We start from the raw sequence: 57078 nt of genomic DNA on the forward strand, positions 1-57078 counted from the left end.
GGTGGGAGAGTAGGACGCCGCCGGACATAACTCCCAGGACGGGGTCACAGCTACGGCTGTGGCCCCGTTCCTGCATTCTCGGAGCAGGTACGCCGCTGTGCGATCTGCCGCTGTGCGGTCAGCCCCAGAATGCGCGTCCGCAGCATGGGGCTCGGTGTCAGCGAGTGTGGCCTCGTCGCCCGCCGGTGCCGAACTCGACTGTCGACGACCCCTTGCCGGGCGACGTGATTCGTCCGGCGGTGCGCGTCACGTGACGCAAGGATCAGCGGCGGCGGTCCGGTGGGGCGGTGGTGGCCCCGACGTTCTCGTCCAGCCATCGGTTCAGCGGTGCGAAGGCCCGCCATGCCTCGCAGACCCGCTCGCGGGCAGCGGGCGTGTGCAGCCAGTCCGCCGGCGTCCACTGCTGGGATGCGTTCAGGGACTTGTGCCGCAGGAGCTCGATCCGCGGGTGGTCCGCCGGCCAGCCGCGCGGCGTCCGGATCAGCTGTTCCCCGCCCACCTCGTACCCGGCGGCGCGCAGGTCGCGGACCAGGGCCTCGAGTCGGGTGCCCTGCAGGTCGTCGCCGACGGCCCGGCGGTACCGCTCCACCTGGTCCGGTTGCAGGCGCCAGCATCCACCGGCCACCCGCAGTCCGTCGGCGGAGACCTGCACGTACACCGATCCGGACCCGGCGCCGTCTGGCTGGAGCACCGCCCCCTGGTGCGTCTTGTAGGGAGTCTTGTCGTGGCTGAAGCGGACGTCGCGGTACGGCCGGAAGAGCTTGGGCGTGCCGAACTCCGGCGCGAGCTCGTCGGCCAGCGCCTGGAGCGGCGCGCGCACGTGTTCGTCGTAGCTGCTCCGGTGCTGGGTCCAGTAGGCCTTGCTGTTGTCGGCCTCCAGGCCCTCGTAGAAGACCATGGCTTCGTCGGGGAAGCCGGAGAACGTCACGGTGCAGCTCCCTCCTCGTCGTCCAGCAGGGTGGTCCAGCGGAGTTGCGTGAGCGGGGCCGCGCCGGTGTCCAGCGTCCGTGTCCACCCATCGGGCGCCCAGCCCGCCGACTCCAGGAACCGGGCGGTCACGTCGTCGGCTTCGGGGACCCAGGTGTGCAGGGTGCGGACCCCCCGCTCGGTGGCGAGGTCCGCGACCGCGGCGAGCAGCCGGCTGCCGTGGCCACGCCGGCCCCAGCGGGGCTCGACGAACAGTGCGGCCAGCTCGGCGACCCCGGCGTCGTCGGAGGGGCCGTAGGCGGCGAACCCGACCACGGTCCCCGCGTCCACAGCGACCAGCACGCCGTGCGCGGACGTGGGGGGTGCGGTCACTGCCGCCCGCCAGTTGGTCGTGGCGGCGTCGTCGTCCCAGTCGTCGAGGACCGCTGCCGGGAGGAGCGACCGGTAGGCGGTCCGCCAGGTGACGACCTGCACGCGCGCGATCGCCTCCGCGTCGCCGGTCGTCGCCGGTCGTACGGACACGTCGGCGCGGCCGGACAGGCCGCGTCCCCTCGGCAGCTCCATCGGGGCAGCGTAGGCGGTGGTCCCGGTGGCCGGCCCGGGCGTTCGCAGGGGCGATGCGCGCCGTTGGCTCGGCAGCCCGGGGCAGGAGGTGCTCGGCAGGGCACACCTGCTGAGTCGCCCCGACGCGACTGTCGTAGCGGCAGGGCAGGATCGGCCGGGTGACGACCTCCGTCGAGCGGCTGCCCGCCGGGCTGGCCCGCCGGATCGCCCTGGCCGCCCAGGGGTTCGCCGAGCCGCGGCCCACCGGCATCGTCGGCACCCGGCAGCTGCGCCGGACCGCCGACCGCCTGGCCGTGGTGCAGATCGACTCGGTCAACGTCCTCTCCCGGTCGCACTACCTCCCCTTCTTCAGCCGGCTGGGCCCCTACCGGCGCAGCGATCTGGACGCGCTCTCGAACCGGCGGCACGACCTCGTCGAGTACTGGGCGCACGAGGCCTCGCTCCTGCCGGCGCACCTGCACCCGCACCTGCGCTGGCGGATGGCCGCCGCCGACCAGGAGGCCTGGGGCTCGATGACCCGGGTGCAGCAGGAGCGTCCGGAGTACGTGGCGGCCCTGCTGGCTCGGGTGCGCACCGAAGGGCCGATCCGGGCCAGTCAGCTGCAGGAGGAGCGGCCCAACCGGCCGGGCAGCATGTGGAACTGGCACGCCGGGAAGGCCGCGCTGGAGTACCTGTTCTTCACCGGGGCGCTGACCGCCCGCGGCCGCACGGCCGGGTTCGAGCGGGTGTACGACCTCCCGGAGCGGGTGCTGCCGCCCGCCGTCGTCCAGGCGCCGACGCCGGAGCGGCCGGAGGCCGTCCGGGAGCTGGTCCGCACCGCGGCCCGGGCGCTGGGCGTGGCCACCGAGACCGACCTGCGGGACTACTTCCGGCTCGCCCCCATCGACGCCCGGACGGCGATCGCCGAGCTCACCGACGCCGGCGAGCTGCAGCCGGTCGAGGTGGCGAGCTGGAACCGGCCGGCCTGGCTGGACCCGCAGGCGCGGAGGCCACGGTGGATCCACGCCCGCGCGCTGCTGTCGCCGTTCGACTCGCTGGTGTGGGAACGGCCCCGGGTCGAGCGCATCTTCGGCTTCCGCTACCGGCTGGAGATCTACACGCCGGCGGCCAAGCGGGTGCACGGCTACTACGTGCTGCCGTTCCTGCTCGGCGACCGGCTCGTCGCCCGCGTCGACCTGAAGGCCGACCGGCAGGCCGGCGTGCTCCGGGTGCAGGGCACCTTCGCCGAGCCGGGGGTCGACGCCCCTGAGGTCGCCGCGGCGCTGGCGGCCGAGCTCCGGCTGATGGCCGACTGGATGGCCCTGGACGAGGTGGTGGTGGCCGACCGGGGTGACCTGGCCCCCGACCTGGCGGCCGCGGCCGTCGCCACCGCAGGATGAGGTGCGCACGGCCGCTGCCTCCCGGCCACCTCGCGGACCGGGCGGGTGCCGTGCCCATGGGGGGCACGGCCCGGGCCGTACCCTCGACGGGTGCCCGCCATCGCCCCCTTGAAGGTGCAGGTCGTCGCGCAGACGCAGTTCACCCCGCCGGCGGACGTGCCCTGGGAGACCGACGCCGAGGGCGGACAGGCGCTCGCGGAGTTCGCCGGACGGGCCTGCTACCAGTCCTGGACCAAGCCGAACCCGAGCACGGCGACCAACGAGGCGTATCTCCGGCACATCCTGGAGGTCGGGCACCTGTCGGTGCTCGAGCACGGCACGGTGTCCATGTACCTCTCCGGCGTCTCGCGGTCGCTGACCCACGAGCTCATCCGGCACCGGCACTTCTCCTACAGCCAGCTGTCCCAGCGCTACGTGCCCGAGCGGGACGCCGCCGTGGTCGAGCCCGCGGTCATCGCCGAGGACCCGGAGCTGCACGAGAAGTTCCTCGCCGCGACCGATGCCGCTCTGGCCGCCTACGCCGAGCTGCTGGAGGGGCTGGAGAAGCGCTTCGCCGACGTCCCCAACGCGACGCTGCGCCGCAAGCAGGCCCGGCAGGCGGCCCGCTCGGTGCTGCCGAACGCCACCGAGACGCGGATCGTCGTCACCGGCAACTACCGGGCCTGGCGGCACTTCGTGGCCATGCGCGCCAGCGAGCACGCCGACGTCGAGATCCGCGAGCTCGCCATCGCCTGCCTCCGCGAGCTGCAGCGCACTGCCCCGCACGTCTTCGGCGACTTCCGGATCAGTGAGCTCTCCGACGGCACGGCCGTCGCCGCGAGCCCGCTGGTCGCCGAGGGCTGACCGACCGCCGTCCGAGCTCTGACCCCACAACCGCGACGAGGAGTCGACATGGCCGAGGTGGCCGTCCAGCAGCAGGTCGACACGCAGTACGAGGACCTGCTCCGCCGTGTCCTGGAGACCGGGACGCCGAAGGACGACCGCACCGGCACCGGGACGCTGAGCCTGTTCGGGGAGCGGCTGCGCTACGACCTGTCCCGCGCCTTCCCGCTGGTGACGACGAAGTCGGTGCACTTCAAGTCGATCGCCTACGAGCTGCTGTGGTTCCTGCGCGGCGAGGGCAACGTCGGCTGGCTGAAGGAGCACGGCGTCTCGATCTGGGACGAGTGGGCGGCCGAGGACGGCAGCCTGGGCCCGGTCTACGGCGTCCAGTGGCGCTCCTGGCCCACGCCGGACGGCGGGTCGATCGACCAGCTCTCCGCCGTGCTGGAGACGCTGCGAACCGACCCGGACTCCCGGCGGATGGTGGTCTCGGCCTGGAACGTCGCCGCGCTGCCCGAGATGGCGCTGGCTCCCTGTCACGCGCTCTTCCAGTTCCACGTCGCCGACGGGAAGTTGTCCTGCCAGCTCTACCAGCGCAGTGCCGACCTGTTCCTCGGCGTCCCGTTCAACATCGCCAGCTACGCGCTGCTGACCCGGATGGTCGCCCAGCAGGTCGGTCTCGAGCCGGGCGACTTCATCTGGGTCGGCGGTGACTGCCACATCTACCGCAACCACCTGCCCCAGGTGCGCGAACAGCTCTCCCGCGAGGTGCTGCCCTTCCCGCAGCTGCAGATCGACCCGGCGCCCTCGCTGTTCGACCACGCCTACGAGGACTTCCACGTCCTCGACTACCGGCACCACCCGGCGATCCGGGGCGCGGTGGCGGTGTGACGGCAGCGGACCCCACGCGGCGCTCGGTGCGGATGGTCTGGGCCCAGACCACCGACGGCGTCATCGGCGCGGACGGCGCACTGCCCTGGCACCTGCCCGAGGACCTGCGGCTGTTCAAGGCCCTGACCGTGGGCGGGACCGTGGTCATGGGCCGGCGCACCTGGGCGTCGCTGCCGCCCCGGTTCCGGCCACTGCCCGGCCGCCGCAACGTGGTGCTCAGCTCGACGTTGCAGACGTCCGAGGGCATGCAGGTGGTCCGGTCGGTGCCCGACGCGCTCGCGCTGGACGGCGACCTGTGGGTGATCGGCGGTGGGGCGGTCTACGCCGCGTTCCTCCCGCACGCCGACGAACTGGTGGCGACCGAGGTCGACGCACAGCTGCCGGGTGACACCTGGGCGCCCCGGCCCGGACCGGGCTGGGTGCCCGGCACCCGGGTGCCCGCATCGGGCTGGTCGGCGTCGACGACCGGGCTCCGTTTCCGGGTCACCCAGTGGGGGCGAGCGACGGTCGACCCGGACCCCGTGGCCCGCGTCCTCGCCGAGCACCAGGAGACCTGGGCTGCCCCAGGGCGGTCCGGTGCTGTCGGGGCGGGCCGGTAGATTCCAGACCATGACCCCGGCCAGGACCACGGACCCCGCCCGACCGTTCGGGCGCGTGCTCACGGCGATGGTCACCCCGCTCGCCGAGGACGGCACGATCGACCTCGCCGGCGCCCAGCAGCTCGCCGCCCACCTGGTCGACCGGCAGTCACACGACGGCCTGGTCGTCTTCGGGACGACGGGGGAGTCGCCCACCATCAGCGACGGCGAGCAGCACGCCGTGCTCGAGGCGGTGCTGGACGCCGTCGGTGACCGCGCCATGGTGGTCGCCGGGGTCGGCACGAACGACACCGCGCACTCGATCGAGAAGGCCCAGTCGGCGGCCCGGCTCGGCGTGCACGGCCTCCTCGTCGTCACCCCGTACTACAACAAGCCCCCGCAGGCCGGCCTGCTCCGGCACTTCACCGCGGTCGCCGACGCCACCGACCTGCCGGTGATGCTCTACGACATCCCGCCGCGCTCGGTCGTCCCGATCGAGGTCGACACCCTGGTCCGCGCCGCAGAGCACCCGAACATCGTCGCGGTGAAGGACGCCAAGGGCGACTTCGGTGCGCTCATGCAGACCCTCGCCCGCACCGACCTCGCCTACTACTCCGGCGAGGACATGCTGAACCTGCCGCTGCTCTCGGTCGGCGCCGTCGGCGTGGTGAGCGTCGTCGGTCACCTGGTCGGCTCCCGGCTGGCGGAGCTGATCGCCGCCGTCGAGGCCGGTGACCTCGCCCGGGCGCGTCAGGTCAACGAGAGCCTGCTGCCGGTCTACACCGGGATCTTCCGCACCCAGGGCACGATCATGGTCAAGGCGGCGCTGCGGGAGCTCGGGCTCCCGGCCGGCCCGGTCCGGCCGCCCCTCGTGGACGCCACCGACGAACAGGTGGCGCAGCTGCGCGTGGACCTCGCGGCCGGAGGTGTCCAGCTGTGACGACGTCGAACTCCCCACAGCCGCACCTGGACCTGAAGGCACCCCCGCCGCTGCCGGCCGGTGGCCTCCGGGTGATGGCGCTGGGCGGTCTGGGCGAGATCGGCCGGAACATGGCCGTGCTGGAGTTCGACGGCCAGCTGCTGATCATCGACTGCGGGGTGCTGTTCCCCGAGGCGGAGCAGCCCGGCGTCGACCTGATCCTGCCCGACTTCGGGGTCATCGAGCACCGGATGGAGGACGTCGCCGCCGTCGTCCTCACCCACGGGCACGAGGACCACATCGGCGCGATCCCCTACCTGCTCCGGCTGCGCGCCGACATCCCGCTGGTCGGCTCCCGGTTCACCCTCGCGCTGGTCAAGGCGAAGCTGCGCGAGCACCGGATCGACCCGGTCGTCGTCGAGGTCGCGGCCGGTGACGACCACCTGGCGGGTGAGTTCCACTGCGAGTTCGTCAGCGTCAACCACTCCATCCCCGACGCGCTCGCCGTCGCGGTGCACACCCCGGCGGGCACGCTCGTGCACACCGGCGACTTCAAGATGGACCAGCTGCCGCTCGACGGCGTGCTGACCGACCTCGGGGCCTTCGCCCGGCTCGGGGTCGCCGGCATCGACCTGCTGCTCAGCGACTCCACCAACGCCGAGGTGCCCGGGTTCGTCACCTCCGAGCGCAGCATCGGGCCGGTGCTGGACTCGGTGTTCGAGCGCGCCTCCCAGCGGCTGATCGTCTCCAGCTTCGCCAGCCACGTGCACCGCATCCAGCAGGTCCTCGACTGCGCGGCCGAGCACGGCCGCAAGGTCGCGTTCGTGGGCCGTTCGATGGTCCGGAACATGGGGGTCGCCCAGGACCTCGGCCTGCTCCGGGTGGCACCCGGGCTGATGGTCAAGCTCGACGAGGCCACCTCGATGCCCCCCGAGCAGGTGGTGCTGGTCAGCACCGGATCGCAGGGGGAGCCGCTGTCGGCGCTGGGCCGGATGGCTCGTGGCGACCACCACCAGGTCACCATCGAGGCCGGCGACACGATCATCCTGGCGTCCTCGCTGGTGCCCGGGAACGAGACCGCCGTCTACAAGGTGATCAACGGCCTGGCCCGGCTGGGCGCGACCGTGGTGCACAAGGAGACGGCCCGGGTGCACGTCTCCGGGCACGCCCCGGCGGGGGAGCTGCGCACGCTGCTCAACGTGGCCAAGCCGCGGTACCTCATGCCGGTGCACGGGGAGTGGCGGCACCTGCGGGCGCACGCCGCGCTGGCCCAGGAGACCGGGATGAGCCGCGACCGCATCCTGCTGGCCGAGGACGGCGTCGTCGTCGACCTGGTCGACGGCAAGGCGTCGATCGTGGGCAGCGTGCCGATCGGCAACGTCTACGTCGACGGGCTCAACGTCGGCGACGTCGGCGAGGAGTCGCTGCAGGCCCGGCGGATCCTCGGCGACGAGGGCTTCGTGGCGCTGACCGTGGTCATCGAGCCCTCGACCCGCACCATCGTCCGACCGGTGCACCTGTCGACGCGGGGCTTCTCCGACGACCCGGCCGCCTTCACCGAGGCGCTCGCCCTGGTCGAGGAGGAGCTGAAGCGGGCACTGGCCGCCGACGACCAGGTCGACGCCCACCGGCTCTCCCAGGTGATCCGCCGGACGGTCGGCAAGTGGGTGTCCGACACCTACCGCCGCCGCCCGATGATCATCCCGACCGTCCTCGAGGTCTGATCCCTTCGCTGCGCTGCTGTCTCCAGGCAGACCCTGACGCAGTGTGACGAACATCTCGTCGGCGCGTCAGCACACGCCGAGCTCGGGGCTCTCCGAGCCTGCGGCGACAGATTCCCAGCTCTCCGATCGAACGGGTGCCCGCGCCCTGCGTACCCACCGGTGTCCGGTGTTCGTCCGCCGGCCAGACCGATCGATGAGGAGACGACAGATGCGCACCAGATCACTGGCGGGTGCTGCGGCGTCAGCGCTGGCAATCAGCCTGCTGGCCGGCAGCCCAGCTCTGGCCCATGACGCCTGGGCCGCGGGCGACGGGCAGGGGAGTGCCCGGGACCAGAGCGACCGGCACCAGAGCGACCGGCACCAGGGCGACCGGGAGGACGACGACCGCTACCAGGGCAAGCACCGGGACGGGGACCAGGGCATCCGGGTCACCACGACAGCCGACACCGTCGACGCCGATCCCGGGAACGGTCGCTGCGCCGACGTCCACGACGAGTGCTCGCTCCGTGCCGCGGTACAGGAGGCCAACGCGTCGGGTGGTGGCACGATCGAGCTGAGCAAGGGGACCTACCTGCTCACCCTCAGGAACGGCGATGCGGCCGGCGAGGACGACTCGGCGACGGGCGACCTCGACATCAGGGCCGAGATCACCATCAATGGCAACGGTGGCACGGTCGATGCCCAGGGCATCGACCGTGGCTTCGACGTGCTCGTCGGCGGTCGGCTGTCAGTGCGCGACCTCACGGTCACGGGTGGGGTGGCGGCCGGGACTGGGCTGCCCGCATCCGGCGGCGGCCTGCGGAACGCCGGCACGCTGGAGGTCCAGCGGAGCACGATCACCGGGAACAGCGCGGTGCGGGCCGGCGGGGGGATCGAGGCGAGCGACGGGTCGACGACGACCGTCTCCCGGTCGAAGTTGTCGGGCAACTCCGCCGGCGACGGTCCCGGCAACGGCGGCGGCCTGCACCTCACCGGCGCCGGCACGGTGGACGTCGAGCGCAGCGCGGTGACCGGCAACACGGCTGCGTCCGAGGGCGGCGGGTTGTGGAACTCCGGCCTCGGCACCATGACGGTGGACCGCAGCCTCATCGTCGGGAACACCGCCAGCGGTGCCGAGGCCACCATGGGGGGCGGCGGCCTGTTCCAGGAGGCGGGGGAGTCCGGGACGCTGGTCGTCACGCGCTCGGCGGTCAAGGACAACGTCGCCGATGGCGCATCCGGCTCCGGCGGCGGCATCCTCAACGACCAGGGCACCCTCGTGGTCGACCGCTCCTCGATCAGCGGCAACTCCGCGACGCGTGCCGGTGGCGGCATCGAGGCCAACGTCGGCACGACGACGCTCCAGCGCAGTCTCCTCACCGGCAACTCCACCGGCGACGGTCCCGGCAACGGCGGTGGCCTGCACCTGACCGGCGCCGGCACGGTGGACATCGACCGGAGCCAGGTGCGGGGCAACACCGCTGCAGCCGAAGGCGGAGGGCTCTGGAACTCCGCGACCGGGACCATGACCGTGACCCGCACGGCTGTCCGCGGCAACTCTGCACCGATCGGCCCGGACGTCTTCCAGGACGGCCCCGGCTCGGGCCTCACCGTGGACGGGGAGCCGGTGCCGGCGACTCCCTGACCGACCGACGGCCGACACGAGCGGCCGACAGCACGATCTCCGGCCGCGTCGGGGGGCAGCAACTGCCACCCGACGCGGCCGGAGCGCGTGGCCCGGACCTGCTCAGCGCGGGCCGGGACGGTGCTCGGGAGGTCGAGCTCAGAAGGTCGAGCGGAGCACGACCGCGCCGCTGGCGTCGACCACCTGGAAGCCCTCGGCGTCGGCGCGCAGGACCGGGGAGTTGAGGTTGCAGAACAGCTCCGCGGGGCCGGTGCCGAGGAAGGCCCCGGCAGGTGCCGCGTCCCCGCCGTCCTCGAGGACGGCGACCCGGTAGACCTCCCCGGCGGTGAAGCCGGCTCCGGCGAGCTTCACCTCGACCCCCCAGGTGTGCGGCACCACGTCGGCGGTCGCGGTGATGTCCGGGTCCGTGACCTCGACGGCCACGCTCTCCAGCGGCGGTGGGGGCGGAACCGGCCGGACCAGCCAGCCGACGGCGAAGGCCGCGGCAGCCGTGGCCAGCACCAGCGCACCGGCGGCGAGCCGGGTCCGTCGGCGGCGCCCGGTCGGATCGGCCCGGGGGACCGCGCCCTCGGCGGCGATCCGGGCCAGGACGGCGTCGGCCAGCCCGGCCGGGGGCGCCGGGTCCTCGTCGAGTCGGTCGGGATCGGCGTCGGCCAGCCGGGCGGCGATCGGGGCCAGTTCGGCCAGCTCGGCGCGGCAGGCGGCACACCCCTCGAGGTGTGCCCGCACCACGGCGCGCTCATCGGGGCTGCCCGCCCCCAGGGCGTACACGCCGAGTTCCTCGCGCAGCGCGCGGTGCGCCTGTTCCTCGTTCACGGTTCCACCCCCATCTCCTCCATCGCCAGCCGCAGTGCCTTCAGGCCGTAGAAGACCCTGCTGCGCAGTGTGCCCACCGGTACGCCGAGCTCCGCCGCGACGTCGGCGTGCGGCCGGCCGCGCAGGTGGGTCTCCACGATCGCGGCGCGGTGCTCGGCCCCGATCCGACGCAGCGCCTCCTCGACCACCCAGGCGTCGACCAGCCGCTCGTCCAGGTCAGGCTCAGGGGGGCTGTGGTCGTCGTGCCGGGTGCCGTCGGTGAGCTGGCGCTGCCACGGGCGGGCCGCGCCGCGTCGTGCCTCGTCGACCAGCAGGTTGCGGGCGATGGCGAACAGCCAGGTGCGCAGGCTGGCCAGCCGGGGGTCGAAGGACCCCGCGGACCGCCAGGCCCGCAGGAACACCTCCTGCACGACGTCCTGGGCGGCACCCTGGTCACCCAAGTGGCGCAGGGCGAAGCGGTAGAGCTCCGGCCCGTGCGCGGCGTAGGCGGCCGGGACGTCGAGGTGGTCGGGCTCGGCCGGTCGCAGCTGCCGCACCATGTCCCACCTCCCGATCGCCGGATGCCCTGCGGTTGTGTACGGCGCTGGGACTGGATCCGTTCACCGGGTGTCGTGCGGCGTCACGGACGCACGACCTCGATCGGGGTGATCCCCTCCTCGGCGGGGAGGGCGAAGCCCAGCACCTGGGCGTAGAAGGAGAGCTCGCCGTCCAGCGCGGTGCGGATGTTCTCCGCCTTGCGGAAGCCGTGCTGCTCACCGGGGAAGAGCACGTACGCGTGCGGCACGCCCTTCGCCCGCAGGGCCGCGACCATCATCTCCGCCTGCTCCGGCGGCACCACTCGGTCCTCGTCGCCCTGGAACACCGCCAGCGGGGTGTCGAGTGCGTCCGTGGCGTTGATCGGCGAGCGCTCGGCGTAGACCTCGGCGCCGGCGGGCCAGGGCGCGATCAGCCCGTCGAGGTAGCGGGACTCGAACTTGTGGGTGTCGGCGGCCAGCGCGGCCAGGTCGGCGACGCCGTAGTGGCTGGCCCCGGCGGCGAAGACGCCCGGGCGGAAGGTCAGCGCCGCCAGCGTGGTGTACCCGCCGGCGGAGCCGCCGCGGATCGCCAGCCGCGCCGGGTCGACCCGCAGCCCGGCAGGGCCGTCCCCGGAGGAGAGGTACCGGGCGCAGGCGACGACGTCGTCCAGGTCGGCCACGCCCCACTGCCCCTTCAGCGCCTCCCGGTAGCGCCGGCCGTAGCCGGTCGAGCCGCGGTAGTCGACGTCGGCGACGGCGAACCCGCGGGAGGTCCAGTACTGGACGCCGAGGTCCAGCACCGCACGGGCGGCGGCGGTGGGCCCGCCGTGCACCAGCACCAGCAGCGGCGGCAGCTCGCCGCCCACCCCGGTGACCTGCGGGTTGGTCGGCGGGTAGACGAGTGCGTGCGCCTCGGCGACCCCGCTGGGCCCGGGCTCGGTGGGGAAGGTGACGTGCTGCGGCCGGGAGAACCAGGCCGGGTCCAGGCCGAGGTCGCGGGCCGGGCGGAGCACCTCGTGGGCACCGTCGAGACCGACCCGGAGGACGACCGCCTCGGATGCCGGGCCACCGGCCACGCAGACGAGGCCGTCGGAGGTGCCGCGCACTTGACCGAAGGCCGAGTACGGCAGGTCGAGCTCGCGCGCCGTGCCGTCGGTGTCGAGCACGGCGAGCCGGTCGGCGCCGTCCCGGCCGTAGGCGAGCACGACCCGCCCGTCGTCCAGCAGGTCGAACCGGCTCTGCCCGAAGACCCACTGCGGCCCGGCGATGTCGCTGCCGGCATCGAACACCAGCTCGACCTCGCCGTGCGGCCGGCGCCGCTGGAGCGACCAGACATCGGTGCGGTCGGACAACCACCACAGCGTGGCGTCCGTACCCCACACCGGCTGCACCACCGACTCACCCGGACCGCCGGCCAGCACGTGGTCCTCGCCGTCGCCGTCCCGGACGACGAGCTGGGCGCTGTCCCAAGGCATGTCCGGGTGGTCCCATCGCAGGTAGGCCAGCGCAGGGCCGCCGGGCTCCCGCCGCGGGTCGGAGACGAAGTCCGGCCCGCTCACCAGCACCTCCACGGTGCCGTCGGCGGCGACCCGGACCACCTCGTTGACGACCTCGGCGGCCAGGCCGGAGGCGGTGTGGGTCTCCCGCACCGCCAGGACGCCGTCGCCGTCGGCGTGCAGGTCGGCGAACCGGACCCCGGCCGGGACGGCGGGCTCCGGGGTCACCGCGACCGGCTCGCTGCTGCCCGGGTCGACCCGGTACAGCCGCTGGTCGGCGAAGTCGGTGAACCACACGGTGCCGGCGGCGACGGTCCAGGCGCCGCCGCCGTACTCGTGCACCCGGGTGCGGGCGTTCCAGGGGGAGGGGAGCAGGTCGGTCGTCGTCCCGTCCGGCGTGCGGCGGACCAGCACGGTGCGGCCGCCCTCGCTGGGGCGGCCCTCGGCCCACCAGACGTCAGCGCCGGCTCCGGACCCGTCCACGACGACCTCACCGAGCCGGGCGGCGGCGCGCACGACGAGCTCGGAGGTGATCGGCGTGGGCCAGCTGCCATGGGGGAGGGTCTGCTCGGGAGCGGTCACCCCGGTCACGCTAGCCAGCCGACGAGCTGGGTGTCGGCTGAGCCCGAGCCGGACACGCGGCGCCGGATGGGCCCCGGTACCGGCATCGGCGATTACCGTCTGACGCATGCCTGCTCGCGCGTCGACGTCGAACCGGGCGCCCGCGCGCGGGAGCGCCTCCTCACGCCCGCGCTCGGGCAGCACCGCTGCCAAGAAGCGTGCCCCGGCCAAGCGCGGGGCGACCGCGGCCCGCCGGCCGGCGCCGAAGAAGAAGCAGGGCACGCTCGCCGGGAGCCTCTGGCGCGGCGCGACCGGTGCCTGGGGCCTGCTGGCCCGCGGCGCCGGCGGCGTGGCGCGCTCGGTGGCGCGGCCGGCGGAGGCGGAGCCGCTGGGTCCCGAGCACCGCCGGGACGGCGTCGGGCTCGCCGTCCTGGGCCTGGCGATCGTGCTGGGAGCGGCCGTCTGGACCAACGGCATCGGTCCGGTCGGCGCCGGTCTGGCCACCGGGGTCGAGTGGACGATCGGTGCCCTGACCGTCGGGCTGCCGGTCGTGCTGTTCCTGGTCGCGCTGCGGCTGCTGCGGCACCCCCCGCACCCGGAGTCGCGCGGGCGGCTGATGATCGGCTGGCTGAGCGTGATCGCCGCCGTCGTCGGCGTGGCCCACGTCGTCGGGCCGGAGGCCGAGCCGGACGAGCGGACCGGCGCCGGCGGCCTGCTCGGGTGGGCGGTCGGCATGCCGTTGACCGCCGGGGTCGGCCCGATCGTCACCGTGCTGCTGCTGGTCCTGCTCGCTTTCTTCGGCGTGCTCGTCGTCACCGCCACGCCGGTGCACCAGGTGCCCGAACGCCTGCGGGAGTGGGCCGACCGGCAGCTGGGCCGGGACGGCGACGAGGAGTACGACGACTACGACGAGTACCAGGACGAGGAGCCGGCGACCGAGCCGGTCCCGCGGGTGCGCAGGAGCCGCAAGGCCCCAGCGGTCGAGGACACCCTGGACACCGGGGTCGTGGACACCGCCGCACTGGACGACGCCCCGGATGCCGTCGTCCACGAGCCGGCCCCCGAGCCCGTCCCGGTCCGCCGGCCGGCGATCATCGACCGCACGGCCCCGCCGGAGGACCTGCCGCCGATCGAGGAGCCCGAGCAGCTCCGGATCCAGCCGGTCGAGGGCGCCTACACGCTGCCCTCGGTGAGCGTGCTGCGCGCCGGCACCCCGCCGCGGGCCAAGTCCAAGGCCAACGACGTCGCCATCGAGGCGATCACCGGGGTGCTCGAGCAGTTCAACATCGACGCCGCGGTCACCAGCTACACCCGCGGCCCGACGGTGACCCGCTACGAGATCGAGCTGGGCAACGCGGTCAAGGTCGAGAAGATCACCGCGCTGACCAAGAACCTCGCCTACGCCGTCGCCAACGACAACATCCGCATCCTCGCGCCCATCCCGGGCAAGTCGGCGGTGGGCGTCGAGGTGCCCAACACCGACCGCGAGACCGTCAGCCTGGGCGACGTCATGCGCTCCCAGGTGGCCAAGCAGGACCCGCACCCGATGCTGGTCGGCCTGGGCAAGGACATCGAGGGCGGCTTCGTCTGCGCCAACCTGGCCAAGATGCCGCACCTGCTGGTCGCCGGTGCCACCGGTGCCGGCAAGTCCAGCTGCATCAACTCGCTGCTGACCTCGCTGCTGCTCCGGGCGACACCCGACCAGCTGAGGATGATCCTGGTCGACCCGAAGATGGTCGAGCTCACGCCCTACGACGGCATCCCGCACCTGATCACGCCGATCATCACCGACCCCAAGAAGGCCGCCACCGCGCTGGCCTGGCTGGTCGAGGAGATGGAGCAGCGCTACCAGGACATGCGCGCCACCGGGGTGCGGCACATCGACGACTTCAACAAGAAGGTCGAGCGCGGGGAGATCACCGCCCCGCCCGGCAGCGAGCGGGTCTACCAGCCCTACCCCTACATCCTCACCATCGTCGACGAGCTCGCCGACCTGATGATGGTCGCGCCGCGGGACGTCGAGGAGTCGATCGTCCGGATCACCCAGAAGGCGCGCGCCGCCGGCATCCACCTGGTGCTGGCCACCCAGCGCCCCTCGGTCGACGTCGTCACCGGCCTGATCAAGGCCAACGTGCCCTCGCGGCTGGCGTTCTCCACCTCCAGCCTCACCGACAGCCGGGTCATCCTCGACCAGCCGGGCGCGGAGAAGCTGATCGGCATGGGCGACGCCCTCTTCCTGCCGATCGGCGCCGGCAAGCCGATCCGCGTGCAGGGCGCCTACGTCTCCGACGCCGAGATCGAGGCGGTCGTCGAGTTCGTCAAGCGCCAGGGCGAGCCGGAGTACCGCGAGGAGGTCTTCACCGCCGCGGCGGCGGAGAAGAAGGAGATCGACGAGGACATCGGCAACGACCTGGAGCTGCTGGTCCAGGCCGTCGAGCTCGTCGTCACCAGCCAGTTCGGCTCCACCTCGATGCTGCAGCGCAAGCTGCGGGTGGGCTTCGCCAAGGCGGGGCGGCTGATGGACCTGATGGAGAGCCGCGGCATCGTCGGGCCGTCGGAGGGCTCCAAGGCCCGGGACGTGCTCATCAAGCCCGACGAGCTGGAGTCGGTCATGTTCACCCTGCGCGGGGGAGAGGGCTGAGCGCGGACCCTGCACCGGTGTCGCCGGTCGGGGGTCCGGGCGACGCCTACGATGGTGCGGTGCCAGCCCTGCCCAGACCCATGACATCCCCCGAAGGGCAGCCCGCCGGTCCCGCTCCGCGGCGCGTGTCCGTCGTCACCCTCGGCTGTGCCCGCAACGAGGTGGACTCCGAGGAACTCGCCGGACGCCTGGCCGGTGACGGGTACGAACTGGTCGCCGACGGCGAGGCCGCCGACGCCGTGCTGGTGAACACCTGCGGGTTCATCGAGAGCGCGAAGAAGGACTCGGTCGACGCGATCCTCGCCGCCACCGACTCCGGCGCCGAGGTGATCGCCGTCGGCTGCATGGCCGAGCGGTACGGCGCCGAGCTGGCCGGGGCGCTGCCCGAGGCCACTGTCCTCGGCTTCGACGACTACGGCGCCATCGGCGACCGGCTGGACGACGTGCTCACCGGCCGGCCGCTGGTCCCGCACACCCCGAAGGACCGGCGGACGCTGCTGCCGATCAGCCCGGTGCAGCGGACGGCGGCGACCCAGGCCCCGGACGCGCCGGCCATCCCCGGCCACGACTGGCTCCGTCGCAAGCGACTGGCCAGCGGCCCGTCCGCGGCGTTGAAGATCGCCTCCGGTTGCGACCGGCGCTGCGCCTTCTGCGCCATCCCCACCTTCCGTGGCTCCTTCGTCTCCCGCCCGGCCGGTGAGGTGCTCGGCGAGGCGCACTGGCTGGCCTCGCAGGGGGTCACCGAGATCGTCCTGGTGAGCGAGAACTCCACCTCCTACGGCAAGGACACCGGCGACCTCCGCTCGCTGGAGAAGCTGCTGCCCCAGCTGGCCGCCGTCGACGGCATCGCCCGCGTGCGGGTGGCCTACCTGCAGCCGGCCGAGCTGCGGCCCGGGCTGCTCGAGGTGATCGCCGCGACCCCGGGCATCGCCCCCTACTTCGACCTGTCCTTCCAGCACTCCTCGCCGACGCTGCTGCGCCGGATGCGGCGCTTCGGCGGCACCGAGGACTTCCTCGGCATCATCGAGCGGGCCCGGGCGCTGGCGCCGGGTGCGGGCTTCCGCACCAACGTCATCCTCGGGTTCCCCGGCGAGACCGAGGACGACGTCGTCGAGCTCGAGCGCTTCCTCACCGAGGGGCGGCTGGACGCCGTCGGCGTGTTCGGCTACTCCGACGAGGACGGCACCGAGGCGCTCGGGCTGCCCGGCAAGCTCGACCAGGTGGAGATCGACGCCCGGGTGCGGCGGATCACCGACCTGGTCGAGGAGCTGACCGCGCAGCGCGCCGAGGAGCGGATCGGCAGCACCGTGGAGGTGCTGCTCACCGAGGACCTGTCCGACGACGAGGAGCCCGGCACCTGGGCCGGCCACGCCGCGCACCAGGACCCCGACGCCGATGGCACCACGACCGTCTCCGGTGTGCCCGTCGACGCGGTCGCCGGCCAGCTGGTGCAGGCCGAGGTGATCGACACCGAGGGTGTCGACCTGGTCGCGCGGGTGCTGCTGCCCGCGCGCGGGGTGTCGGCGCTCGTCGCACCAGCCGGGGTCTGACCCGGTGGGCGCGGTGGCACCAGGGGGGCCGGTCGACCCGGCGGCGACGCCGCCGCAGAGCGCCCGGCTGCTCAACCTGCCCAACGCGCTCACCATGCTCCGGCTGGCGGTCGTCCCGCTGTTCGCGCTCCTGCTGCTGTCCGAGGGCGGGGCCGACGACGCGCGCCGCGCTTGGGCCACCCTCTTCTTCGTCCTCGCGATCGTCACCGACCAGCTGGACGGCATGATCGCCCGCCGCACCAACCAGGTGACCGAGTTCGGCAAGCTCGCCGACCCGATCGCCGACAAGGCGCTCACCGGCACCGCGCTGATCGGCCTGTCGGTGCTGGGCCTGCTCCCGTGGTGGGTGACGCTGACCATCGTGGTCCGCGAGGTCGGGGTCACCCTGCTGCGGTTCTGGGTCATCCGGCACGGCGTGATCGCCGCCAGCCGCGGTGGCAAGGCCAAGACCGTGCTCCAGTCGCTGGCCATCGGGATGTACATCCTGCCCATCGACGGGCTGTTCGGGACGGCCCGGTGGTGGGTGATGGCCACGGCGTTCGTGCTGACCGTCGCCACCGGCATCGACTACGTCTACCGGGCCGTGAAGCTGCGCCGGACCAGCGCGCGGGCCATGCGGGCGGCGGCGACCCGGCGGGCAGGCTCGGGCGGCGAACCCGGGGTCGGTGAGGGCCGCGCATGAGCTCGCCGGACACCGCCGAGGCGGCACAGCAGCTGCACGAGGCGCTGCTGGCCCGGGGTGAGACGGTCGCGGCAGCCGAGTCGCTCACCGCCGGCCTCTTCTGCGCCACCCTCGCCGCGGTGCCCGGCGCCAGCGCCACGCTGCGTGGTGGGGTCGTCGCGTACGCCACCGACCTGAAGACTGCGCTGGCCGGGGTCGCCCCGGAGCTGCTGGCCACCTCCGGCCCGGTGAGCGAACCCGCCGCGGCTGCGCTCGCCGAGGGGATCCGCAGCCGCTGCGCCGCCACCTGGGGCATAGGTCTCACCGGTGTGGCCGGCCCCGACCCGGTCGACGGGCACGCCCCCGGCCGGGTGTACCTGGGCCTCAGCGACGGGCTGGTCACCGTCGTCCACGAGCTGGACCTCCCCGGCGACCGCGCTGCGGTGCGCGCCGGGGCGGTGCGGGAGGCGATGGCGCGGCTGCTGGGTCGGCTGGCCGAACACCCGCTCCCCGGGAAGCCGGGGGACGGCGGGGGTGTTACGCCATGAGCGGACGGACCTCCACCGGCACGGTGACCCGGGTCATGGCCGCGTACGGTGAGCACACGGCGTCTCCGACCGATCGGGTCAGCGGCGCTGCTCGTTCGACCTGCTCGTGAGAGTGGACAGGAGAGGGCCATGACGCTGCTGCGCACCCAGCTGGGGAACACCCTGCGGGGCCACCGGCTGCGCCAGCGGCGGACCCTGCGCGACGTCTCCGGCGCGGCCCGGGTGAGTCTGGGGTACCTCTCGGAGGTGGAGCGCGGCCAGAAGGAGGCCTCCTCCGAGCTGCTCGCCTCCATCTGCGACGCCCTGGACGTGGAGCTGGCCGACCTGCTGGCGGAGGTGAGCCTGGAGATGCGGCTCACCGAGCCGACCGGTCGCCCGGTCCGTCCGGTCGCCGTCGCCCGCCCGGGAGCCGGGGACGAGGAGGCCGCAGCCGCGGAGGCTGCCGACCAGCCGGCCGAGCAGGCAGCTGCCGAGACGCCGGTCGCCGAGCCGGCCCTGGCGCTCGTGGGCATCGGTCAGTCGGCCCGCGCGGCCACCCGTGCCCGTGGGGCCGTTTCGCTCGCTGCCTGACCGCCCACCGGGGACCGGATTCGTCCACCGTGGAGCCGGTGGGCGCGACACGAAGTCCGCTCGGCGTCCACCTCCTTGACCCAGTGCGACGGAACGGGCACAAAGTGTCCATGTCTTTCCCAGGATCGCGCCCCCCGCTGCCGCAGCACCCCTCGCTCCCGGTGCCGACCGTCACCGGCCGGGGCGGGGTCACCGTGCTGGAGGCCGACGCTGCCGAGTCCGCGGCCGCTGAGGCCGCCGCTGCGGGCGGGCAGCACCTGACGACCCCGGTGCCGATCGGGGGCGCGCTCCTGCAGCCGCCGCCGGCCGGTCACCACCTGACCGCGCCGGTGCCCTCACTCGCCGTCGCCGTCCCGGCCCCGCGCCCCACGACCCCGCGTCAGGACTCCCGTCGTCCCGCGCGCGCCGGGGTGCCGATGAGCCGCACCCGGCGCGGACTGCTCACCGGGGCGCGGGCGGCCTTCGCCGAGCGCGGGGTCCGCAAGACCACGATGCAGCACGTCGCCGCCGCCGCCGGGGTCGCCAAGGCCACGCTGTACAACCACTTCCGCACCAAGGACGACGTGGCGCACGCGCTCATCGCCTACGAGCTGGACCGGCTGGCCGCGCTCGCCGCCGAGCTCCCGCTGACCGTCGCCGTCCCCGCGCTGGCCGAGGAGGTGGGCGGGCACCCGGTGCTGCGCCGGCTGGCCGAGACCGAGCCGGAGACCCTGGTGCAGATGATGGCGCTGGACGCCGACCGCTGGGGCGACGTCGTCGTCACCCTCGGCTCGGCGCTGCGCATCTCCCGCCCCGAGGCCGAGCTGGTCTGCCGCTGGCTGCTGGGCCTGGTGCTGCAGCCGGGCACCGTGCAGGAGCGGGCTGCGCAGGCCGCGGTCGTCACCGGTCAGCTCGTCGGCTGACGCACGCGCGCATCGCCACGGCCGTCCCGGTCCCTGCCGACCGGGACGGCCGTGTGCCGTCCAGCCGCCACAGGGGGCCGTCGGCCCGGTCACGTGACATCGTGACGGTCGGCCTGCCCGAATCGGACCCCGTGCCAGACCACCAGCGGAGCGCGTGATGCGGTACCTGTTCCGGCCCCCGGCCACCGAGGCTGCCGGCCTGCTGTCCCTGCCGTGGCACCAGCCCCTGGAGGAGTGGGACGAGTCCCTGCTGCTCGAGGTGCCGCAGCGCGGCATCTCCCGGCACGTCGTCCGGTTCACCGTGTCGGAGGGTCGCGTCTACGCCCTCAAGGAGATCGCCGAGCCGCTGGCCCGGCACGAGTACGCGCTGCTCGCCGAGTTCGAGGGCGAGGGGCTGCCGTCGGTGTCGGTGCTGGGCATCTGCGTCGACCGCCCCGACGACCAGCAGGCCGTCCTGGTCACCCGCTACCTCGAGTACTCGATGTCCTACCGGTACCTGTTCTCCGGCCCGCGGGCTGCCGACGACCCGATGAAGCTGCTGGACACCCTGGTGGAGCTGCTGGTGCGGCTGCACCTGGCCGGTGTCTACTGGGGCGACTGCTCGCTGTCCAACACGCTCTTCCGGCTGGACGCGGGGACGTTCACCGCCTACCTGGTCGACGCGGAGACCGCGGAGCGCCACCCCACGCTGTCGGCGCGGAAGCGGGCCTACGACGTCGACCTGGCCCGCGAGCGGGTCGGTGCCGAGCTGATGGACCTGCAGGCCGGCGAGCTGCTGGCACCGGAGATCGACCCGATCGAGATCGCCGAGAGCCTGCCGATCCGGTACGAGGCGCTGTGGGAGGAGGTGACCCGGGAGGAGGTCTTCCGCGCCGACGAGCAGGCGATCCGGGTCGCCGAGCGGCTGCAGCGGATCAACGACCTCGGGTTCGACGTGGGGGAGATCGAGCTGGTCACCTCCGGGGACGGCGCACGGCTGCGGGTCGAGACCCGGGTCGCCGAACCCGGGCAGCACCGGCGAGAGCTGGTCCGGCTGACCGGCCTGGAGGTGCAGGAGAACCAGGCGCAGCGGCTGCTCAACGACCTGTGGTCCTACCGCGCCTACCTGGAGCAGCGTGGCGGCCGCCCGGTGCCGGAGACCGTCGCCGGCCACCGCTGGCTGACCGAGGTGTACCTGCCCGTGGTGGGCGCGGTCCCCGACGAGCTGGCTGGCCGGCTGGAACCCGCCGAGGTGTTCCACGAGGTGCTGGAGCACCGCTGGTTCCTGTCCGAGGGGGCCGGTTTCGACGTCGGGACCTGGGCTGCCGTGCGCTCCTACGTGCAGAACGTGCTGCCGCGGATGCCGGTCCAGCTGACCACGCCGTCGGTGATGGCGCACCGGTCCGACCCCCGCTGAAGACCTCCCGCCAGGGCGTCCGGCGGGAGGTCTCGACAGGATCTCGCTCCGGTTGACAGCCGGTGTGACCAAGGCCACTCTCCGAGGTCCGCAGCGACCACACACGTCGCTGGAGGCGATGGAGGTGGTGGCTCGGTGCCGGACGTCAGCAGGGTCGGAGACGACAGCATGCGGACCGGTCGGGCCGGTCCGTCCCACTCCCGCAGGCGGCGGCGGGCGGTCGCCGGTGCCGCCGCAGCGGGCTTGCTGAGCTCCGTGCTCGCGGCCTGCGGAAGCGACGAGGGGGGCGTGCCGACGCTCACCTGGTACACCAACCCCGACTCCGGTGGCCAGGCCGAGATCGCCGCCCGGTGCACCGAGGCCGCCGACGGCGAGTACGTGATCGAGACGGCGGTGCTGCCCCGCGAGGCGTCCCAGCAACGGGAGCAGCTGATCCGGCGGCTGGCGGCCAACGACTCCTCGATCGACATCATGAGCCTGGACCCACCGTTCATCCCGGAGTTCGCCGAGGCGGGCTTCCTCGCACCGGTGCCCGAGGACGTCGCCGACCGGGTCACCGAGGACGTGGTGGAGAGCGCGGTCGAGGGCTCCACCTGGGACGACGAGCTGGTCGCCGTCCCGTTCTGGGCGAACACCCAGCTGCTCTGGTACCGCGAGTCGGTGGCGGAGGCGGCCGGGCTGGACATGAGCCAGCCGGTCACCTGGGAGGAGATCGTGCAGGCCGCCCAGGAGCAGGACGTGCAGGTCGGCGTGCAGGGCATCCGCGCCGAGGCCCTCACCGTCTGGTTCAACGCCCTCATCGAGTCGGCCGGTGGGTCGATCATCGAGGAGAACTCGACCGACCCCTCGGAGATCGAACTGGGGCTGACGTCCGAGGCCGGCATCCGCGCCGCCGAGGTGATGCGCATGATCGCCACCAGTGGAACGGCCGGCCCGGCGTTGTCGACGGCGAACGAGGACTCCACCGCGACGGCCTTCGAAGGTCCCGAGGGCGGGTTCAACGTGAACTACCCGTTCGTCTACCCCCGGGCCCTGGCCGCGGTGGAAGCCGGGACGATGGACGCCTCGGTGCCGGAGGACTACGGCTGGGCGATCTACCCGCGGGTGGACGCAGACACCCCGGCCGCGCCGCCCTACGGCGGTATCAACCTGGGCGTCGGTGCCTTCAGCGAGAACCCCGGCCTCGCCTACGCAGCCACCGAGTGCATCACGTCGACGGAGAACCAGGCCTACTACTTCGTCACCAACGGCAACCCGGCCTCGGACACCGCGGTCTACGACGACCCGGAGGTGCTCGAGCAGTTCCCGATGGCCCCGACCATCCGGGACTCCCTCGAGCTCGCGGCGCCCCGGCCGCAGACGCCGTACTACAGCGAGGTCTCCGGCGGGATCCAGCGCGTCTACCACCCGCCGTCGTCGGTCGAACCCGAGCAGACGCCGGAGCAGGCCACCGAACTGATCAACGCCGTGTTGCGGAAGGAGCAGTTGCTGTGACCGAGCACGCGACGCGGGTCTCCGCGCATCCGTCCACCGCCGGGGGGGTGATCCGGTGAGCACCACGACGCTCCCCCCGGCGGAGAAGACCCAGCCGGTCTCCGCCCCGGACGCCAAGACCAGCGACCGGGCCAAGAGCGAGCGGAAGCTCGGCTGGCTGCTGGCCGGCCCCGCCCTGGTGGTCATGCTGCTGGTGACCGCCTACCCGATCGCCCAGGCGGTCTACGACTCGCTCTTCGACTTCCGGCTGACCGACCCGGACAACCGGTCGTTCACCGGGCTGTCGAACTACGGGGTGATCCTCTCCGACTGGCTGTGGTGGCGGTCCTTGCTGGTCACCGGGTTCATCACCCTGGTGACCGTGGCCGTGGAGCTGGTCCTGGGCTTCGCCCTCGCCATGGTGATGGCCAAGGCGTTGAGCACGATCCGGCCGGTCCTGCGGGCCGCGATCCTCATCCCCTACGCGGTCATCACCGTGGTGTCGGCCTTCGCCTGGCAGTTCGCGTTCGACATCCAGACCGGCTTCGTCAACAGCTGGTTCGGCTGGGTGCCGGGCATCAGCGGGGACACCGACTGGTTCGGTGGCACCTGGACCTCGTTGCTGGTCATCTGTCTCGCCGAGATCTGGAAGACCACGCCGTTCATCTCGCTGCTCCTGCTGGCCGGGCTCGCCCAGGTGCCAGAGGTGCTGCAGGAGGCGGCGAAGGTCGACGGTGCGAGCTGGTGGCAGCGGATGCGCAAGGTCACCCTGCCGAACATGAAGGCCGCGATCATGGTGGCCCTGCTGTTCCGCACCCTGGACGCGTTCCGGGTGTTCGACAGCATCTTCATCATGACCGGCGGGGCGAACGCGACCGAGTCGGTCTCCTTCCTCGCCTACCGGCAGACCATCTCGCGGCTGGAGATCGGCCTGGGGTCGGCGGTCTCGGTGCTGTTGTTCCTGGCGGTCGTGTTCATCGCCATGAGCTTCATCAAGGGCTTCAAGGTCGACCTGTCCCAGTCGAGGGGGGAAGGCTGATGTCCACCAAGGAGAAGACCTGGTGGGGCGTCGCCGGCGTGGCGATCGTCATCTACGCGCTGTTCCCGATCGCCTGGATCGTGTCGCTGTCGTTCAAGGCGCCCAGCGCCCTGAACAACGGCAACTTCCTCCCCGGCGCACCGACATGGGAGAACTACTCCCTGATCCTCACCGGTGGGGCCAGCGACCTGTTCCTGCCGGCGTTGCGCAACTCGTTCGGCATCTGCCTGATCGCCACTGCGATCTCGTGCCTGCTGGCCATGTTCGCCGCCTACGCGATCGCCCGGCTGGACTTCCCGGGGAAGAAGTTCATCCTCGGGACGGCGCTGGCGGTGGCGATCTTCCCGGTGATCTCGATCGTCACGCCGCTGTTCAACCTGTGGCGCAACATCGGGCTCTACGACACCTGGCCCGGGCTGATCATCCCCTACCTGTCCCTCACGCTGCCGATCTCGATCTGGACGATGTCGGCGTTCTTCCGGGAGATCCCCTGGGAGATGGAGCAGGCCGCGCAGGTCGACGGCGCGACCACCTGGCAGGCGTTCCGCAAGGTGATCGTCCCCCTGGCTGCGCCGGGCGTCTTCACCACGGCGATCATCGCCTTCTTCATCGCCTGGAACGACTTCGTCTACGGCATCTCGCTCACCTCCACCGAGGCGGCGCGACCCGTGCCCGCGGCGCTGGGCCTGTTCTCCGGCGCCTCCCAGTTCGAGGACCCGACCGGTGCGATCGCGGCTGCCGCGGTCATCGTCACCATCCCGGTCATCGTCCTGGTCCTGCTCTTCCAGCGGCGCATCGTCGCCGGCCTCACCAACGGCGCCGTCAAGGGCTGACGCCCTCCCGCCGACCCATGCTGATCGTGAAAGGGACGAACTGATGGCCTCGATCGAGATGAAGAACATCGTCAAGAAGTACGGCGACGGCTTCCCGGCGGTGAACGACGTGAGCCTGGACATCGACGAGGGGGAGTTCATGATCCTCGTCGGCCCGTCCGGCTGCGGGAAGTCCACGTTGCTGCGGATGATCGTCGGGCTGGAGGACATCACCAGCGGCGACATGGTGATCGGCGGCACCCGGGTCAACGACAAGGCACCGCGGGAGCGCAACCTGTCGATGGTCTTCCAGAACTACGCGCTGTACCCGCACCTCAGCGTGTTCGAGAACATCGCCTTCCCGTTGCGGCTGGCCAAGGTGGACGACGCGGAGGTGCAGCGGCGGGTGAACGAGGCCGCCGACGTCCTGGAGCTGCACGAGCACCTGGAGCGCAAGCCGGCCAACCTCTCCGGTGGTCAGCGCCAGCGGGTGGCGATGGGCCGGGCGATCGTGCGCCAGGCCGAGGCGTTCCTCTTCGACGAGCCCCTGTCCAACCTGGACGCCAAGCTCCGCGGCCAGATGCGCACCGAGATCTCCCGGCTGCAGCGCCGGCTGGGCATCACCACCGTCTACGTCACCCACGACCAGACCGAGGCAATGACGCTCGGCGACCGGGTCTGCGTCCTGCGCAAGGGCAAGATCCAGCAGGTCGCCTCGCCGCGTGAGCTGTACGAGCAGCCGGTCAACCTCTTCGTCGCCGGCTTCATCGGCTCGCCGCCGATGAACTTCCTCCCGGCCCAGCTCGAGGGCTCCCGGCTCACCACGCCGTTCGGGGACATCGAGCTCGACGAGCGGCGGGCGGCCGCGGTCGCCGGCCGCGACCTCCTGCTGGTCGGCATCCGGCCGGAGTACTTCGAGGACGCCTCCCTGGTCGACGAGGCCAAGCGGCCGCTCGGCTCGGTGTTCACCGCCCGGGTGGACGTGACCGAGTGGCTGGGTGACTCGCAGTTCGCCTACATCCCCTACGAGGCGCCCGACGAGATCCGCACCCAGCTGCGTGAGCTGTCCAAGGAGCTGGACTCCGAGGAGCTGCGCACCCAGGCGATCGTGTCCATCGACGCGACCAGCCGGATCCGGGAGGGCCGGGACGCGGAGTTCTGGCTGGACAGCCGCAAGGTGCACGTCTTCGACCCGACGACGGGGGACAACCTGACCCGGGACGCCGAGGCCGGTGCCGAGCTCACCCGGCTGGCGGCCGAGGACCGGGTCGAGCAGGTCCAGACGGCGGAGGGCGAGGGGATCAGCGCCGCCTGACGGCGCCCCGGAGGGCGGCCACGGGTGGCTGCCACCCACGCTGCCCGGCGCAGGAGGGCCTGCGCCGGGCAGCTGCCCGGCGCAGGCATGATCATGCCCGGGGTTTGTGCCGCGGCGTCGCTGCGCACCTGTCCCCGCAGAGACCCTGGCCGGACACTGGAGGCAGAGCAGCATGGACATCACCGCGACCGACGAGTGGGCAGCCCTTGCCGACCACCACCGCGCGGTCGGCGCCCGGACGCTGCGCGAGCTCTTCGCCGAGGACCCCGGCCGCGGTGAGCGGCTGACCGGCACCGCCGGCGACCTGCACGTCGACCTCGCCAAGCACCGGGTCACCGACGAGACACTGCAGCTGCTGGTCGCGCTGGCCGAGCGCGCCGGCGTGCCGGGCCGGATCGCGGCGATGTTCCGCGGTGAGCACATCAACACCACGGAGGACCGCGCCGTCCTGCACGTGGCGCTGCGCGCACCGGAGTCGGTGCCGCTCACCGTCGACGGCCAGGACGTCAGCGCCGACGTCCACGCGGTGCTGGCCACGATGCGCACCTTCGCCGACCGGGTTCGGTCGGGGGAGTGGAAGGGGCACACCGGGGAGCCGATCCGGGCCGTGGTGAACATCGGCATCGGTGGCTCCGACCTGGGTCCGGCGATGGCCTACACCGCCCTGGCCGACTACAGCGACCGCGGGATCACCGCCCGCTTCGTCTCCAACATCGACCCCACCGACTTCGCCGAGAAGACCCGCGACCTGGACCCGGCGACCACGCTGTTCGTGGTCTGCTCCAAGACGTTCACCACCCTGGAGACGCTCACCAACGCCACCGTCGCCCGGGACTGGCTGCTGGCCTCCGGCGCCGACGGGTCGGCGGTGGCCAAGCACTTCGTCGCGGTCTCCACCAACACCGACGCCGTGGCCGAGTTCGGCATCGACACCGCGAACATGTTCGAGTTCTGGGACTGGGTGGGCGGCCGCTACTCCTTCACCTCGGCGATCGGGCTCTCGCTCATGGTCGCGATCGGGCCGGACGCCTACGCCGAGATGCTCGCCGGCTTCCACGCCGTCGACGAGCACTTCCGCACCGCGCCCCTCGCGGAGAACATGCCGCTGGTCCAGGGGCTGCTCAACGTCTGGTACACCGACTTCTTCGGTGCCCAGAGCCACGCGGTCCTGCCCTACAGCCAGTACCTGTCCCGGCTGCCGGCCTACCTGCAGCAGCTGACGATGGAGAGCAACGGCAAGTCCGTGCGGGCCGACGGGCAGCCGGTGACGACGGCGACCGGCGAGGTGTACTGGGGCGAGCCCGGCACCAACGGCCAGCACGCCTTCCACCAGCTGCTGCACCAGGGCACCTCGCTCGTCCCGGCCGACTTCATCGGGTTCGGCGAGCCGAACCACGACATCGGCGAGATGCACGACCTGCTGATGGCCAACATGTTCGCGCAGAGCGCCGCCCTGGCGTTCGGCAAGACGGCGGAGGAGGTCGCCGCCGACGGGACGCCGGCCGACGTCGTCCCGCACAAGGTGATGCCCGGCAACCGGCCCTCGACGACGATCCTGGCGCCGAAGCTGACCCCCTCGACACTGGGGCAGCTGATCGCCTTCTACGAGCACACCGTCTTCACCCAGGGCGCGATCTGGCAGATCGACTCCTTCGACCAGTGGGGCGTGGAGCTCGGCAAGGTGATGGCCCGCCAGCTCGCCCCGGCCCTGACCAGCGAGGCCGCGCCGGAGATGGACAGCCCGGAGATCGACGCGGACGCCTCCACGGCCGCGCTCGTCACGCACTACCGGCGGCTCCGCGGCCGCCCGGTCCGGTGACCCCGGTCCCCAGCATCGATCGTTTGCCCTGATCACCGACCGTCCCCCCGCACCAGAACTGGTGCGGGGGGACAGTCGTTCGTGCGGGAGGACGGCGGGTCCGCGACGCAGGATGGCGTGCGGTGGCTGGCCGGGGACCCGGCCTGGGACGATGATCGGGACAGTGTCATCCGTGTCGCACCGCCCGCCGCCCGGCGGGGCTGGAGCACCGGACCAGGAGGAGCCATGCCGAACCCGTTCGTGAAGCTGTGGAAGTACCTGACGGCCTCGGCCAACAACCAGATCGACCAGCGCGCCGATCCGAAGATCCAGATCCAGCAGGCGATCGAGGCGGAGCAGCAGCGGCACCAGGCCCTGGCCAACCAGGCCGCCGCGGTGCTGGGCAACCAGCGGCAGCTGGAGATGCGGTTGAGCCGGCAGCTCGGTGAGATCGAGAAGCTGCAGGGGTCGGCCCGGCAGGCACTGACCCTCGCCGACCAGACCCGCGCCGCCGGGGACGCCGCCAAGGCCGCCGACTACGAGCAGGCTGCGCAGGCCTTCGCCACCCAGCTGGTCGGCGCCGAGCAGTCGGTCGAGGACCTCAAGCGCAGCCACGACGAGGCACTGCAGGCCGCCGAGCAGGCCAAGGGCGCGGTCGAGACCAGCCGGATGCGGCTGCAGTCGACGCTGGCCGAGCGCACCAAGCTGATGTCGCAGCTGGAGCAGGCCAAGATGCAGGAGCAGGTGTCGGCGTCGCTGCGGTCGGTCAACGAGCTGTCCGCACCGGGCAACACCCCCAACCTCGGTGAGGTCCGCGACAAGATCGAGGCCCGCTACGCCACCGCCCTGGGCCAGGCGGAGCTCGCGCAGGACTCGGTCGAGGGTCGGATGCTCGAGGTCGAGAAGGCGACCATCGACGTCGCCGGCGCCTCCCGGCTGGCCGAGCTCCGTGCGTCGATGGGCGGTGGCACCCAGGCCATCAGCGGCAACCAGGCCGCCGGCGCCATCGAGCAGGGCACCCCGCCGGCGACCGGGCTCGGCGCCGAGACCCCGGCTGCCCAGCCGGCGGAGCGGCCGGACCCGGCCTGACGTCGAGGCCCCGGTGCAGGGTCCCGTCGCGAGCTTGCGAGTGGCGGGGGGGCACCGGGGTCCTTCATCAGGTGGCGGCGATCGACGCCGGATGGCCGGGTTCCCCGGTGCGAGCGAGCGGGTCGATCGGGCTGCGTGCGGCCTGGCACGACGGGCACCAGTAGGTCACCCGCTCCTGGGTGTCCGGCCCCTGGTCGCCGAGCAGGATCGGCGTGCGGCAGCGGCGGCACGGCCGGCCGCGGCGGCCGAACACCCAGTGGTCCTCCCCGCGCCGGGTGGAGCCGGTGGTGCTCTGCTCCGGGTGGTCGCGATTGGCCAGCATCAACGTGCGCGCGCGTTCGACCAGCCCGCGCAGGTCGGGGACGTCGGCGACCCGCGTCCACGGGTGGGTGCGGGTCATGAACAGCGTCTCGACCTTGTAGAGGTTGCCGATGCCGGCGAGGTTGCGCTGGTCGAGGACCGCGACGCCGATCTGCTCGTCCGGGTGTGAGCGGAGCCGGCGCAACGCCTCGTCGAGGTCCCAGTCCGGGCCGAGCACGTCGGGACCGAGGTGGCCGACCAGCTCGCCCTCACCGCTGGTCGGCACGATCCGCAGGTCGTGCAGCCGGTAACCGACGCAGTCCCACTCGTCGGTGGCCAGGATCGCGCGGATGCTGTGCGCGGGCCCGCCCTTCCACGGGGTGCCCTTCCGGTAGATGTGCCAGCTGCCGTCCATCCGGTAGTGCGTGCGCAGGGTGCGGCCGTCGGCGAAGCGGGTGAGCATGTGCTTGCCGCGGGGGACGACCTCGGTGACGGTGGCGCCGGTGAGATCCACGGTGGCCAGCTGGGGCACGCGCAGCTCGCCCTTGGTGAGCCTGGCGCCGGCCAGCGCGGTGTTCATCCGCTGGGCGGCCAGCCAGACTGTGTCTCCCTCGGGCATCCCGCCATGATCCCCGCCCGCGCTCTCTCGTGCCGGACCTGGCAGCCGTCGGGCCCGGCACTCCTGGCGGCTCCGGCGTCGTCAGTACCTGGCGCGGCGCGCCTCCGACTCGGGCTCCCCGGTGCGCGCCCGCGGATCGACCGGTGCGGGCGTGGCCTGGCAGCGCGGGCACCACCAGGTGACCCGCTCCTGCAGGTCGGGGCCCTGGTCGCCGAGCAGGATCGGCGTCCGGCAGCGCCGGCAGGGGCGGCCCTTGCGGCCGGCGACCCAGTGGTCCTGCCCGCGGCGGGTCTCGCCGGTGGTGCTCTGCTCGGGGTGGTGCCGGTTGGACAGCATCAGCGTGCGGGCCCGTTCGACCAGCCCGCGCAGGTCGGGGACGTCGGCGACTCGCGCCCAGGGGTGCACGCCGGTCAGGAAGAGGGACTCGACCTTGTAGAGGTTGCCGATGCCGGCGAGGTTGCGCTGGTCGAGGACCGCGACGCCGATCTGCTCGTCCGGCTGCGAGCGGAGCCGGCGCAGGGCCTCCTCGACGTCCCAGTCCGGACCCAGCACGTCGGGCCCGAGGTGCCCGACCAGCTCGGCCTCCTGGCTGGTGGGGACGATCCGCATGTCGTGCAGCCGGTAGCCGACGCACTCCCACTCGTCGGTGGTCAGCACCGCGCGGATGCTGTGCGTGGGCCCGCCCCGCCACCGGGTGCCTCGCCGGTAGATGTGCCAGCTGCCGTCCATCCGGTAGTGCGTGCGCAGCGTGCGGCCGTCGGCCAGCCGGGTGAGCATGTGCTTGCCGCGGGGGACGACCTCGGTGACGGTGGCGCCGGTGAGGTCGACCGCAGCCAGTTGCGGCACCCGGAGCTCGCCGCGGCGGAGCGTGGCGCCGGCCAGCGCCGAGTTCATCCGCTGGGCGGCCAGCCAGACGGTGTCTCCCTCGGGCACGCCGACCATGGTCCCCGCGCGGGCGGGCCGGCTGCTCGGTGGCGGTGAGCTCCTGTCCCGGCCGACGGTCCGCCTCCCTCGGGCGGGTGGCCTCGTGTGAGGGGGGCGACAGGCGGGAACAGGCGGCTTTCCCTCAGCGCTGAGAGACCCTGTGACCGTGACGACCCGCTTGCGCAGCCTGCCGGTGCGACTGACCGGCAACACCGCGGCCCGGCAGCCCGCCCCGGCGTCCGAACCGGTCACCGTCACCGTCGCCCGGGTGGTGCGCCCGGACCAGCAGAACGCCTTCGAGCGGTGGGCAGCTGACGTGCAGGAGCTGGTCGCGACCTTCCCCGGTCACCTGGGTTCGTCGTTGCTCCGCCCCGGCCCGGGCAGCGACGAGTACCACCTGGTCTACCGCTTCCGGGACGACGAGTCCCTCGCCTCCTGGGAGCGCTCGCCCGAGCGGCGTGAGGCGCTGGACCGGGTGCACCAGCTGGTGGAGGACGAGCGGGTGGCCCGGGCCGTCGGGCTGCAGAGCTTCTTCGCGGTCCCCGCCCGGCCCGGTCCGGCCTGGCGCAGCTGGCTGCTCACCGTGGCCGTCGTCCTGCTGTTCACCTCGACCTTCCAGCTCCTGGCCGTGCCGCTCGTCGGCGACTGGCCCTGGCCGCTGCGGCTGCTGCTGTCGGCGGCCTACGTGGTGACGGCGCTGCGGCTGTCCATGCCCCGGCTCAGCCGCTGGCTCGGTCCCTGGCTGCAGGGCTCCCGCCGCTCCTGACGCACCCCCGCGCCCACCCGCTGTGTGCGCGCCTGCCGCGTCGCGGGATCGCCTTCGCCATCGCGCGTCCCGGTTGATCAGCTCCGCAGCCGCAGCCCCCGTGGGGTGGCGGCGAACCCGGCGGCCTGCAGCGCGGCGGTGAGCGGGCCGGACTCGTGCACCGACGCCCCGTCGGCCTTCTGCACGATCATCCTACCCAGCGCCCCCGAGGCGACCGCACCGGACAGGGCGGTGGCCGCCTCCTTGAGCACGGTCTCCTCCTCGGTCCAGGACAGCAGCGTCTTCCCGCCGCGCTCGACGTAGAGCACGAGCTCACCGTCGACCAGCACCACCAGCGCGCCCGCCTTGCGCCCGGCGCGGTGCCCCGTCCTGCGGGTGCCGGTGCCCTCACCGAGGTCGACGGCGGGGCCGTCGGCGGGGCCGCCGGCTGGGGCGACCGCGCGCTCCGGCCAGGGGAGCGCAGCGCCGTAGACGTTCGCCGGGTCGGTGGCGGCGAGCACGACCGGCCCGGCCGGCACCCGGTCGGGGCTGGCGAAGCTGCGCAGCCGGTCGACCGAACCCGGGGTGCCGAACTGCGCTGCGCCGAGGGTCTCGACGAAGTACCCCCGGCGGGCCCGGCCGTTCTCCTCGAACGCTCGCAGCACCGGGTAGACCGCGGAGAACCCACCGGTCACCTGCTCGGCCTGCACCGCCCCGCGGGTGAGCACGCCGTGCCGTTCCAGCAGCGCCTCCGCACGCGCGGTGGTGCGCTTGGTGGGGTTGGCCTCCAGGTCGGGCAACCGTGACCAGCGCCCGGCCATCGCCGGGGGACCGGTGCGGCTGGGCATCGCCGGCCGGCCCAGCCGGGTGCGGCCGTAGCGGCTGCGGTCGAGCCGGGCGCGGGGTGCGGCGGGCTGCCGCTTGTGGGTGCCACCGCCGGACAGCCGCACCCGCAGCGGCGCGAGGGTGTCGTTGGTCAGCGCGCCGGCCCAGACCAGGTCCCAGATCTCCTCGGCCAGCGCCGTGTCGTCGGTGGCGCCCACCCGGTCGGACAGCGCCCGGAAGAAGAGCGCCTGCCCGCCGGCGAGCTCGTCGAGCACCAGCTGCCCGACGCCGCCCTCGGTGGTGGCGCCACCAGGCGGCTCGGGCAGGAGCAGCGGGGCCAGGTCGGCCGGCACCAGGGAGACCCAGCCGTCGCCGCCGGACAACCCGCCTGCGCCCGCCCAGAGCACCTCTCCAGCGCTGGTGAGCTCGTCCAGCATCGCGGGGGAGTAGCCCTGCACCCGGGAGGGCAGCACCAGCGACTCCAGCGCTGAGGCGGGCACCAGGGCACCGGCCAGTTGCTCGACCACTGCCAGGACGCCGTCGACCCCGCGCATCCGGCCGCCCACCGACTGCCAGGAGGGCGTGAACCGGGCGAGCGTGTCGGTGGGGACCGGCTCGACCTCCTGGCGCAGCTTGGCCAGCGACCGCCGCCGGATCGAGCGCAGCACCTCGGCGTCGCACCACTCCTGGCCGATGCCGCCGGGCCGGAACTCCCCGGTGACCAACCGGCCGGTGCCGACCAGCCGCTGCACCGTGGCGGTGACGACGGCGACGCCCAGGCCCAGCCGGGCGGCGACCTCCGGCGGCGCGAACGGGCCGTGGGTGCGGGCGTAGCGGCCGATCAGGTCGCCGAGCGGGTCGGCCACCGGCTCGGTGAACACCTCGGGCACCCCGACCGGCAGCGCCGTGCCCAGGGCGTCGCGGAGCCGGCCGGCGTCCTCGATGGCGACGTACCGCTCCTGCCCGGCGATCCGGACCACCAGCGCCCGGCGGGAGACGACCAGCTCCTGGAGCCAGTCGGCCGGGATGCCGCGGGCGGCCGCCTCGGCCACCGTCAGGTCGCCGACGCCGCGGAGCAGGTCGCTGGCGCCGTCGACGTCGCGCGGGTGCCGCTGCTCGGGCAGCCGCTGCAGCTCCGCCTCGACTTCGCCCATCGCGTCGGCGTCCAGCAGTTCGCGCAGCTCCGAGCGGCCCAGCAGCTCGGCCAGCAGCCCGGTGTCCAGCGCCAGCGCCTGGGCGCGGCGCTCGGCCAGCGGGGCGTCGCCCTCGTAGATGAACTGCCCGACGTAGCCGAACAGCAGGGACTGGGCGAACGGTGAGGCGGTCTGGGTCTGCACGTCGACGAGCCGCACCCGGCGGGCCCGGACGTCCCGCATCAGCTCGACAAGCCCCGGCACGTCGTAGACGTCCTGCAGCACCTCCCGCACCGCCTCGAGGGTGATCGGGAACGAGGAGAACTCGCTGGCCACCGAGAGCAGCTGGGCCGCGCGCTGCCGTTGCTGCCACAGCGGGGTGCGCCGGCGCGGGTCGCGGCGGGGGAGCAGCAGCGCCCGGGCGGCGCACTCGCGGAACCGGCTGGCGAACAGCGCGGAGTTGCCGACCTCGGCGGTGACCTCGCGCTCGACGTCGTCCGGGTCCAGCAGCGCGAGGTCGGCCTCCGGTGCCTCGCCGGTGGTGTCCGGGAGTCGTAGCACGATGCCGTCGTCGGAGTGCATGGACGCGACGTCGACGCCGTAGCGCTCGCGCAGCCGGGCGGCCAGCACCAGCGCCCACGGTGCGTTGACCTGGGCGCCGAAGGGGGAGTGCACGACCAGCCGCCAGTCGCCGAGCTCGTCGCGGAACCGCTCGACCAGCAGCGTGCGGTCGTCCGGCAGGTGGCCGGTGGCCGCCTTCTGCTCGGCCAGGTAGGCGAACAGGTTGCTCGCACCCCAGGAGTCCAGTCCGGCGGCGCGGGCGCGGTCCATGCCCGCCTCCGGCGTGGCCGAGCCGACCTCGCGCAGGAAGGCACCCAGCGCCCGGCCCAGCTCCAGCGGGCGGCCCAGGGTGTCGCCGTGCCAGAACGGCATCTTCCCGGGCAGGCCGGGGGCGGGGCTGACGAGCACCCGGTCGTGGGTGATCTCCTCGATCCGCCAGGACGAGGACCCGAGCAGGAAGACGTCGCCCACGCGGGACTCGTAGACCATCTCCTCGTCCAGCTCACCGACCCGGCGACCACCGTTCGCCCCCGCACCGGAGACGAGGAAGACGCCGAACAGCCCGCGGTCGGGGATGGTGCCGCCGCTGGTGACCGCCAGGCGCTGGGCACCGGCGCGGGCGGTGAGGGTGTCGGTGACCCGGTCCCAGGTCAGCCGCGGGCGCAGCTCGGCGAACGCGTCGGAGGGGTAGCGACCGGCGAGCATGTCCAGCACCGCGTGCAGCGCGGAGTCCGGCAGCGAGGCGAACGCGGCCGAGCGGCGCAGCACCGCGGCGACCTCGTCGACGGTGCGCGGCCGCTCGGAGACCATCGCGACGATCTGCTGGGCCAGCACGTCAAGCGGGTTGCGCAGGTACCGGGTCGACTCGATGGCCCCGGCCCGCATCCGCTCGGCGACGACGGCGCTCTGCACCAGGTCGCCGCGGAACTTCGGGAAGATGACGCCCTCGCTGACCGCGCCCACCTGGTGGCCGGCCCGGCCCACCCGCTGCAGCCCGGCGGCCACGTTCGGCGGCGACTCGACCTGGATCACCAGGTCGACCGCGCCCATGTCGATGCCGAGCTCCAGCGAGGAGGTGGCGACCACGGCCGGCAGCTGCCCGGACTTGAGCGCCTCCTCGACCACCGCGCGCTGTTCCCGGGAGACCGAGCCGTGGTGCGCGGAGGCGACCGGCTTCACGTCCGCCGGCAACCCACCGCCGGAGCCGGCCTGGGCCATCAGCTCGGCGGGGTTGGCGCCGTGCGGCATCGGCTCCCCGGTGGCGCGCTCGTAGGCCAGCTCGTTCAGCCGGCTGGTCAGCCTCTCGGCCAGCCGGCGGGAGTTGGCGAACACGATGGTGCTGCGGTGGCTCTCGATCAGGTCGAGCACCCGCTCCTCGACCGCCGGCCAGATCGACGTCCGCGGCTGGTTGCCGGCGGCGGACCCCTCCAGCTCCCCGGTGGGCTGCCCCAGCTGGCTCATGTCCTCGACCGGGACGACGACCGACAGGTCCCACTGCTTGGTCGACGGCGGGGCGACCACCCGCACCGGACGGCCCCCGGCCAGGAAGGTCGACACCTCCTCGATCGGCCGCACCGTCGCCGACAACCCGATCCGCTGGGCCGGCCGCTCCAGCAGCTCGTCGAGCCGGTCGAGGGAGACCGCCAGGTGGGCGCCGCGCTTGCTGCCGCAGACGGCGTGCACCTCGTCGAGGATCACCGTCTGCACCCCGCGCAGCGACTCCCGGGCCTGGCTGGTGAGCAGCAGGAACAGCGACTCCGGGGTGGTGATCAGGATGTCCGGCGGGCGCCTGGCGAACAGCCGTCGCTCGTCGGCCGGGGTGTCACCGGAGCGGATGCCGACGCTGATCTCCGGCCGTTCCTGACCCAGCCGGGCGGCGGCCTGGCCGATCCCGGTGAGCGGTGCGCGCAGGTTGCGCTCGACGTCGACGGCCAGCGCCTTGAGCGGGGAGACGTAGAGGACCCGGCAGCGGGCCAGCGGGTCCTCCGGCGGGGGCGTCGCCGCCAGCCGGTCGAGCGACCAGAGGAAGGCCGCCAGCGTCTTGCCCGACCCGGTGGGGGCGACGACCAGGGCGTGCTCGCCGCTGCTGATCGCCGTCCAGGCGCCCTCCTGGGCCGGGGTCGGCTGCTCGAACGCGCCGGTGAACCACGCCTGAGTGGGCGCCGAGAACCGGTCGAGAGCGGGCACGCGACCAGTGTCCACGCGGGTACGACAGTTCGCCGGGGTCGGCCCGGTGCCACCGACTTCCATGCGGTTCAGCCCGGTCGGCGGACCTCGATCAGGTAGCGCTGCGACCACGAGACGAAGGTGCCGTCCCGCTCGATCTGCCGGTGCACCTCCGCGAGCTGCGACCTGTACCGCTCGACCGTGAAGCCCGGCACCGTCCAGACGACCTTGCGCAGGAAGTGCACGACCGCACCGATGTCGCCGAACCCCACTCGGCATCGGTGGGACCGCACGTCGACCACCAGCAAGCCTGCGGCCCGGGCGGCCTCGGCGGCCCGTTCGGCGGTGGGTTCGTCGGCATCGGGCCGGGGACCCGACAGCGCCTCGGCGAGGACCCGGTGGGTGCCCGACCCGACGCCCTGGCACAGGTGGGTGCCGCCGGGGGCGAGGACGCGGGCGATCTCGTCCCAGCGCTGGACCGTGGGATGCCGGCTGCTCACCAGGTCGAAGGTCGCGTCCGAGCAGGGGAGCGGGCCGTCGTCCGCCACCTCGGCCACCTCGCCGCCCCAGCCCGCCAGGCGCTGCCTGGCCAGGAGCAGGTTCGGCGGCCACGACTCGGTGGCCGCCACCCGCCCGGGTGCCCGCGCGGCCCGGGTCAGCGCCTCGGCGTACACCTCGCCGCCTCCGGTCTGCAGGTCCAGGGACCTGGTGGCGCGTCCGAGCCGGTCGGCCAGCAACCCGCACCACCCCCAGGGAGGCCGCTCCTCGGTGGCCCGGCCGGCGAACCAGGAGAAGTCCCAGCCCTCGGTGGGCACGGCTGCGCCCTCGGCGATGAGCTCCTCGAATGCGCGCACCGCAGCAGCCTGACGACCCGGCAACGAGTCGACAAGCGGATTCGTCGACATGCGGACCCGGGCGAATCACACTGGTGTCATCTTCGCCGTCGTCCCCCAGGGGGCAGCCATGCGCCGAGCAGCAGTGCAGTCCTCCAGCATCGCCACCGTCGGCTACGACGAGGAGGAACAGGTCCTGGAGATCGTGTTCAGCGACGGCCGCGTCTACCACTTCCTCGAGGTGCCACCGGAGCGGGTGCTGTCGCTGCTCCGCGCCGAGAGCAAGGGCCGCTTCCTCAACACCGAGATCAAGCCGAACTTCGGTCACCGGGCTGTCGGGCGGCGCTGGAGCTGAGCCAGACTGCGTGGCATGCGTCACAGCTTGTACGAGGCCGACCACGACGACTTCCGGAGCAGCGTCCGGGCGTTCTGCGAGAAGGAGGTCGCGCCCTTCCACGACGAGTGGGAGCGCGCCGGCATCGTGCCGCGGGAGCTGTGGACGGCGGCGGGCGCGCAGGGGCTGCTGGGCATGGGGGTGGAGGAGCGGTACGGCGGCGGCGGGGTGCGCGACTTCCGCTGGTCCTGCGTGCTGAGCGAGGAGCTGGTCCGGATCGGCGCCAGTGGCGTGGGCTTCGGGCTGCACAACGACGTCGTCGGCCCCTACCTGCAGGACCTCGCGACCGAGGAGCAGAAGGAGCGCTGGCTGCCCCGCTTCTGCACCGGGGAGCTGATCACCGCGATCGCGATGACCGAGCCGGCCGCCGGCAGCGACCTGCAGGGCGTCCAGACCACCGCGCGCCGGGACGGCGCCGACTGGGTGCTCAACGGCTCGAAGACCTTCATCACCAACGGCATCAACGCCGACCTGGTCATCGTGGTGGCCCGCACCGATCCCGAGGCGCCCGGCTCCCGGGGCCTGAGCCTGCTCGTGGTCGAGCGCGGCATGGCCGGTTTCTCCCGCGGCCGCAACCTGGACAAGGTCGGGCTCAAGGCGCAGGACACCGCCGAGCTCTTCTTCGACGACGTCCGGGTGCCCGCCGCCAACCTGCTCGGCACCGAGGGGCACGGCTTCGCGCACCTGATGCAGAACCTGCCGCAGGAACGGCTGCACATCGCCGTCTCCGCGGTCGCCGCCGCCGAGACCGTGCTCGCACTGACCGTCGAGTACGTGACCACCCGGACGGCGTTCGGCCGCCCGATCGGCTCCTTCCAGAACTCCCGCTTCGTCCTGGCGGAGCTGCAGACGGAGGTGACGATCGCGCGGACCTTCGTCGACGAGTGCGTGCGCCAGCTCGGCACCGGTGACCTCACCGCCACCGACGCCGCGATGGCCAAGTGGTGGACGACGGAGCTGCAGAACAAGGTCGCCGACCGGTGCCTGCAGCTGCACGGTGGCTACGGCTACATGAGCGAGTACCGGGTCTCCAAGGCCTGGCGGGACGCCCGGGTGCAGTCGATCTACGGCGGCACCAACGAGATCATGAAGGAGATCGTGGGGCGCTCCATGGGCCTCTGACCAGCCCGGACCGCCGGGTCGCGCGCGCACCACCGTCCGCCCCGGTCGGGCACACTCACCCGGTGACCCGACCGTCGCTCGCCCCACCCGACCAGGCCGTCGTCCAGCGCCGCACCCTGTCGGTGCTCTCGGCCGGCGTGGCCCTCGGCGGACTGGGCGTGACGATCGGCATCACCGTCGGCGGGCTGCTCGCTCGGGACGTCGCCGGGAGCGACGCCGCCGCCGGGCTGGGGCAGACGGCGAGCGTGCTGGGCGCCGCGCTGATCGCCGTCCCGCTGGCCCAGGTCAGCGACCGGTACGGCCGGCGCGCCGGCCTGTCCCTGGGATACGGGATCGCGGTCGTCGGCTCCCTGGTCGTCGTCGGGGCCGCAGCGGTGTCCTCCCTGCTGCTCCTGCTCGTCGGCCTCTTCCTGTTCGGGGCCGCCACCACGAGTGGCCTGCAGGCCCGTTACGCCGCAGCCGACCTGGCCGAGCCCGAGCACCGTGGCCGCTCGCTGTCCCTGGTGGTCTGGGCGACCACGATCGGTTCGGTGCTCGGGCCCAACCTGGCCGATCCGGCCGACGACCTGGGGCGCGCTCTCGGGCTGCCCGCACTCGGCGGGGCGTTCGTGCTGTCGATCGCGGTGTTCGGGGTGGTCGTCCTCGGGGTGCTGCTGCTGCTCCGTCCCGACCCGCTGCTGCTGGCCCGGCAGCTCACCGCGGCCGACCGCCCCGCTGGGCCGGCGCCGCTGCGATCGGGCTCAGCGGCCGCGCTGCGCGCGGTGTGGGCAACCCCTGGTGGGCGGCTGGGGCTGACCGCCGTCGTCGTCTCGCACGCGGTGATGGTCGGGCTGATGGTGATGACCCCGGTGCACATGGGGGCCGGCCACTCCGACGCCGACGGGACGACGTTGCGGGTGATCGGCCTGGTCATCAGCGTCCACGTGGCCGGGATGTACCTGTTCTCCCCGGTCGTCGGCTGGCTCGCCGACCGGGCCGGTCGCACCGCGACGGTCGCCCTGGGCGGGGTGCTGCTCCTGCTCGCCGCCGTGGTCGCCGGCACGGCGCCGCCGGGGGCCGCCCTCCAGCTCGGCATCGGGCTCTTCCTGCTCGGGCTGGGCTGGTCGTGCGGCCTGGTTGCCGGGTCGACCCTGGTCACCGAGTCCGTCTCCACCGAGGTCCGCCCGGCCGCCCAGGGCGCCACCGACCTGCTCATGGGGCTGGGGGCGGCCGTTGCCGGCGCGGTGGGTGGGCCGCTGCTCGCGCTGGGCGGCTTCGGGCTGGTGGCCGTGGTCTCCGCGGTGCTCATCGGCCCGCTCGCGGTGGTCTGGGCAGTGACCCGAAGGTCCGTCAGCGCCGGTTGAGGTAGTCGCGCCCCAGCAGGACCAGCAGCGCGACCAGGGCGCCGACGAGCCCGATCTGCAGGATGAGGTCCCAGGTGGGCGAACCGGTGCTGGGGAACATGCGCCGAGGGTAGGACGCCGGTGGTGCCCGGCGCACGGGTCACCGGCCGGTGGGTACCGTCGGGGCGTGCGGTTGCAGGAGTTCCGGTCCCGGATGGAGCGCCAGTTCGGTTCGATCCGCGCGCAGAGCGTGGCCAGCGACCACGTCTTCGGCCCGCTGGGTGGGCGCACGCCCGCCCAGGCGATCGAGGCCGGCGTGCCGGTGCGCACCGTCTGGCTGGAGATCTGCAAGGAGTACGACATCCCGCCGAAGGAGCGCTGAACCCTCCTCCGGCGGGACGCGGGCTCAGCCCCTCAGGACCGAGCGGACGTGCTCGGCGAGCGTCGTGGTCGGCCGGCCGATGAGCCCGGACAGCGCGGTGCTCCCGGTCTCCAGGGCGCCCTGGGCGATCGACTGGTCGAGGGCGACGACGAACTCGGCGGTCTCCTGCGGCAGGCCCTGCCCGAGCAGGAACTGCACGTGCTCCTGGGCGGAGAGGTCGCGGTAGGTGACCTCCCGGCCCGTCTCGGCGGCGACGGCGGCAGCCAGGTCGGCGAGTGTGAACGGCTGGTCGCCACCGAGCTCCACCACGCCCGGCTCGGGCTCCGCTGCGGTCAGCACGGCGACCGCACCCGCCGCGAAGTCGGCCCGCGTCGCCGCCGCGATCCGTCCCGCGCCCGAGCTGCCGACGACCTCGCCGGTGTCGGCGGCCGTGCGGATCGGCTGGTCGTAGTTCTCCAGGTACCAGTTGTTCCGCAGCACCACGGCCGGGAGCCCGACCTCGGCGATCAGCCGCTCGGTGGCGGCGTGCTCGGGGGCCAGCGGCAGCGGGGTGTCGTCGACCTTCGGCGCACTGGTGTAGACGACCAGCTCGACGCCGGCGGCCTTCGCGGCCTGCAGCACGTTGCCGTGCTGGGCCACCCGCTGGCCGACCTCGTTGCCGGAGACGAGCAGCAGCCGGTCGGTGCCCTGCAGGGCGGCCTCGAGGCTGGCCGGGTCGCCGTACTCCGCCAGCCGGACCTGCACCCCGCGCGCGGCGAGGTCGCCGGCCTTCTCCGGGCTGCGGACGACGGCGACGACCTCGCCGGCGGGGACCCCGGCGTCGAGCAGTCCGGTGACGACGAGCCGGCCGAGCTGGCCGGTGGCTCCGGTGACGGTGATCAAGGGGACTCCTCCGAGTGCTTCCTGGGTGACCGGCACTTACGAACAGTAAGTGCCGGCTGCTCGGACGGTACTCTGGTGGCGTGCGCGACGCAGGGGAGGGTGCGGTGGAGCAGGCGGTCGAGGAGCTGGTGGCCGACGTCTTCCGGCGCGCCTGCACCTCCCGCGAGGCGCTGGAGCACGTGACCGGCAAGTGGTCCCTGTTGGCGCTGTCCGCCCTGGCCGAGTCCCCGCACCGGTTCGGGGAGCTGCGTCGCCGGGTCGAGGGCGTGAGCGAGCGGATGCTGGCGCAGAGCCTGCAGACGCTGGAGCGCGACGGTTGGGTGCACCGCGAGGTGCGGTCGGCGATCCCCCCGCACGTGGAGTACCGGCTGACCGAGGGCGGTGCCGCCCTCGTGCCCCACCTGCTGGCACTCATCTCCTTCGTCGAGGACCGGATGCCGGCCGTCCACGCGTCCCGGGCTGCGGTCGACGAGGTCCGGCCACCGCGCTGAGCCAGTCGTCCGGGTGGTCGTCGACACTGTTCGAGGACGTCGTGCGGCGGCGCCGGTGGCGCGACGCGCCGACCCGGCGTGTCACTGGAATCGAACAGGTGTTCGGCATACCGTGGCGTCCACAGGTCCGGTGTCTCTCCACAGATGCGCCCGGTCCGCGGAAAGTGTCAGACCCCGGCCCTAGCGTCGGCAACGACCCGCTACAGCGACATCCGAAGGTGGCCACCATGGCAACGCTCGACCGCGACAAGGCCCTCGACATGGCCCTCGCCCAGATCGACAAGCAGTTCGGCAAGGGCTCCGTCATGCGCCTGGGCGACTCGCCCGAGGTCGCCATGAAGGTCATCCCCACCGGCTCCGTCGCCCTCGACATCGCCCTCGGTGTCGGCGGCCTGCCCCGTGGCCGCGTCGTCGAGGTGTACGGCCCCGAGGCATCCGGCAAGACGACGGTCGCCCTGCACGCGGTGGCCAACGCCCAGGCGGCCGGCGGCATCGTCGCCTTCATCGACGCCGAGCACGCCCTCGACCCCGACTACGCCCGGGCGATCGGCGTCGACACCGACGCCCTGCTGATCAGCCAGCCCGACACCGGTGAGCAGGCGCTGGAGATCGCCGACATGCTGATCCGCTCCGGGGCGCTCGACCTCATCGTCGTCGACTCGGTGGCGGCCCTGGTGCCCCGCGCCGAGATCGAGGGCGAGATGGGCGACAGCCACGTCGGTCTGCAGGCCCGGCTGATGAGCCAGGCGCTGCGCAAGATCACCGGTGCGCTCAGCAACTCCGGCACGACCTGCATCTTCATCAACCAGCTGCGCGAGAAGGTCGGCGTGGTCTACGGCTCGCCGGAGGTCACCACCGGTGGTCGGGCGCTGAAGTTCTACGCCTCGGTGCGGCTGGACATCCGCCGGATCGAGACCCTCAAGCAGGGCACCGACGCGGTCGGCAGCCGGGTGCGGGTGAAGGTCGTCAAGAACAAGGTGGCCGCCCCGTTCAAGCAGGCCGAGCTCGACCTCATCTGGGGTCATGGCTTCAGCCGCGAGGGTGGGCTCATCGACATGGGCGTGGAGCAGGGCTTCGTCCGCAAGTCCGGCGCTTGGTACACCTACGAGGGCGACCAGCTCGGCCAGGGCAAGGAGAACGCGCGCACCTTCCTGCGCGACAACCCCGACCTCGCCGACGAGATCGAGAAGAAGATCAAGGAGAAGCTCGGCATCGGGGTCGTGGCCGCTCCGGCCCCGGCCGCCGCACCGGCTGACTTCTGATCCCGCCGGTGTCCGATGCGCTGATCGACGGCGGGCCGGGCAGCGACGGCTTCGGGGACGACGCCGGGCCGGCCGGTGACGGAGGTCGCCGGGCCGGTCGGCGTCGTCCTGGTCCGGGCAGTGCCGGGATCGGCAGTGCCAGGACCGGTGGGGATCCATCCGACCGGTCCGAGTCGGGCGGCCGCCGGAAGCGTGGCGGTCGCAGCTCGGGTCCCCAGTGGAGCCGCGCGTCGGCGGACGCCGACGGGGCCGGTGAGCCGGCCGAGATGGAGGACCCCGAGGCGGTCGCCCGGGGCATCTGTCTGCGGGCGCTGACCGGCACCCCGAAGACCCGCAAGCAACTGGCCGATCTGCTGGCCAAGAAGGACGTGCCCGACGAGGCCGCGGCCGCGGTGCTCGACCGCTTCACCGAGGTCGGGCTCATCGACGACGCCGCGTTCGCGGCCGCCTGGGTCTCCACCCGGCAGTCCGGCCGCGGCCTGGCCCGCCGGGCGCTGGCGTCGGAGCTGCGGGCCAAGGGCGTCGACGGCGAGGTCGCCGCGGCCGCCGTGGCCGAGGTCGACCCGCAGGACGAGTGGGACTCCGCCCGGCGGCTGGTCGAGCGCAAGGTCCCCTCGATGCGCCGGCTCGACCGGGTGACGGCGGAGCGGCGTCTGGTCGGCATGCTCGCCCGCAAGGGCTACGGCGGCGGGCTGGCCGGCTTCGTGGTCCGGGAGGCCCTCGACGGCCGGGACGAGCCCGACGGCGACTCCGCGGTCGGCACGGTGGGCTCGGACCCGGAGGGCGGCTCGCCGGACGAGCCCGGCAGCGGCGAGGAGTTCATCGAGCTGGACCCGCCCGGTGCTGCGCCCGTGGCGTGGTCGCGCGAACGGTCCGCGGCACGAGCTGCGGCTCGCGCCGGGCACGCGGCAGAGACAGCGGAGACGCCCGGCCTGGACCCCTCGGGGATCGAGGGCAGTGCCGAGGTGGGGGAGGGGCGTGCTCGCCCGATCGGGCGGCGGCTGCCGCCGCCCGGTGCTGCTCCGGTCGACGACCTGCCCTAGTCGGCCCACGGGTCGGCACCGCCGGCGCATCGCCGCCCGTCCGGGCCCGCCAGCCTCGGTGCCGGTGGTTCACCGCCGACCATCCGGACCCGCCGGCCTCGGTGCCGGTGGTTCACCGCCGACGGGCGACCCGGAAGCCGAGGTCGTCGATCCGCAGGGTCGGGTGGCTCTTGCGGCGGCAGGACGCCCGGCAGCCGCGGGGGTGGTCCTGCCACCCGCCCCCGCGGAAGACCCGGTACGGGCCGTAGACCTCGCGGTCGAACAGGTCCCAGCACCACTCCCAGACGTTGCCGATCATGTCGTGGAACCCCCACGCGTTCGGCGCCCTGGTGGCAACGTCGTGCACCCGGCCACCGGAGTTCCCGCGGTACCAGGCGATCTCGTCGAGCTCGCCGGGGCGCACCTCGGAGCTCCCCGCGCGGCAGGCGTGCTCCCACTCCGCCTCGGTCGGCAGCCGGTAGCCCGACGCCGCGGCGTCCCAGTCGACGTCGAGCCCGTCGGGGTCAGTGCCGAGGAGGTAGCAGGGCTCCAGCCCGTTCCGCTGGGACAGGGCGTTGCAGAACCGGACGGCCTGGAGCCAGGAGACCTCGGTGATCGGCGTCCGGGGCCCCGCTGGGCTCAGCGGCACGGCACCGGTGATCGCCCGGTACAGCTCCCGGGTCACCGGCTCGGGGGCCAGCAGGAAGTCGGAGACCTCGACCGGCCAGGTGACCTTCGTGCCCTCGTCCCGCAGCACGATCACCCCGCCCGGTACCGCCAGCAGGTCATCCGGTGTGCCCACGGGGCAGTGGACCACGCGACGTGCACCCGTGTCGCCCAGCACGTGGCAGTGCGGCGGGTGAGGCCGGCGCGGCGCCGGTGGGCCGGCTCACCCGCGTGCCGGTGTCGGTCAGGAGGTCAGCGGTCGAGCCAGGCGGTCACGTCGACGGCCACGCCACCGGCGGCCTCCTCGTCCGGGACCAGCCAGCGCCGGCTGCGCTCCTGGCCGGCACCCAGCCACAACTGGATCGAGGTGTCGAACTGCGACATGGCGATCTCCTTCGGGCTGGCCGAGGAGCTCACCGGGCCGAGGAAGGTCACGTCGGACTCCTGGCCACCGGGGTAGAGCAGCACTACCCGGCAGCGCGAACGCCGGTGCCGGGCCGGCGGCACGGCCTCCCGGACGATGGCCGAGTGAGCACCGGCGGCGGCGGCGAAACCGGCCGCACTGGCCCGCAGCTTGCTCACGAAGATCTGGGTGGTGGTGGCCAGGTCGTCGTCCTCGTCGAGATCCAGGTGCATGTGGCGTGGAGCGGCGGCAGTCGAGGTCACACCCTCACTCTCGGCAGGTGAGGGCCCCAGGGTCACCGGCTGAATGTGCCAATCGTCGACCGGATGTACAGAGCGACGGTGGCACTGTGCAGGGTGGGACGGCAGGTGTGCAGGAAGCCGGCCGCACCGGACGTGCCGATCGTGCTGCGCTGCCCCTGGCCGCCGGTTCGATGCCCCGGGACGCAGCAGCCCCCGACATCCTGGGGTGGACGCCGGGGGCTGGATGCAGACGGGGGTCGATTCAGATGCCGGCGCCGCCGGTCGGCCTCGCGGTGGTCAAGGGGGTGTCCGCCGGCACGACGGCGTTCCTGCTCCCTGTGGAGGTGGAACTGCTGCGTCGCTCCACGAGCTTGGCCACCTGGGAGAGCAGCACGTTGACGATGATGTAGACCAGCCCGGCGCCCACGTACAGCTGGAACGTGTACTGGTTGCCGAACTGCGGGATGAAGAACTCCACCAGGCTGCGGGCCTGCCGCAGCAGCTCGAAGTAGCCGATGATGAAGCCCAGCGAGCTGTCCTTGAGCAGCACCACCAGCTGGGCGATGAGCACCGGCAGCATCCGGCGCACCGCCTGGGGCAGCAGCACGAGCGTCATCACCTGGGACTTGCGCAGCCCGATGCCGAAGGCCGCCTCGCGCTGGCCCTTGTCGATCGACAGGATCCCGGCCCGGAAGATCTCGGCCAGCACGGCCATGTTGTAGAGGATCAGCCCGCCGGTGAGCGCGGCATAGGCGCTGAGCCGGATGCCGAAGCTCGGCAGGATGAAGAACAGCGCGAAGATCACCACGAGCAGCGGGATCGCGCGGAAGAACTCGATGACCGTGGTGACCGGGATCCGGACCCAGCGGTGGTCGGACAGCCGCCCCGCAGCCAGCAGCAGCCCGAGGGCGGTCGCGAAGACCATCCCCACCAGTGCGACCTGCAGCGTGCGCAGCAGCGCCTCGGCGAGCGCCTGGGGCACGCCGCTGCTGGGGTCGAAGAGGACCGCCCACCGCTGCGGGTCGAGCTGGTCGTTGCCGGCCAGTCGGACGAGGACGAAACCGACGATCGCCAGCACGACGAGTGCGCCGATGACCGTGCCGATGCGGATCCGGGCCTGGGCCTTGGGGCCGGGCACGTCGAACAGGACGGGGGCGCTCATCGGAGGATCGCCACCCGTCGCTCCACCCGGCTGATGGCGTAGGCGGAGGGCAACGTGATCAGCATGTAGCCGATGACGACGGCCACGAGCACGAGCAGCAGCTCCCCGGCGTTGGCATTGGACAGCCGCTGCATCGACGCGGTCAGCTCCGAGATCGCGAAACCGGCGGCGATCGAGGTGTTCTTCACCATGGCGATCCAGACGTTGCCCAGCGGCGGGACGACCGAGCGGAAGGCCTGCGGCAGCACCACCTCGCGCAGCGACTGGCCGAAGGTGAGCCCGATGGCACGCGAGGCCTCGGCCTGGCCTGCGGAGACTGCGTTGATCCCCGAACGCACCGCCTCACAGACGAAGGCGGCCGTGTAGAAGCCGACCGCGAGCACCGAGCCGGTGAAGAAACCGACCGCGAAGTCGATCTGCGGCAGCCCGAAGATGATGAAGAAGAAGACCACCGTCAGCGGGGTGTTGCGGAAGGTCTCGACGTAGAACGTGGACAGGCCGCGCAGCGGGGGGATCGGGCTGACCCGGAAGGCCGCCAGCAAGGTGCCCAGCACGAGGGCCAGCACGCCGGCGAGCAGGGACAAGCTCAGCGTCGTGAGGAAGGCGTCCCACAGCAGCGGGAAGTTGTCGATCAGGAACTGCACTGCGCCTCCTCTCGAGGCCCGGGGCGGAGCGGGGCTGCCGGGCGGGGTGAACCCGCCCGGCAGCCCTCACCAGGACGATCAGTAGCGGTCGACGGCCGGCGGCTCGGGGGCGTCGGTGCCGCTGATCGCACCGGCGGTCTCGTTCCAGGCCTCGGCCCAGGCGCCGGACTCGTACGCCTCCACCAGGGTGTCGTTGATGAACTCACGGAACTCGTCGTCACCCTTGGGGATGCCGATGCCGTAGGGCTCCTGGGTGAAGGGGTTGCCCACCAGGTCGAACTGGTCCGGGCTCCCGGCGACGATCCCGGTGAGGATGACGTTGTCCGTGGTGACGGCGTCGACCTGGCCGTTGGCCAGGGCGTCGGCGCACTTGGAGTAGACGTCGAACAGCGTCAGCTCCGCCTCGGGGTAGTTGGTGCGGATCTCCTCGGCCGGCGTGGAGCCCTCCACCGAGCAGACGTTCAGGCCGGCCAGGTCCTCGGGGCCCTGGATGTCCAGCGGGTTGCCCTCGGCGACCATGATGTCCTGCCCGGCCTCGTAGTACGGGCCGGCGAAGTCGATCTGCTCCTTGCGGTCGTCGTTGATCGTGTATGTGGCCACGACCATGTCGACCTCGTCGTTGATGATGAACGACTCGCGGTTGGCCGAGACCGTCTCGGTCCAGGTGATGTCCTCGGGCGCGATCCCCAGCTCGGCGGCGATGATCTTGGCGATCTCGACGTCGAAGCCCTCGGGCACGCCCGACGGGTTGCGCAGCCCGAACCCGGGCTGGTCGAACTTCGTGCCGACGGTCATCGAGCCGGCCTCGGCGAGTTCGGCCATCGTCGTCCCGGCCTCGAAGTCGACATCCTCGGCGAGCTCGGGGGCCTCGGCGGCCTCCTCGACGGTGTCGCCGGCCTCGCTGGAGCAGGCGGTCATGAGGATGCCGGCGGCCGCGACGGCGGCCGCGTAGCGGGTGATGCGCATGGAGGGTCCTCTCGTGGATGTGCGGGTGGTCAGTGGTTCAAGATCTTGGAGAGGAAGTCCTTGGCCCGGTCGGAGCTCGGGTTGGTGAAGAACTCCTCGGGGGTGGCGGACTCGACGATGCGGCCGCCGTCCATGAACACGACGCGGTTGGCCGCCTTGCGGGCGAAGCCCATCTCGTGGGTGACCACGACCATCGTCATGCCGTCTCGGGCCAGGCCCACCATCACCTCGAGTACCTCGTTGATCATCTCCGGGTCGAGCGCCGAGGTGGGCTCGTCGAAGAGCATCACCTTCGGGTCCATGGCCAGCGCGCGGGCGATCGCCACGCGCTGCTGCTGACCACCGGAGAGCTGGGCGGGCACCTTGTCGGCCTGGGCGCCGACGCCGACTCGGTCCAGCAGCTCGCGGGCCCGCTTCTCGGCGTCGGCCTTGGACTGCTTGCGCACCTTGATCGGGCCGAGGGTCACGTTCTCCAGCACCGTCTTGTGGGCGAAGAGGTTGAAGCTCTGGAAGACCATGCCGACGTCGGCGCGCAGCTTGGCCAGCTCCTTGCCCTCGGCAGGCAGCTGCTGCCCGTCGATGGTGATCTCACCGTTCTCGATCGACTCGAGGCGGTTGATCGTGCGGCACAGCGTCGACTTGCCCGAGCCGGACGGCCCGATGACGACGACCACCTCGCCCCGGTCGATCGACAGGTCGATGTCCTGCAGGACGTGCAGTTCGCCGAACCACTTGTCGACGCCGGACATGCGGACGAGAGGCTCTCCGGTCGGACGTTCGGTCACAGCGGGTGACCCTAGGTGGCTCTCACCCCAGGAACGTCGCGAACCCATCACGAAGCTGTAACGAAGCTCCGGATGCGCCCTGAGTTCACTCGATCGAGGTCCTGCCGGTCACCAACCGGAGTCGTCGGCGTGCACCGGGTGCGGCTGGCGTCCCCGTACGATGCGGGTGGTGAACGGCAAGACCTACCTCGTGCGCACCTACGGCTGTCAGATGAACGTGCACGACTCCGAGCGGCTCTCCGGCCTGCTCGAGTCGGCCGGGTACTCGGCAGCTCCCGAGGGCACCGACGCCGACGTCGTCGTGCTCAACACCTGCGCCGTCCGGGAGAACGCCGACAACCGGCTCTACGGCAACCTGGGTCACCTGCGCCCGGTCAAGGACGCCCACCCCGGCATGCAGATCGCCGTCGGCGGCTGCCTGGCGCAGAAGGACCGCGGCGAGATCGTCAAGCGCGCGCCCTGGGTCGACGTCGTCTTCGGCACGCACAACGTCGGCTCCCTGCCGGTGCTGCTGGAGCGGGCCAGGCACAACGCCGAGGCGCAGGTGGAGATCGTCGAGTCGCTGGAGGTCTTCCCCTCCACGCTGCCGGCCAAGCGGGACTCGGCGTACTCCGGCTGGGTGTCGATCAGCGTCGGGTGCAACAACACCTGCACGTTCTGCATCGTCCCGGCGCTGCGCGGCAAGGAGAAGGACCGCCGTCCCGGCGAGATCCTGGCCGAGGTGCAGGCGCTGGTCGACCAGGGCGTGCTCGAGGTGACCCTGCTCGGGCAGAACGTGAACGCCTACGGCGTCGAGTTCCGCGAGCGTGGTGCGTTCGCCGACCTGCTGCGCGCGACGGGGCGGATCGAGGGGCTGGAGCGCATCCGCTTCACCAGCCCGCACCCGAGGGAGTTCACCGACGACGTGATCACGGCGATGGCCGAGACGCCGGCGGTCTGCCACCAGCTGCACATGCCGCTGCAGAGCGGGTCGAACGACGTGCTGCGCCGGATGCGCCGCGGCTACCGGCAGGACCGCTACCTCGGGATCATCGACCGGGTGCGGGCCGCGATGCCCGACGCCGCGATCACCACCGACATCATCGTCGGCTTCCCGGGCGAGACCGAGGCGGACTTCTCCCAGACCCTCGACGTCGTCCGGCAGGCCCGCTTCGCCAGCGCCTTCACCTTCCAGTACTCCAAGCGCCCGGGCACCCCGGCCGCGGAGATGGACGGGCAGCTGCCCAAGGACGTCGTCCAGGAGCGCTACCTGCGGCTGACCGCACTGCAGGAGGAGATCAGCTGGGACGAGAACCGGGCGCTCGTCGGCCGGCCGGTCGAGCTGCTGGTCGCCGCGGGGGAGGGCAGCAAGGACGCCGCCCGCGGCCGGCTCTCCGGCCGGGCCCGCGACGGCCGGTTGGTGCACTTCACCGCCGCGGACGGCGTCCGTGCCGGGGACGTCGTGGAGACCGTCGTGACCGCCGCGAAGCCGCACTTCCTGGTCGCCGACGGCGCGCTGCTCTCCCACCGGCGGACCCGGGCCGGCGACGCCAGCGAGGCCGGCACCCGCCCGACCACGCCCGGCGTCACGCTGGGCATGCCCGGGATCGGTGTCCCGGCGCCGCTGCCGGCCGCGGTCCCGGCCTGCAGCTGATACCACGGGGCCCGAAGGTCCTGGACGAACGAAGGACCGCCCCCCTGCACCGGCATCGGTGCAGGGGGACGGTCCTCGATCAGGTCACCGGGTGCGACGTCCCGGTGGGGTGGGTCAGCTGCCCGGGTGCAGCAGCACCTTGGTCCAGCCCTGGTCCCGGTCGTCGAAGCGCTGGTAGCCCTCCACGGCCTGGTCCAGGCCCAGCTCGTGGCTGGTGATCAGGCCCGGGTTGGCCTTGCCGTCGATGATCAGGTCCCGCAGCTGCCGGTTGTAGCGCTTGACCGGCGCCTGCCCGGTGCCCATCGACTGGCCCTTGGTGAAGAAGCTGCCGAACTGCCAGGGGATCCGGCCCTCCTTGGCCAGGTCGCTGGTCGCGCCCGGGTCCTCCGGCACGTAGACGCCGACGACACCGATCCCGCCGGTGGACCGAACCACCTGGACGAGGTTGTCCAGCACGAGCTCCGGGTGCTCCTCCCCGTCGGAGCTGTGCGCCTGGTAGCCGACGGCCTCGACGCCGCGGTCGACGCCGCGCCCGCCGGTGGCCTCCAGCAGCTGCTCCACCGGGTCGCCGGCGCTGAAGTCGATCGGGGTGGCGCCGTACTTCTCCGCCAGGGCCAGCCGGTCGGTCTCCTTGTCCACGACGAAGACCTCGGAGGCGCCGCGGATCATGGCGCTGTGCGCGGCCATCAGCCCCACCGGGCCACCGCCGAAGACCGCCACCCGGTCGCCGACCTGGAAGCCGGACAGCTCCACCCCGTGCCAGCCGGTCGGGAAGATGTCCGAGAGCATCGTGAAGTCGTTCTCGTGCTCGGTGCCCTCGGGCAGGTGCAGCAGGTTGAAGTCCGCCCACGGCACGCGCAGGTACTCGGCCTGCCCGCCGTCGTAGGGGCCCATGTTGGCGTAGCCGTAGGCCGCGCCGTCCATCCCCTCGGTGGGGTTCGCGCGCAGGCAGAACGACGTCCAGCCGTCGGTGCAGTTGCGGCAGGTGCCACAGGCGATGTTGAACGGCACCGACACCCGATCGCCGACCTTGATCCGGTCGACGCCGTCGCCGACGGCCTCGACGACGCCCATGTTCTCGTGGCCGAGGACCTTGCCCTCCTCCACGGAGGTGCGGCCCTCGTACATGTGCAGGTCCGACCCGCAGATGTTGGTGGTGGTGATCCGGATGACCGCGTCGGTGGGCGCCTGGACCGTGGCGTCCGGCACCTCCTCGACGGCGACGTTCTTGGGGCCTCGGTAGACGATGGCCTTCATGGTGGTGCTCCTTCCCTGAGGACGGCGATCAGCGGGTGCTGAACGCCCGGGTGAGGTGTGCGGCGGCGTCCTGCTGGGCCTGCTCGGCCTCGTCCAGGACGGCGGCGGCGCCGAAGAACTCGTGCATGACGCCGGCGAAGTAGCGGTGGGTGGTCGGTGCCCCGGCGGCCTCGAGGTCGCGGGCGAACTGCTGGCCCTGGCTGCGCAGCACGTCGCGCTCGTCGGTGATCACCAGCGTGGGCGGCATGCTCGCGCGCTGGGCGGGGGTCCAGTCCAGCAGGGCGATCCGCGGGTCGGTGGCCGCCTCGGGCTTGCCCTGGAAGGCGTGCATCGCCATCCAGGACAGCAGCGCCCGGTTCAGCGGACGGCCGTCGGCGGCGTCCTCCATCGACTCGCCGAACTGCTCGGCGGTGGTCAACGGGTAGACGCAGACCTGGGCCACCGGCGTCGGCTGGCCGTTCGCAGCCAGCTGGAGGGAGGTGGCCGCGGCCATCGTCCCGCCGACGGACTCCCCGCCGATGGCCATCCGGTCCGGGTCCCCGCCGAGCTGCCCGGCGTTCTCCCGGACCCAGGTCCAGGCGGTCAGCACGTCGTCGTGCGAGGCGGGGAAGACCGCCTCCGGCGCCCGCCGGTAGTCCGGGGAGACGACGATCGCGTTGGTCTTGTTGCACAGCCCGCGGCAGGAGGCGTCGTAGGTGTCGATGTCGAACAGCACCCAGCCGCCGCCGTGCACCCACATGACGATCGGCAGCGGACCGTCCCCGGCGTTGCTCGGGGTGTAGACGCGCAGGGTCTGCTCGCCGTTTGCGCCGTCGGGGATCTTCAGGTCCTGCACCGAACCGACCGGCTCGGGGCCGGAGATGCCGCGGTCGGCCATGACCTTCTTCACCGCGTCGTCCGGGCCGGGCTGCTTGCGCGCCTGCTCGGGCTTGAGCACCTCGAACGGCAGCGGGCCGAACGAGGAGAGGGCGTCGACGATCGCCTGGGCCTGCGGGTTGAGCAGGCCGGAGGCGTCGGTGGCCAGCTCCTTCTGCCGGCCGGACGCCATGTCGCGGACCATGTCCAGCGGCTTGCCCAGCATGCCGGCGACCTTCTCCGCGAAGCCCTCGCTCGGCGCGTGGGGGTGCGGCCGGGTGGGTGCCTCGCGCTTGTTGGTCAGGAAGTCCTGGCCCAGCTCGGCCATCCGCTCCGCACCGGCCTTGGCGCGGAACTGGGGCAGCTCGTCGTTCTCCTCGTCATCGACGTGGTGCCGGGTGACCTGGATCAGCGTGCTGAGCGACTCCTCGAACTCCGGCTCCCCGGGCTCGGTCTTCCCGAGGACGACGAGCAGCTCCTTGATCTGCTGGTGCTCGTGCTCGGCGTCGTCGTGCTCGTCGGTCATCCCGATCTCCGGCCAGATCGGGTACAGCACGACCTCCTCGGCGAAGGCGTGTGCGGCGAGCTCGAAGGAGATCTGGTCGACCAGCACGCGACGGTTGCCGCGGCCGGCCTCCAGGTGCTGGAACTGCCGGTCGACGATCGCGTGGTCGTCGGCGATCAGGTGGTCGATGTCACCGGGCTGGGTGGGGTAGGACAAGGCCACGGTGGACTCCTCACGACGTGGGGGGTGCCGACGGGTCGGGCGCCGACTTCGGTTGTCCACCACCTACCCGGCGGTCCCGCCGGTACACGACCCGCTTCCGGAAAGGCGCCCTCAGTCGAGCTCGAGGAGCAGCTCGGCGAGTTCCTCCGGCCGGTTGTCGGCCACCATGTGCGTCGTCGCGATCTCCCGGTGGCGCCAGGCGTCGGAGTCACGGGCCCGGGCGGCGGCCGCGTCGAACACCGCACTGGCCGGGGCCCCGGGATCGCCGGTCGCCCTGATGTAGGTCCGGCGGAACGGGAACTCCTCCAGCGGCCGGCTCAGCCGGACCGGCTCGCTGAAGCAGCCCACCGGGTGAGGGGTGCGCCGCACCGCGGCGAACGCGGCCACGGCCGGGTCCTCGAACGCGCGGTCCGGCGGCGGGACGAGCCACGGCGAACCGATCGCCGCCGGACCAGGCGGAGGAGCCCCGGTGAGGGAGAACAGCGAGTCCCCGTCTCCGGGGACGAACGCGTCGAGGTAGACCAGGTCCCGTACCCGGTCAGCGATGTGCTCCAGCGCCCCGGTGACGACCATGCCGCCGTAGGAGAAGCCGAGCAGGACGACGTCGGTGAGGGCCTCGTAGAGCACGTGGTGGACGACGTCCTGCACGTGCGTCCGCAACGTGACCTGCGGACTGGCCAGGTGCACCCGCTCACCGACCCCGGTGAGGCCGGGGGTGAACACCTCGTGCCCGGCCGCGCGCAGCAACGGGCGGACCCGGCGGAACGCGTGCGGGCCGCCCCAGGCGCCGTGCACCAGCACGTACGTCGTCATCGGCCCGCCGCCTCCTCCCCGCCGCCTCCCCGCCGGCTCAGCGGCGGGAGGAGGCCTTCTCTGCCTCGGCCAGCCACTCCCGGCGGGTGGCCAGGGCGGCCTCGGCCTCACTGATCCGCTTCGCGTTGCCCGCGGCCTGCGCCTTGGCCAGCTGGTCCTCGGCCTTGGTCACCGCCGCTCGCATCGAGGTCAGCAGCGGGTTCTCCGGCTGGACCCGGGGGCGGGAGGACTCGCTCGCGCCGCGGAACTTCTCCTCGACGGTGCGCATGCGGTCCTCGAGCTCGCGCATGGCGCCGCGGGGCACGTGCCCGATGGCGTCGTAGCGCTCCTGGATCTTGCGCAGCGCGTTCTGGTTGCCCTTGTTGGCCGCGTCGAGCTTCTCCGCCTCGGCGAGCAGCTCCTCCTTGGCCTTCTGGTTGGCCAGCTCGTCGGTGCTGCGCGCCTGGTCGTTGGCGGTGCGGGCGGCGAAGAACACGTCCTGGGCGGCGCGGAACTTCTTCCACAGGTCGTCGTCGGTGTCCCGGCCGACCCGCGGCACGGCCTTCCAGCGGTCCATCAGCCCACGCATCGCCGCGCTCGTCGGGCCCCACTCGGTGGAGGTCGACAGCTTCTCGGCCTCGGCGATCAGCTCGCTCTTGGCGGCCCGCGACTCGCCCCGCTGCTTGTCCAGCTCGGCGAAGTGCGCGCCACGGCGGCGGCCGAAGGCGTCGCGCGCGGCCGCGAAGCGCTGCCACAGCGCCTCGTCGGTCTTGCGGTCGATGCCCTTGATCGTCTTCCACTCCTCGACGATCGACTTCAGCCGGTCGCCGGCGGCCTTCCACTGCGTGGAGTCCGCGGCGATCTGCTCGGCCTCGGCGGCGAGCGCCTCCTTGCGCTGGACCTGCACGGCCCGCTGCGCCGCCTTCTCGGCCCGGTTCGCCGCGACGGCGGTGTCGGCCATGCTGACCATCGCCCGGGCGCGGGCGGACAGGCTGTCCAGGTCGCCGACCGCCTGGGCCAGGGGGATCGAGTCGGCGAGCTCCTGGGCCTTGGTGCGGATCTCGCCCGGGTTGCCGGTGTGGGCGGCCAGCCGCGCCTCGAGCAGGGTGACCTCGGTGGCGAGGTCGTCGAAGCGGCGGCCGTAGTGGGCCAGCCCCTCCGCCGGGGCGCCGGCCTGCCAGGAGCCGACCGAGCGCTCCCCGGTGGCGGTGCGCACGTAGACCGTGCCCTCCTCGTCGACCCGGCCCCAGGCGGAGGGGTCGGAGACGGGCATGGCCGGGACGACGCTGGGCACGTCGGCGGGCACGTGGCCGCTGGACGGGCCGGCGGGCGCCGGCCGGGGGGCCGTGGCGGGGGTGCCGCTGTCACTGGTGGGGTCGGCGACCGCTGCGTCGGCGGGGTCGGCGGCGGCGGGGGTGCCTGCCTCGGGGGTCACGGCCGCGGAGGCGTTGTCACCGGCCGCCGGAGCCGGGGACTCGGCAGCTGCGGGCGTGACAGCGGGGGACTCGGCAGCGGGGGACTCGGCTGCCGGGGGAGCTGCGGCCGGGGGCTCGGCGGGCGGGGGCACAGCGGCCCCCGGGTCGTCGACGACGGGGCTGGTCTCGGCGGGCTGGGCGACCTCCGGGACGGCGGCGTCCGGGGTCTCGGTCAGTGCCCCCTCGTCGACCGGCGTCGCCTCGACGACCGCTCCCTCAGGGCGCTCGTCGGGGGTCGCGGTGGCCTGCTGGGTCCGGTCTCCGGTGTTCTCCGTGCTCGACACGTGAGCAGTCTCCCACGATGCATCCGCGACACTCCCTGGCGTGAGACCTCCTCCTCCGTTGACCGTGGCGTTCTGCCCGCAGTCACCCCTCGTGCTGCCCGCGGTCGCCGGTGCGCCGACCCCCGCCCTGTCCGTGCTGCGCACCGCCGTCTCCGCCGCCGTGCAGACCGTGCTGGCGGACCGGCCGGAGGTGGTGGTGGTCGTGGGGGAGGGCGCCGACGGGCTCCGGTTCGGCCCCGGGGACGCCGGTGACCTGCGCGGGTTCGGCGTCGACCTGGAGGTCCCGTTCGCCGGCCGGGTCCGTGCCGGCGGCCACCGGGTCCCGCTGCCGCACCTGGTGGCGGCCTGGCTGCTGGACGAGGCCGGGCACACCGGCGGCCGGCTCGGGGTGGGGCCGGCCGACCTCGCGGCGGCCTTGGCTGACCTCCCCGGACCGGTGGGGGTGCTCGCCATGGGGGACGGGTCGGCCCGGCGCACCGAGAAGGCGCCCGGCGCGCTCGACCCCGCGGCCGGCCCGTTCGACGCCGCGGTCGCCGCTGCCCTCGGTGCCGGGGACTGCACGGCGCTGGCCGGGCTCGACCCCGACGCGGGTCGGCGACTGCTCGCCGCAGGTGTCCCGGTGTGGCGCGCGGTCGGTGCCGCGCTGGAGGGGCGTGCCGTCACGGCCGAGCTGCACCACGACGACGCCCCGTTCGGCGTCGGCTACCTCGTCGCAGCCTGGCGCGCCCGGTGACCACTGCCGCGGAGGGCCGTGTGCCACCGGTGATCGCCGTCGTCGGGCCGACCGCCACCGGGAAGACGGCGTTGGCGGTCGCGCTGGCGCACCGGCTGGCCCGCTCCGGTGCGGGGGGAGAGGTGGTCAACGCCGACTCCATGCAGCTGTACCGGGGGATGGACATCGGCACGGCCAAGCCCACCGAGGGGGAGCGCGACGGTGTGCCGCACCACCTGCTGGACCTGTGGCACGTGCGGGAACCGGCCTCGGTGGCCGAGTACCGCCAGCGCGCCCGGGCCGAGGTCGACCGGCTCCGCACCGCGGGCGTCGTCCCGCTGCTGGTCGGCGGTTCCGGGCTGTACGTGCGTGCGGTGTTGGACGAGCTGGACTTCCCGGGCACCGATCCGGTGGTGCGGGCCCGGCTGACCGGCGAGCTGGCGGACGAGGGCGCCACGGCGATGCACGACCGGCTGGCGGCGCTCGACCCGGCTGCCGCGATGGCGATCGCGCCGACCAACAGCCGGCGGGTGGTGCGGGCGCTGGAGGTGATCGAGGTGACCGGTCAGCCGTTCACCGCGACGCTGCCCGTGCCCCGCCCGCACTACCCGGCGGTCACGGTCGGGCTGGACCGTGCGCCCGAGGAGCTGGACGACCGGGTGGCCCGCCGGGTCGACGCGATGTGGGCGGCCGGCTTCGTCGACGAGGTCGCCGCGCTCGCCGGCGACGGGCTGCGCGAGGGGCCGACGGCCTCCCGCGCCCTGGGGTACGCGCAGGTGCTCCAGCAGTTCGACGGGGTGCTGACGGGACAGGAGGCCCGGGAGCGGACGGTGACCACCACCCGCCGGTTCGTCCGCCGGCAGCGGTCCTGGTTCCGCCGCG

51 protein-coding genes (1 of these 51 only partly in view) are annotated in these 57078 nt (G+C 73.1%); 31 read left to right on the plus strand and 20 right to left on the minus strand.

Annotated features, from left to right (window positions below; genetic code table 11):
- Positions 1-262: 262 nt before the first annotated feature.
- Complete coding sequence (locus tag O2W18_RS21080) at positions 263-928, minus strand: DUF2461 domain-containing protein (protein WP_269189378.1); 666 nt, start codon at positions 926-928, stop codon at positions 263-265.
- Entirely contained in the window at positions 925-1491 is a 567-nt protein-coding gene (locus O2W18_RS21085) for a GNAT family N-acetyltransferase (RefSeq protein WP_269189379.1), read from the minus strand. Before O2W18_RS21085 ends, O2W18_RS21080 begins: the two co-directional genes overlap by 4 nt.
- 158 nt (positions 1492-1649) lie before the next feature.
- Between O2W18_RS21085 and O2W18_RS21090 the strand changes: the two genes are divergently transcribed.
- The 7 genes from O2W18_RS21090 (at position 1650) to O2W18_RS21120 (ending at position 9428) form a co-directional block, all read left to right on the plus strand.
- Positions 1650-2870: a winged helix-turn-helix domain-containing protein gene (locus tag O2W18_RS21090; protein ID WP_269189380.1), complete on the plus strand. Its 1221-nt coding sequence runs from the start codon at positions 1650-1652 to the stop codon at positions 2868-2870.
- A 90-nt stretch (positions 2871-2960) separates the two neighbouring features.
- Positions 2961-3713, plus strand: a complete 753-nt coding sequence (gene thyX / locus O2W18_RS21095) for an FAD-dependent thymidylate synthase (protein ID WP_269189381.1) — start codon at positions 2961-2963, stop codon at positions 3711-3713.
- A gap of 48 nt (positions 3714-3761) precedes the next feature.
- Complete coding sequence (locus O2W18_RS21100; protein ID WP_269189382.1) at positions 3762-4583, plus strand: thymidylate synthase; 822 nt, start codon at positions 3762-3764, stop codon at positions 4581-4583.
- Entirely contained in the window at positions 4580-5182 is a 603-nt protein-coding gene (locus O2W18_RS21105) for a dihydrofolate reductase (protein ID WP_269189383.1), read from the plus strand. The genes O2W18_RS21100 and O2W18_RS21105 overlap by 4 nt, the downstream gene beginning before the upstream one ends.
- A 10-nt stretch (positions 5183-5192) precedes the next feature.
- Positions 5193-6101 carry a 4-hydroxy-tetrahydrodipicolinate synthase gene (gene dapA / locus O2W18_RS21110; RefSeq protein WP_269189384.1) on the plus strand — a complete coding sequence of 303 codons (909 nt, stop codon included), beginning with the start codon at positions 5193-5195 and terminating at the stop codon, positions 6099-6101.
- Positions 6098-7804, plus strand: coding sequence for a ribonuclease J (locus O2W18_RS21115; RefSeq protein ID WP_269189385.1), 1707 nt, complete (start codon positions 6098-6100; stop codon positions 7802-7804). Before dapA ends, O2W18_RS21115 begins: the two co-directional genes overlap by 4 nt.
- Before the next feature lie 208 nt (positions 7805-8012).
- A complete protein-coding gene (locus O2W18_RS21120; protein WP_269189386.1) occupies positions 8013-9428 on the plus strand; it encodes a CSLREA domain-containing protein in 1416 nt (471 codons plus the stop codon).
- Between the two features lie 138 nt (positions 9429-9566).
- Here O2W18_RS21120 and O2W18_RS21125 read toward each other — a convergent pair whose 3' ends face one another.
- From O2W18_RS21125 to O2W18_RS21135, 3 genes are all read right to left on the minus strand, one after another.
- Positions 9567-10244, minus strand: a complete 678-nt coding sequence (locus O2W18_RS21125) for a zf-HC2 domain-containing protein (protein ID WP_269189387.1) — start codon at positions 10242-10244, stop codon at positions 9567-9569.
- Positions 10241-10783, minus strand: a complete 543-nt coding sequence (locus O2W18_RS21130) for a sigma-70 family RNA polymerase sigma factor (protein ID WP_269189388.1) — start codon at positions 10781-10783, stop codon at positions 10241-10243. The genes O2W18_RS21125 and O2W18_RS21130 overlap by 4 nt, the downstream gene beginning before the upstream one ends.
- Before the next feature lie 80 nt (positions 10784-10863).
- The gene (locus tag O2W18_RS21135) at positions 10864-12837 is read right to left on the minus strand and encodes a S9 family peptidase (RefSeq protein ID WP_269189389.1); all 1974 of its coding nucleotides are present in this window, start codon (positions 12835-12837) and stop codon (positions 10864-10866) included.
- A gap of 106 nt (positions 12838-12943) precedes the next feature.
- Here O2W18_RS21135 and O2W18_RS21140 point away from each other — a divergent pair, with 106 nt between their 5' ends.
- The 13 genes from O2W18_RS21140 to O2W18_RS21200 all read left to right on the plus strand — a co-directional run bounded on the left by O2W18_RS21140 (position 12944) and on the right by O2W18_RS21200 (position 28610).
- Positions 12944-15457: an FtsK/SpoIIIE family DNA translocase gene (locus O2W18_RS21140; RefSeq protein WP_269189390.1), complete on the plus strand. Its 2514-nt coding sequence runs from the start codon at positions 12944-12946 to the stop codon at positions 15455-15457.
- 125 nt (positions 15458-15582) lie between these two features.
- Complete coding sequence (gene rimO / locus O2W18_RS21145; protein ID WP_269189391.1) at positions 15583-17007, plus strand: 30S ribosomal protein S12 methylthiotransferase RimO; 1425 nt, start codon at positions 15583-15585, stop codon at positions 17005-17007.
- Between the two features lie 13 nt (positions 17008-17020).
- Positions 17021-17689, plus strand: a complete 669-nt coding sequence (gene pgsA, locus O2W18_RS21150) for a CDP-diacylglycerol--glycerol-3-phosphate 3-phosphatidyltransferase (protein ID WP_269189392.1) — start codon at positions 17021-17023, stop codon at positions 17687-17689.
- Positions 17686-18216, plus strand: a complete 531-nt coding sequence (locus O2W18_RS21155; protein ID WP_269189393.1) for a CinA family protein — start codon at positions 17686-17688, stop codon at positions 18214-18216. The genes pgsA and O2W18_RS21155 overlap by 4 nt, the downstream gene beginning before the upstream one ends.
- Positions 18217-18345: 129 nt before the next feature.
- The gene (locus O2W18_RS21800) at positions 18346-18786 is read left to right on the plus strand and encodes a helix-turn-helix domain-containing protein (RefSeq protein WP_269189394.1); all 441 of its coding nucleotides are present in this window, start codon (positions 18346-18348) and stop codon (positions 18784-18786) included.
- 110 nt (positions 18787-18896) lie between these two features.
- Positions 18897-19688: a TetR/AcrR family transcriptional regulator gene (locus O2W18_RS21165; RefSeq protein ID WP_269189395.1), complete on the plus strand. Its 792-nt coding sequence runs from the start codon at positions 18897-18899 to the stop codon at positions 19686-19688.
- Between the two features lie 157 nt (positions 19689-19845).
- Entirely contained in the window at positions 19846-21084 is a 1239-nt protein-coding gene (locus tag O2W18_RS21170) for a DUF4032 domain-containing protein (RefSeq protein ID WP_269189396.1), read from the plus strand.
- Positions 21085-21372: 288 nt separating this feature from the next.
- A complete protein-coding gene (locus O2W18_RS21175) occupies positions 21373-22578 on the plus strand; it encodes an extracellular solute-binding protein (protein WP_269189397.1) in 1206 nt (401 codons plus the stop codon).
- Positions 22579-22633: 55 nt separating this feature from the next.
- Positions 22634-23596 carry a carbohydrate ABC transporter permease gene (locus O2W18_RS21180; RefSeq protein ID WP_269189398.1) on the plus strand — a complete coding sequence of 321 codons (963 nt, stop codon included), beginning with the start codon at positions 22634-22636 and terminating at the stop codon, positions 23594-23596.
- Positions 23596-24429 (plus strand): carbohydrate ABC transporter permease, encoded by an 834-nt coding sequence (locus O2W18_RS21185; protein WP_036334056.1) that lies wholly within the window; start codon positions 23596-23598, stop codon positions 24427-24429. The genes O2W18_RS21180 and O2W18_RS21185 overlap by 1 nt, the downstream gene beginning before the upstream one ends.
- A 43-nt stretch (positions 24430-24472) precedes the next feature.
- Positions 24473-25723 (plus strand): ABC transporter ATP-binding protein, encoded by a 1251-nt coding sequence (locus O2W18_RS21190; protein ID WP_269189399.1) that lies wholly within the window; start codon positions 24473-24475, stop codon positions 25721-25723.
- A 172-nt stretch (positions 25724-25895) separates the two neighbouring features.
- Positions 25896-27542, plus strand: a complete 1647-nt coding sequence (pgi, locus tag O2W18_RS21195) for a glucose-6-phosphate isomerase (RefSeq protein WP_269189400.1) — start codon at positions 25896-25898, stop codon at positions 27540-27542.
- Positions 27543-27767: 225 nt separating this feature from the next.
- Positions 27768-28610, plus strand: coding sequence for a PspA/IM30 family protein (locus O2W18_RS21200; RefSeq protein ID WP_269189401.1), 843 nt, complete (start codon positions 27768-27770; stop codon positions 28608-28610).
- Between the two features lie 67 nt (positions 28611-28677).
- Here the strand turns inward: O2W18_RS21200 and O2W18_RS21205 are convergent, their stop codons facing one another.
- Both O2W18_RS21205 and O2W18_RS21210 read right to left on the minus strand, forming a co-directional pair.
- Positions 28678-29529 (minus strand): DNA-formamidopyrimidine glycosylase family protein, encoded by an 852-nt coding sequence (locus tag O2W18_RS21205; RefSeq protein ID WP_269189402.1) that lies wholly within the window; start codon positions 29527-29529, stop codon positions 28678-28680.
- A gap of 81 nt (positions 29530-29610) precedes the next feature.
- The gene (locus O2W18_RS21210) at positions 29611-30471 is read right to left on the minus strand and encodes a DNA-formamidopyrimidine glycosylase family protein (RefSeq protein WP_442929157.1); all 861 of its coding nucleotides are present in this window, start codon (positions 30469-30471) and stop codon (positions 29611-29613) included.
- 148 nt (positions 30472-30619) lie between these two features.
- Between O2W18_RS21210 and O2W18_RS21215 the strand changes: the two genes are divergently transcribed.
- Positions 30620-31219 (plus strand): antibiotic biosynthesis monooxygenase, encoded by a 600-nt coding sequence (locus O2W18_RS21215; RefSeq protein WP_269189404.1) that lies wholly within the window; start codon positions 30620-30622, stop codon positions 31217-31219.
- Between the two features lie 77 nt (positions 31220-31296).
- Here O2W18_RS21215 and O2W18_RS21220 read toward each other — a convergent pair whose 3' ends face one another.
- The gene (locus O2W18_RS21220; RefSeq protein WP_269189405.1) at positions 31297-35904 is read right to left on the minus strand and encodes an ATP-dependent helicase; all 4608 of its coding nucleotides are present in this window, start codon (positions 35902-35904) and stop codon (positions 31297-31299) included.
- Positions 35905-35972: 68 nt separating this feature from the next.
- A complete protein-coding gene (locus O2W18_RS21225; protein ID WP_269189406.1) occupies positions 35973-36737 on the minus strand; it encodes a class I SAM-dependent methyltransferase in 765 nt (254 codons plus the stop codon).
- Positions 36738-36846: 109 nt separating this feature from the next.
- On the opposite strand from O2W18_RS21225, the gene O2W18_RS21230 reads away from it, so the two are divergent.
- The 4 genes from O2W18_RS21230 (at position 36847) to O2W18_RS21245 (ending at position 39936) form a co-directional block, all read left to right on the plus strand.
- Positions 36847-37071, plus strand: a complete 225-nt coding sequence (locus O2W18_RS21230) for a KTSC domain-containing protein (protein WP_269189407.1) — start codon at positions 36847-36849, stop codon at positions 37069-37071.
- A gap of 15 nt (positions 37072-37086) precedes the next feature.
- Positions 37087-38232 carry an acyl-CoA dehydrogenase family protein gene (locus O2W18_RS21235; RefSeq protein WP_269189408.1) on the plus strand — a complete coding sequence of 382 codons (1146 nt, stop codon included), beginning with the start codon at positions 37087-37089 and terminating at the stop codon, positions 38230-38232.
- A gap of 62 nt (positions 38233-38294) precedes the next feature.
- Positions 38295-39575, plus strand: coding sequence for an MFS transporter (locus tag O2W18_RS21240; protein ID WP_269189409.1), 1281 nt, complete (start codon positions 38295-38297; stop codon positions 39573-39575).
- Between the two features lie 166 nt (positions 39576-39741).
- Positions 39742-39936, plus strand: a complete 195-nt coding sequence (locus tag O2W18_RS21245) for a DUF3046 domain-containing protein (RefSeq protein ID WP_269173634.1) — start codon at positions 39742-39744, stop codon at positions 39934-39936.
- A gap of 24 nt (positions 39937-39960) precedes the next feature.
- Here the strand turns inward: O2W18_RS21245 and O2W18_RS21250 are convergent, their stop codons facing one another.
- Positions 39961-40818 carry an NAD(P)H-binding protein gene (locus tag O2W18_RS21250; protein WP_269189410.1) on the minus strand — a complete coding sequence of 286 codons (858 nt, stop codon included), beginning with the start codon at positions 40816-40818 and terminating at the stop codon, positions 39961-39963.
- 80 nt (positions 40819-40898) lie between these two features.
- Between O2W18_RS21250 and O2W18_RS21255 the strand changes: the two genes are divergently transcribed.
- From O2W18_RS21255 to O2W18_RS21265, 3 genes are all read left to right on the plus strand, one after another.
- The gene (locus O2W18_RS21255; protein WP_269189411.1) at positions 40899-41309 is read left to right on the plus strand and encodes a winged helix-turn-helix transcriptional regulator; all 411 of its coding nucleotides are present in this window, start codon (positions 40899-40901) and stop codon (positions 41307-41309) included.
- Between the two features lie 227 nt (positions 41310-41536).
- Positions 41537-42571 (plus strand): recombinase RecA, encoded by a 1035-nt coding sequence (gene recA / locus O2W18_RS21260; protein WP_269189412.1) that lies wholly within the window; start codon positions 41537-41539, stop codon positions 42569-42571.
- A gap of 266 nt (positions 42572-42837) precedes the next feature.
- Entirely contained in the window at positions 42838-43614 is a 777-nt protein-coding gene (locus tag O2W18_RS21265; RefSeq protein WP_269189413.1) for a regulatory protein RecX, read from the plus strand.
- A gap of 112 nt (positions 43615-43726) precedes the next feature.
- On the opposite strand, the gene O2W18_RS21270 is transcribed toward O2W18_RS21265, so the two are convergent.
- The 6 genes from O2W18_RS21270 to O2W18_RS21295 all read right to left on the minus strand — a co-directional run bounded on the left by O2W18_RS21270 (position 43727) and on the right by O2W18_RS21295 (position 48425).
- Positions 43727-44395 (minus strand): formylglycine-generating enzyme family protein, encoded by a 669-nt coding sequence (locus O2W18_RS21270; protein ID WP_269189414.1) that lies wholly within the window; start codon positions 44393-44395, stop codon positions 43727-43729.
- 116 nt (positions 44396-44511) lie between these two features.
- Positions 44512-44925 carry a hypothetical protein gene (locus O2W18_RS21275; protein ID WP_269173629.1) on the minus strand — a complete coding sequence of 138 codons (414 nt, stop codon included), beginning with the start codon at positions 44923-44925 and terminating at the stop codon, positions 44512-44514.
- 241 nt (positions 44926-45166) lie between these two features.
- On the minus strand, positions 45167-46066 hold the full coding sequence (locus O2W18_RS21280; RefSeq protein WP_269189415.1) for an amino acid ABC transporter permease: 900 nt from the start codon (positions 46064-46066) through the stop codon (positions 45167-45169).
- Positions 46063-46710: an amino acid ABC transporter permease gene (locus O2W18_RS21285; protein ID WP_269189416.1), complete on the minus strand. Its 648-nt coding sequence runs from the start codon at positions 46708-46710 to the stop codon at positions 46063-46065. Before O2W18_RS21285 ends, O2W18_RS21280 begins: the two co-directional genes overlap by 4 nt.
- 78 nt (positions 46711-46788) lie before the next feature.
- Entirely contained in the window at positions 46789-47676 is an 888-nt protein-coding gene (locus O2W18_RS21290) for a glutamate ABC transporter substrate-binding protein (protein WP_269189417.1), read from the minus strand.
- Positions 47677-47705: 29 nt separating this feature from the next.
- Positions 47706-48425, minus strand: a complete 720-nt coding sequence (locus tag O2W18_RS21295) for an amino acid ABC transporter ATP-binding protein (RefSeq protein ID WP_269189418.1) — start codon at positions 48423-48425, stop codon at positions 47706-47708.
- A gap of 196 nt (positions 48426-48621) precedes the next feature.
- Here O2W18_RS21295 and miaB point away from each other — a divergent pair, with 196 nt between their 5' ends.
- The gene (gene miaB / locus O2W18_RS21300) at positions 48622-50094 is read left to right on the plus strand and encodes a tRNA (N6-isopentenyl adenosine(37)-C2)-methylthiotransferase MiaB (RefSeq protein ID WP_269189419.1); all 1473 of its coding nucleotides are present in this window, start codon (positions 48622-48624) and stop codon (positions 50092-50094) included.
- 114 nt (positions 50095-50208) lie between these two features.
- Here miaB and O2W18_RS21305 read toward each other — a convergent pair whose 3' ends face one another.
- The 4 genes from O2W18_RS21305 to O2W18_RS21320 form a co-directional block, all read right to left on the minus strand.
- On the minus strand, positions 50209-51351 hold the full coding sequence (locus tag O2W18_RS21305) for a glutathione-independent formaldehyde dehydrogenase (RefSeq protein ID WP_269189420.1): 1143 nt from the start codon (positions 51349-51351) through the stop codon (positions 50209-50211).
- Between the two features lie 28 nt (positions 51352-51379).
- On the minus strand, positions 51380-52933 hold the full coding sequence (locus O2W18_RS21310) for an alpha/beta hydrolase fold domain-containing protein (protein ID WP_269189421.1): 1554 nt from the start codon (positions 52931-52933) through the stop codon (positions 51380-51382).
- A gap of 111 nt (positions 52934-53044) precedes the next feature.
- A complete protein-coding gene (locus O2W18_RS21315; RefSeq protein WP_269189422.1) occupies positions 53045-53746 on the minus strand; it encodes an alpha/beta fold hydrolase in 702 nt (233 codons plus the stop codon).
- A 37-nt stretch (positions 53747-53783) separates the two neighbouring features.
- Positions 53784-55484, minus strand: a complete 1701-nt coding sequence (locus O2W18_RS21320; protein WP_269189423.1) for a DUF349 domain-containing protein — start codon at positions 55482-55484, stop codon at positions 53784-53786.
- A gap of 40 nt (positions 55485-55524) precedes the next feature.
- On the opposite strand from O2W18_RS21320, the gene O2W18_RS21325 reads away from it, so the two are divergent.
- Entirely contained in the window at positions 55525-56217 is a 693-nt protein-coding gene (locus tag O2W18_RS21325; protein ID WP_269189424.1) for a hypothetical protein, read from the plus strand.
- Positions 56214-57078 carry the 5' portion of a tRNA (adenosine(37)-N6)-dimethylallyltransferase MiaA gene (gene miaA, locus O2W18_RS21330; protein WP_269189425.1) on the plus strand. It continues 89 nt past the right edge of the window, so only the first 865 of its 954 coding nucleotides appear in the window; it begins with the start codon at positions 56214-56216; its stop codon lies beyond the right edge, outside the window. The genes O2W18_RS21325 and miaA overlap by 4 nt, the downstream gene beginning before the upstream one ends.

Origin of the sequence: Modestobacter sp. VKM Ac-2983, assembly GCF_026967885.1 — a bacterium.
In the GTDB taxonomy this organism is placed as follows: Bacteria; Actinomycetota; Actinomycetes; order Mycobacteriales; family Geodermatophilaceae; genus Modestobacter.

What these genes read in the sequence shown, in the direction of transcription:
- O2W18_RS21085 (WP_269189379.1), bottom strand. Translation starts at nt 1,491, where the DNA reads ATGGAGCTGCCGAGGGGACGCGGCCTGTCCGGCCGCGCCGACGTGTCC.
- O2W18_RS21100 (WP_269189382.1), top strand. Translation starts at nt 3,762, where the DNA reads ATGGCCGAGGTGGCCGTCCAGCAGCAGGTCGACACGCAGTACGAGGAC.
- dapA (WP_269189384.1), top strand. Translation starts at nt 5,193, where the DNA reads ATGACCCCGGCCAGGACCACGGACCCCGCCCGACCGTTCGGGCGCGTG.
- O2W18_RS21120 (WP_269189386.1), top strand. Translation starts at nt 8,013, where the DNA reads ATGCGCACCAGATCACTGGCGGGTGCTGCGGCGTCAGCGCTGGCAATC.
- O2W18_RS21130 (WP_269189388.1), bottom strand. Translation starts at nt 10,783, where the DNA reads ATGGTGCGGCAGCTGCGACCGGCCGAGCCCGACCACCTCGACGTCCCG.
- O2W18_RS21140 (WP_269189390.1), top strand. Translation starts at nt 12,944, where the DNA reads ATGCCTGCTCGCGCGTCGACGTCGAACCGGGCGCCCGCGCGCGGGAGC.
- O2W18_RS21155 (WP_269189393.1), top strand. Translation starts at nt 17,686, where the DNA reads ATGAGCTCGCCGGACACCGCCGAGGCGGCACAGCAGCTGCACGAGGCG.
- O2W18_RS21800 (WP_269189394.1), top strand. Translation starts at nt 18,346, where the DNA reads ATGACGCTGCTGCGCACCCAGCTGGGGAACACCCTGCGGGGCCACCGG.
- O2W18_RS21165 (WP_269189395.1), top strand. Translation starts at nt 18,897, where the DNA reads ATGTCTTTCCCAGGATCGCGCCCCCCGCTGCCGCAGCACCCCTCGCTC.
- O2W18_RS21170 (WP_269189396.1), top strand. Translation starts at nt 19,846, where the DNA reads ATGCGGTACCTGTTCCGGCCCCCGGCCACCGAGGCTGCCGGCCTGCTG.
- O2W18_RS21185 (WP_036334056.1), top strand. Translation starts at nt 23,596, where the DNA reads ATGTCCACCAAGGAGAAGACCTGGTGGGGCGTCGCCGGCGTGGCGATC.
- O2W18_RS21190 (WP_269189399.1), top strand. Translation starts at nt 24,473, where the DNA reads ATGGCCTCGATCGAGATGAAGAACATCGTCAAGAAGTACGGCGACGGC.
- pgi (WP_269189400.1), top strand. Translation starts at nt 25,896, where the DNA reads ATGGACATCACCGCGACCGACGAGTGGGCAGCCCTTGCCGACCACCAC.
- O2W18_RS21200 (WP_269189401.1), top strand. Translation starts at nt 27,768, where the DNA reads ATGCCGAACCCGTTCGTGAAGCTGTGGAAGTACCTGACGGCCTCGGCC.
- O2W18_RS21205 (WP_269189402.1), bottom strand. Translation starts at nt 29,529, where the DNA reads ATGCCCGAGGGAGACACAGTCTGGCTGGCCGCCCAGCGGATGAACACC.
- O2W18_RS21210 (WP_442929157.1), bottom strand. Translation starts at nt 30,471, where the DNA reads ATGGTCGGCGTGCCCGAGGGAGACACCGTCTGGCTGGCCGCCCAGCGG.
- O2W18_RS21230 (WP_269189407.1), top strand. Translation starts at nt 36,847, where the DNA reads ATGCGCCGAGCAGCAGTGCAGTCCTCCAGCATCGCCACCGTCGGCTAC.
- O2W18_RS21235 (WP_269189408.1), top strand. Translation starts at nt 37,087, where the DNA reads ATGCGTCACAGCTTGTACGAGGCCGACCACGACGACTTCCGGAGCAGC.
- recA (WP_269189412.1), top strand. Translation starts at nt 41,537, where the DNA reads ATGGCAACGCTCGACCGCGACAAGGCCCTCGACATGGCCCTCGCCCAG.
- O2W18_RS21265 (WP_269189413.1), top strand. Translation starts at nt 42,838, where the DNA reads ATGGAGGACCCCGAGGCGGTCGCCCGGGGCATCTGTCTGCGGGCGCTG.
- O2W18_RS21280 (WP_269189415.1), bottom strand. Translation starts at nt 46,066, where the DNA reads ATGAGCGCCCCCGTCCTGTTCGACGTGCCCGGCCCCAAGGCCCAGGCC.
- O2W18_RS21290 (WP_269189417.1), bottom strand. Translation starts at nt 47,676, where the DNA reads ATGCGCATCACCCGCTACGCGGCCGCCGTCGCGGCCGCCGGCATCCTC.
- O2W18_RS21295 (WP_269189418.1), bottom strand. Translation starts at nt 48,425, where the DNA reads ATGTCCGGCGTCGACAAGTGGTTCGGCGAACTGCACGTCCTGCAGGAC.
- miaB (WP_269189419.1), top strand. Translation starts at nt 48,622, where the DNA reads ATGCGGGTGGTGAACGGCAAGACCTACCTCGTGCGCACCTACGGCTGT.
- O2W18_RS21305 (WP_269189420.1), bottom strand. Translation starts at nt 51,351, where the DNA reads ATGAAGGCCATCGTCTACCGAGGCCCCAAGAACGTCGCCGTCGAGGAG.
- O2W18_RS21315 (WP_269189422.1), bottom strand. Translation starts at nt 53,746, where the DNA reads ATGACGACGTACGTGCTGGTGCACGGCGCCTGGGGCGGCCCGCACGCG.